The organism is Spirosoma sp. 48-14 (assembly GCF_001898575.1).
Lineage (GTDB): Bacteria > Bacteroidota > Bacteroidia > Cytophagales > Spirosomataceae > Spirosoma.
On sequence record NZ_MKUD01000006.1, the window covers coordinates 115,343 to 168,410 of the forward strand.

The following is a 53,068-nucleotide window of genomic DNA, read 5'->3' on the forward strand; positions in this document are numbered from 1 at the left end:
GAACCGGATCGCCATAACTGCCCGCTCGAGTAGCACATGAGGACGGATTTTTTCAAGACATAAAATGCTGGCACCCATTTCGTCCAGCCGTTCCATATTGGGTTCTGTAATCTGAAAATCGCGTGAGTCGACGGCAAAGAACGGATCGGGTAGTCCTTCCAGCAGGGTTTCGTCTATACCTTCTTCCGTTTTATGCACCGGAAAAATGCCGAAGGAGGTAGACTTCCGTCGGCTTAATAAGCCCAGGTCAAGGTGCCGGACAACCAATTGAAATGAGTGGCAGATCAGGAAAACATATTTCTTTCGATCGTTATGCTTATTCCAGTCGATAATCTGGTCGATGAGTTCAAAATAGTGGGCCTCCCAATGATCTGGCGAAGCCAGAGGACTTCCCGGACCACCCGACGAAATATAAATGTCGTACTCCAGATCAGGGACTTCATCTTTTGACCGAACATCGAAAATATCGAGGGCAAGCTCTATTGGCTCGCTCCCCTGGATATTTCGAATCGCGTGCAGAATACAGCGCATGCCTTCATTGGCATGGCTATTATTCATATCCAGAACGGCTATTTTTATCAAGTTCATAGGTGGTTGTATTGCAGTTAGTTAGTTGACGACGGTGGTTCAGAGAATAACTATAGGACGCCGTAAGAAGTTTCCTCGACAATATAATCAACGACGCTTTTCAGGCTGTTGGTCTGTTGGAAAGCAGCTAGTTGACGATCAGCTCCGGTACCCATTTCCAGGATCTTCAGCACATATTCACACTCGGCGCGACTACCCAGCTCATCCACTACATCATCAATAAAATTAAGCAATTCATGAATAAGCTGATGAGTTGGCACTTCTTCCTGTTTACCAAAATCGATTAGTTTTCCTTCGATACCGTATCGGGCCGCCCGCCATTTGTTTTCGTTGATCAGAATGCGTCGATACGGACGGAAATTCAGATTTTGCTTGTGAAGCTTATAGATTTTGGCAACGAGTGCCTGCATAATGGCAGCCAGACAAATGGTTTCATCGACTCGCATCGGTACATCGCAGATCCGGAATTCGATGGTGTTAAAAAAGGGGTGTAACCGAATGTCCCACCAGATTTTCTTCCCATTGTCGATACAGCCCGTTTTCACCAGTAGATTGATGTACTCGTCGTATTCGGCAGCCGACGAAAAGAAATCGGGGATACCCGTGCGCGGAAACTTGTCGAACACCTTCGATCGATACGATTTGAACCCTGTATTGCGCCCTCGCCAGAAGGGTGAATTGGTCGATAAAGCGTAGATATGCGGCAGGAAATACCGTACTGCGTTCATAATCTGGATTCCTTCGTTCCGGCTTTCGATGCCGACATGAACGTGTAGCCCAAAAATCAGGTTGGAACGAGCTACATCCCGCATTTCTTCAATCAGTCGGTCGTAGCGTTCATTGGGCGTAATAAGCTGTTCCTGCCAGTCGGAGAATGGGTGCGTACCAGCAGCCGCAATCTTGAGGTTTTGCTTCTCGGCCAGTTCGATAATCATCTTCCGGAGGTATGTCACCTCCTGGCGGGCATCCTGAATATTGTTGCAGATATTCGTTCCGACTTCAACAACGGCCTGGTGCATTTCTGCTTTTACTCGTTCCTGAAGGACAATCTGACCACCGTCAACAATCTTCGACATGTGCGAGCGTAACTCGCCGGTGCTGGGGTCAATGGTTTGAAACTCTTCTTCGATACCGAGGGTGAATACGGGCATTGACAATAGGAGGTTAAATCGTGTCGGGCTGATTTGAACTAGCCATTACTAGCGGGTAAGATACATATTTTTTGTAAACCGGAAGTTAAAGGGATGGTTTTACCACTAAACACACAATATAATTGGGGCTGGTGCTAAATGCTCAGTATAAAGTCAAATGAGCCACTGTTTACTTCGTTATACATTTATTGAATGAAAAATATAATTGCTACGATTCCTAAAAGTCGGTTTCCAACATGGGAAAAAGCCCGAGCTGTCGTTGAACGATGTGATGGCGAAACGATCTGGCCAGGAGAAGAAACGCCACGATGGTGGACAGTCCGAATGCCGCGTTTGCCGAAAGAAAATTTGATCGGATCGCTTTGCTATATGGTATACGACGATCAGGTAAGGGGCTACTTTGATATTGTCGACGCTGATGAGGCCGCCAACTGGACCTGGTATAGTCAGCGAAACCAGAAAGGGAAGGTACTGATCTGTGCCAACTGGCATCCTGTTTATAAAGGCCCTGCCATGAGTGGATTTCAGGGCTGGCGATATACCGCACTACGTCCCTGAATCGCCCACAGAACGACGAACCGTTTAGCCAGTGAAAACGCCCCTGGGGTATTCATGAACCATTGATGCTATTCTGTATAACTAGCCGTGTACACTAGTAGAAGGCCTCTCCAACAGGTACAGGGATTGTTCGGGCTCCGCGTTTTTGCGTATTTTCCCTGCTCGATTCGGGGGCATGAAGAGGTTTCTGGATTTTTTGTAAACTTGGCTCCCTAAACCTGGTTTTGCTTACGGAAATAGTAGAAAAAACTGTATGAAAACACAACGTGAACGAAGTCTGATTACTAAATACTGGTTGCTGGGTGGCGGTGGTGCTATGCTACTGGGCAGTGGGTTAGCCGTATTACTGGAAGGGGCAAAGCTCAGGGAGCAGAAAGCGAAGCCCTGGTTCTGGATCAGTACGGGTGGTTACGCGCTCATTATGTCGGGACTAAGTTTAATCGGGGACGCAAATCGATTTCGGACCCTGGCCGATGTGTTGAAGGAACTAAAAGACCGCACGGATACGTAACTCGTTGTATACGTTGACCCATGCCTGAAAAACCGAAGCGCACCATTATCGGTACCGTCAGAGAGTACGGAAACCGTCTGTCGCGGTTTATCCGGGGGCAGGTGCGTTCGGACGAAGATGCCGAAGATATTTTGCAGGATGTTTGGTTTCAGTTGAGTAAAGTTGTTGATCTGGACGCAATTGAAAGTATTAGCGGCTGGCTCTATCAGGTAGCGCGCAATCGCATAACCGACGCTTATCGGAAGAAAAAGGAAGATCCATTGTCGGAATTGATGATTGAAGACGACGAAGGAGACGTTAGCCTCCGGGAAATCCTGCTTTCGGACCCTCGAACGCCCGAAGACCAGTTTTTTAAGGATATTTTCTGGGATGAACTGATGCGGGCACTGGACGAACTACCCGAGAACCAGCGCACCGTATTTGTTCAGAATGAACTGGAAGACCGAACCTTACAGGAAATAGCCGATGAAACCGGCGAAAACCTGAAAACGATTATTTCAAGAAAGCGTTATGCCGTTCAGCACTTGCGGAAGCGGCTTCAATCTCTTTACGACGAACTCGATAACCTCTAAGACGATGAGACCCCGCTACGGACGAAGACGGTTTGGCTTTTTTCCTTTATTTTTCCTGGTAGCCCTACTCGGGATAACGTACGTTGTTTACTGGCTCTGGAACCAGGTACTGGTAGCTGTTGCGCCAGTAAAGGCCGTTTCCTATTGGCAGGCATTGGGGTTATTGGTCCTGTTTCGGATTCTGTTCGGCGGTTTCCGGTTCAATCCATCGGGTGGAGGACCACCTTATGGACCCCGGCACCAATGGCGTGAAAAATGGCGGCAGATGTCTGATGATGAACGTTCTCAATTTAAAACAGAGTGGCGACGGCGTTGGGGAAAAGATCGGTCATGAGCAACATACCTGGCAAAACCGGACGTACAGGTTTTCAAGCCTGGGCAGCAAATTCGCGGGGTGTGAGTTGATAGGTTTCCCGGAAGCATTTGGTAAAATAGGCCGGGCTATCGAAACCAACCTGGTAGGCAGTATCCGTAACAGGATAGCCTGCTCGTAAAAGTTGAGTCGCCCGCTTCAGCCGATACTGGCGCAGCAAATCATTGGCCGAAAGGTCTGTCAGCGCTTTTACCTTACGGAACAGATTGGTTCTACTCATACCCAATTCCACCATCATGCGGTCGACGCCAAATTCAGTATCGCCCAGATTCATCTCCATCAGTTCATAAAGGCGATCCAGGAACGGGTCCATCTGTTCGGGAGTAGGTTGGGCCGATTGACCCTCCACAGTGGTTAGGCTGGTGCGAATCCAATCCCGGAGCCGGCGTCGACTGGTGAGCAGGTTATGCACCCGAAGTTGTAGTTCCTGCATCTGGAAAGGCTTAGTCAGATAGTCGTCGGCACCGTATGACAAACCCTCCATTCGATTTTCGGCCGACACTTTTGCCGTGAGCAAAATAACCGGGATATGACTCGTACGCAGGTCAGTTTTCAATTTGCTGCAGAGCGTAAAGCCATCCATTTGTGGCATCATAACATCTGAGATGACCAGATCAGGTAATTGTTCGGTTGCCAGTTCTAACCCGTCGCGTCCATTGACCGCCCGCCGAATGCGATATGTGGTCGGTAAACTTTCTGCGATTAAATGAGCTAGTTCGATCTTGTCTTCTACAATCAGAATACGTGGGCGTTCCAGATCTTCTGAGGTACCCCAGGAGTCAGCTACCAACAAGTCTGAGTTTTCAACCTGAGGTTCTGCTTTCTGATAAGGTAGCTCAACCGTAAATGTTGTGCCTTTATTCAGCGTGCTTTCGGCATTAATAGTTCCTTTCTGAAGAAGTACCAGTTCCTTAACAAGCGCCAGGCCAATACCCGTACCCGGATAGACTGGTGTAATTGTGTAGTCCTGATTGGCTTGATAAAATCGGTCAAAAATATGAGGGAGGTCCTGGGCAGAAATACCGATTCCGGTATCGGCGATACTCAATCGGATGCCTGTATCTATACTGTTTACCGAAACCGTTATGCTTCCCGACTTGGTGAAGTTGAGTGCATTGGCCGTTAGATTATAGACAATGCGTTCTAACTTCTCGGCATCGAAGCAATAAGTCCCGGATACTTCGCTCTGAATAGTTAGCTCAAGTCCCTGTACGATAGCCTGTTCAGTTAGGGGGTGCAACCACCGACTGAGGCATTCCGTAATATCGTCCCTGGACTCATGGACTGGCATAACACTGGCTTCCAACTTCGACAAATCCAGTAACTGGTTAATGAGCCGCAGGAGTTGATGGGCGTTTTGTTCAATGGTCACTAGGCGCTTTCGGTTTCTGGGGTCTGGATTTTCGCGGACCATCTGCTCAGCGGGAGCAAGAATCAATGTTAAAGGGGTACGAAATTCATGAGTGATGTTGGTGAAAAAACGGGTTTTCATCTCATTGGTAGCCCGCAGCTGTTCCGCTTCCTGATGCTTCAGTTCTACTTCCCTCTGCTTCAATAGCATCGACTGCTGAAGTTTACCTCGTTGGATCGACGCTCGAACTAGCCCAAGCACTATGCCGCTACCAGCCAGCATATATAGTATGTAGGCCCACCAGGTATCCCAGAAAGGTGGTTTTATGGTTAAAGAAAGTGTACGTATGTTCGGACTCCATACATCTGATGTATTGGCAGCATTCAGGCGGAGGGTATAATGACCTGGTTGTAAACCCGTGTAAACAACAATGGGCCTATCGGTTTCAGTCCAGTTTTTCTCTAATCCTTCTAACTGATACCGATAGCGGAGTTTGTTGCGCCGATTATATTGCATGGCAGCAAACTGAACCGTCACAAAGTTTTTATCATAAGGAAGTGTAAGGTCCGCCAGCGTTTGGGCTGGAGCTGCGTCGGGGCCCATTGGTTGATTATTGATCTGGACGGAGGTGATCTGAACCGGAGTTGGGTATGTATCTTCCCGTAGATTCCCTGGATTGAAGGAGGTGATACCTTCCAGCCCACCGAGGTAAATACGGCCGTTGGGGTGTTGCAGAAGATGTTGGCGGTTAAATTCATTACCTGCTAGTCCATCTTCCCGTGTATAAATACGCGTTCGTAATGTCCGGCGATCCATGCGCCCCAGCCCCTGATTGGTAGCAATCCACAAGGCACCCTGCCGATCGGGTATGGCTGCATAAATAACATTATTGGGTAGGCCATTGGCGGTTGTCAATCGTTGACACATACCCGTTCGCTTATCAAACCGACATAAGCCGCTGCCAAACGTACCGATCCAGAGAATGGCTGGATTAGCCGGATCGGCAAACAGACAGAATAAGTTGTTAGTGCTGAGCGAACTGGCCTCGTTGGGCTTGTGGGCATATTGGCGTACTTGGCCCGAAATCCGATCGACCCGGTAAAGACCTTTGGATCTGGTTGCCAGCCAGAGCGCCTGCCTGTCGACAACGATATTCTCGATCTCTGTATGAGCCGATACTTCACTGAGCTGGTGCTTAAAACGGATCCATTGATGCTGGTTGTTGTCGTACCATAACGCTACCGAGTCATATACTGCCCATATGTGCCCTGCCGGATCGGTCGCCATAGGAACTGGCAGGTTGGACGAAACGGGGGATAAATGGATAGGAAAAGGAATGGCGTTAAGCTGCCGAGTAGACGGATCGAACTGGTAGAACGGGGAGGTGCGGATATTAAACCAAATCTTTCCGCTGCTATCAGTCGTTGATCGAAACAGATAAGACCAGTCTGCGGGTAGTTTAGGAATACGATCAGCGGAGACTCCAAGTTCTCGAATGAGTAAATCAGCATAAAACGAATGCTGATACGGCGTGGCGGTGAACGCGCTGGCTTTGAGATTGTATTTGAGTATTCCTCCTCCATTTGTGCCAACCCAAAGTACATCCGAACGGTCGATAAACAAGCTTTGTGCCTGCAAGCCCTGGGGGAGTCTGACAAACTCGGTTACCCCTTTATTTTTGCTGTATTGGAGTAAGAGGGTTGCATTTGATAAAAGGATGTTGGGGACTTGAGAGGCTACCAGCGGTGTCCAGTTCCACCAGGCCTCCTGTACAGGTAATGGATATGTTTCCCGAACAATACCTAGTTGGGGGTCGAACAGACTTACATGCCTGACAGACCGAGCCAGAATCGTACCATCTGGCAACTGGTGCAAATCTTTTACAAGGTTTTCTGGCAATGATGTGGGAGTAGCCTGATGGCGGTAGTGCGTGAATTGACCTGTGCGCCGATCCAGACGGTCGAGCCCCCAATAGGTAGCAATCCACAAATGGTTTCTATTGGTACGATCCTCAATAATGGCCCGAACGGAATCACTGCCTAATGTACTTGAATGACCGATTTGCTTTCGGTATCGGCGAATCTGCTTTTTCGCAATATCTACTAGTGCCAGACCCTGCCCACGAATGCAAAGCCAGAGACGATTCCGGGAATCAAAATAAATAGATTCCAGCGCTACCGTACCAAGTTGCTGTTGATAAAACGCTTGCCTTGAGACATTGATAAAGGTTTCATGAGCAGGGTCAAACAAATCCAGATCGCCGGTTTCGCTGATAATCCAAATGTTACCCTGATGGTCTAGTACCATTTTCGTTACTTCTGATGACGATAGTGAGGGTTTTCCCTCGGGCGAAGGCTGGAAGACCTTGAAGCTATTACCGTCGTAACGGCACAATCCATCTCGGGTTGCTATCCAGATAAATCCCTGATTGTCTTGCAGGATAGAAGGCACGAATGCCTGGGGCAGCCCTTGTTGACTGGTGATGATTTCTGGGGTAGGTAATGACTGAGCTCTGCTGGTATGCGCCCAGGGTGATAACCAGAATAAGGTACAGAGACAAACCACCCAACTCGACGGTTGTCGGTGTATAGACCGGATGGCTTTCATAGGCCTATAAATAGAGAAGCGGATAAAGCAGCAAACGCACTAATTATACAAAACGAACAGAATAACTATGGTAAAATGAAAGTATGAACTACGGAGCGTACGCATGCTAGTTAGAGATTCATACAGAACAGAAAATACCAGATGGCAAACAGCAAACATTTTGTGTAAGTAAACGTAGCCAATCACTTCATTCTGGTTGCAAAGAAGCGAAACTAGAAAAAATTTAGAAAAGCGTAAAGTATTTTTTGTCCTTGTTCGTCAACCTATGTAGAACAACAAATTAAACACAACATACAATGAACAACAATCTGTTAAGGTCGATTTTAGCTGGTGTACTTTTGGGCGCTGCTTTATTCATTATGCCGTTCTTCCTGCTGCGCGTTATCCTCTTTTTTGTCATCATCGGTACGCTGTTCCGGCTTTTTGGCGGGGGGCGTTTCCGACGAGGGGGATGGCGGTCACGGCGCTTCGGCTATATGCCTGCCTTTGCCGATCGAATCCGGCAAATGAGTGATGACGAGTACAACCAGTTTAAGCAGCGTTTCGAACAGGGACGTTGTGGGGGCTACTCCGATTGGAAAACTACCGAAACAAAAACAAACGAAGGAACAACCACGATTTAAACGACGAAACTAATGAGACAACGCTTAAACCCATGGGCTGTGGTGCTTGCCGCAGCCCTCACATTCGGGGGCCTGATGGCTTTCGTAGGGCCACGGTCGGCCGGTTATCACTATTGGGGCCACCGGGGCTATTATGGGCCTCCTTATGGAGCGCATCATGACGGTTGCGATGGTCATTATAGACATAAACAGCATGGCCAATCGACCGAAAAAGCGGATACGAACACCAATTCGCTTCGGTAACCAGCCACCGTATTTATAGAAAAGTGAACGATTAATAACGAAAAGGTAATCTCTGTGGGATTACCTTTTTTCTGTTTTTAGCCTTTATTCGCACACTATTTCTGGAAGACTAGCCAGTTGAATTAAAGTAGCTCTGTCGGTTCTTCCTCTTTTTATTGAACTATTTGCTTAACGCTCCCATGAATTTATCTGGTAAAGCCGCTTTTCTACTTGTTGTTATGTCTACTGCTGGCATGTTGTCTGGAATGGCGCAATCTGTGTTTTCTCTCAATAACTACACCTATACGCCGTCGCAACTAACCATTGGAGCATTACAGGCGCAAGAGCCCATAAAGCGGTTATCACTAAAAGGTCCTAACGCCAAACTGTTTTCGCTAGACAAGGCCAATTTGCTTTCTATTAAAACGGAAGCGGCTAATGCCGATAGACCCTGGTATGATGTTGTTGTAGAGGGGGTTGGGGCGAAAGGAACAGTGCGTGATACTTTCCGGGTGGTAAAAGATACCTTCATTCGGAATCAGGTGATTGCTCACCGTGGAGCCTGGAAACAGGCGGGTACAACCGAAAATTCGTTAACGTCTCTCCAGAATGCCATTAAACTGGGCTGTATGGGCAGTGAATTCGATGTGCATATGTCATCCGATTCAGTACTCTTCGTCAACCACGATCATACTATCCAGGGTATCGAAATCGAAAAAACGCCCGCTACTGAACTGGAAAAGGTTAAACTGAGCAACGGAGAGTCGTTACCAACCCTAGCTGCTTATTTGTCGGAAGGGATGAAGCAGACGAAAACAAAGCTGATCCTTGAAATAAAAACGTCACGACTTGGGAAGGAGCGATCGCTGGCGTTGACGGAGCGTGTGGTTAAGATGGTTCACCAGATGAAGGCCCAGGCCTGGGTCGACTATATTGCCTTCGATTACGATGTCTGCAAGAAAGTAAAGGCTTTGACCCCAGAAGCTAAAGTATCGTATTTGATGGGCGATAAAACACCGGAGCAATTAGCCGCCGATCATTTGGATGGGTTCGATTATCACCAGAATGTCGTTCGGAAAAATGAAGCCTGGATTCAGGACGCTCGCCAACGGAAACTCACTACCAATGTTTGGACGGTAAACGACAAAGCTGATTTAAGCTGGTTGCTGGGCCAGCAGGTTGATTTCATCACGACCAATGAGCCTGAACTGCTTCTGTCGATGATTCAGAAGTAGAAAGCTTACCGCATCTTCGGCTCTACCCACAGAGCGGTAAAGCATACAAGCAACAGGACTAACCAGGTTGAGTTGGGTAATGAAGCCGTTTGAGTTTGGTCTGTTGGGCTACGTACCAATTGCGCTCGCTCGTGTGCCCGTAAAAATTGCTGAACTACCTGTCTGTCACGCAGTGGGTCGCGGGTTTGGGTTCCATCTGGACCGCCCACATACAAAGCCAGTGAATCCTGCACCGGCTGCCAGCCTGCCTGATTGAACGACGATTGACCAGTAGCCGAACGTTCATTCAATGGGGAATAGGCTAACCGAAGCGTGTCCTGGCCAATCCGTAGCGTAGTTAGTCGATTGGCGGGATTGTTGACTGTAATGGGTTGCCGGATGTGTCTGTAGATTGGGGCGTCGACCTGAACACTATTTTGATTTGAGGTTGATAAACGAGCCAGAATAGCCGTCCAGATTCTACTGTAGGCTATACTATCTCCGCTTAATGAGAGTGGATAGGTTTCGGATAACAAGCTGACCCCGACACGGCCAGTCGTTCGCTGAACAGCCACCGGGTATCCCGAGACAGCAAACTGGGTTGGTTGATCGGCAAAACGATAGGGGAGCGCATTCAGACCATTGCCAACCGGAACCTGTGGCTCATTCGAGAATTTACGTACCTGCCAGCGACTTCCCAGTGCCTGATTGATCGCCCGGCTGTCGGCTTCGGGGCTCGTCAGGTTAATAAACAGAACGGCTTTACCATCGGCAACGGCTTTTCGAAGGATTGGGTTGGCGGCATCGCTTGGTTCGGTAATGATCAGATCGGGTGTGGTTTTAGCAGCTCCTTTTCCTGACTGATTAATGCTCAGACTGCTGCCAATGTTTTTTGATAACGTCGCTGAAACCGTAACGGTATGGCCGTGTTTGCCGAGCCAATCGGCCAACGTTTTGCTCTCAAAGTCAGGACTATTTAATAGAAATTGAACCGTGAGCGGATTGGTTGGTCGGGTGTAAAAACGAAGCGTATCGAGTGCCGTTGTGTTTCGTGCGGTACCGCCCAGCACTAGCTCGACCTGACTATGGCCTCTGCCGAATGCCGGAAACTGGAACACAAACGGATTAGAGCCTTCGTGCAGGAGCAAGCTGTCGAGTGTTTTACTGCCAAACCGGAGCCGAAGCCACTGCTCTTTCGAAGAAGTCAGTAAGCCCGTTACGCGCTGGATTTCGCCCTGTCGGACAATCCCTTTCCAATGAATCGTCTGCAATGCATCAGGCGCATTATAGGGAACCCATCGTATGGCGGCTCCACTTAGTTGCGTTAGCAATTCGACAGGAAACTGTTGACCAACCAGCGTAACCGAATCATATTTCGGTTTGAAATTTCGGCTGGTAAAGCTTTTCGACAGGTGAAGGCTATCTTTTATCTGCCGGACAAACCCGGAAGGAACTTCATCGCCAAGGAGTAACGCATGGGTATTGGCCCGATCAACAGGCCACTGAATTTGTAAAAAATAACCAGCCAGCAACAGCCAAAGCAAGCCATTCAAAATACCCCGAACCCATTTACGAGTTACGGACAACGACTCATTGCGGGCAATAAGCCAGATTTGTATTACCAGCAAAGCCAATAAGGCCAGCGAAATAAGCCAGCTAATCGGTGAAGTCCAGTTGACGGTTGAATGCATTCGTAGTTAATGAATAATGTAAAATGGATAATGTAAAATGAATAGGCCGAGACTCCTTCCATTATTCATTTTACATTATCCATTATTTAAGGTGTTGCCAGAATGCTTGCTGAAGCTTTCTATCGCTTACGTAGGCAGGACCTGTTCGTTCGGAGGCACCCGATAAGGCATAGAGCCGGGTTTTAAGGCTGTTTTTTTCGGATGCCGATAACGGTTTTCCCGTAGCTAGTTTCTGTAAGTTAGCCAGCACCGACCAGTTCGATAAGCCGCTGCTTACCACTTGATCGGCCAGTGCATTCCCGAGTTGCTGAGTCGTTTGTTTTTGTTGACTCGTCAGTTGAGGGAGGTCCAGATACCCCAGTACATCCGATACCAACGCTTCGATCCGTTGCTGACTGTATCGACGATCCTGCCGAAGCGCATCGGTTACGTTCTTGAACTCACCCGTAAGCCGGGTTTCTTTTTCTTTAGTCTGCGGAGGATCGAAGCCCGTTTTCTTCACATACGACCGGGCTTTTTGCTGCGACAGTTTCAGGTATTTCAGTGCTTCCTGTTCGTAGGGCAGGGCTTTTTCGGGTTCGTAAAGCCGCAAATGCAATTCCGACTGCCACATATTTTCCAGCGCCATTTTCAGCAGTGATCGGGTCGATTGCTCATGGAATGTATTGGTTTCGGCATCATCGTGATTATGCACGTATTGCTCCATAAGAGCCGCCAATGGGTCTTTGTCGTCGCTCGTTCCGCCACCATGATTATGGTCGTGGCCGTGTTCATCGTCGTCATCATCGTGGTGGGCATGGGCAGGGCCTGAGTGGTCGCCTTCGCCTTCATCGTGCTTATGCATGTAGGCTTCAACAGCCGCCATCCCGGATACCGGGGCCGCATCGGGAGGAGGACCACCACCACCAATTGACTTTTCGAATTCTTCGCCCAAAAACTGCCCATACCGAAGCCGAAGGGCTTTCTGATCGAAACCAATTTCATTGGACTGGCTCTTGAAAGGCTTGTCACCCATCTTTTTCTTTCCGGCAATCAGTTTCTCTGTATCGATAATAATCTGCCGCTGACTTCGGAAATACTCGGGCATAATGTTGACGGCCATGGTTGCCAGTTCACTTTCTTCGGCCTTGGTGGTGTCTTTGTAAACGACGAAATACGTATCTGATTTGGTAAAATTTGGTTCGGGCTGGCGATTGTCGAAAGCGGCCCAGTAGTAATACAATTCATCGCCGGGAGCAAAGTTCAGGGCTTTCAGGTCGATGGTTTTGGTGAGTCGGGAGTCTTTGAAATTGGTTGGGTTAAGCGGCATTTTTACTTCCCTGAACTTCACGTTTTCGCCCGATCCCCGCGCTACGGTTGCAACAATAAAGGTCTGCGTAACGCTGAAATCATCGGATATGCGGGCACCGATGTTCAGCGTTTTTGGGTCTTTCAGATAATGGTACCGATACAGTTCTTTTGAATCCGGCTCAATTTTAGGGGCCAGATCCGGCCGGGCTTCCAGTCGGTAAAAGTCTGACTGATAGATTAGTGAATCGTTGTTGCTTTCAGTACGCCAGTACGCTTTGATGCCGTATAAGCCTGAATTGATCAACCGATCCTGGTACACAAAGTCGTCGCCGGATGCTTTGAACGCCAGTTCCTGACCTTTACTACCCACTAATCGTACCGACAGACGCCCTGTACCACTGAATTGAACGCGCCAGGTCAGGGTAGCTCCTACAATCGAAGAGGCATTCAGGTTCGACGAGTTTGTTTCGGGCAGGCGTGTGTATGCGGGTGGCTGGATGCGTAAACTGGCCGACTCAAACGAAGGGGCAACTGGTTTCTGTTCGGGCAGGATGGCCGATAAGAAGCTCGTTTTTTTCGGGTTCGTAGGTGAGGAAGCTGCCCTTAAGCGGGGATAGCCTACATAAACCCCAAGGGCGAGTATCAAAAACAGGCTATACATCCCGGCCTTCGATAGCACAACAACTGGCATTTGTACCTGCTGCACCTGCTGATTGAGTCGGTCGAGCTGGAGTTGTTCGGCCAGGTTGAGTTGGGGTTTGGTCAGCAGAGGCAGGCTGTATTCGGCATCGCCAACCGTCTGGTGAATGAGCCGAATGGCCTGTGGTTTTTTATCCTGATACAGTTTATTGACAAAAGCACACGCGCCGAATCCGACCAGACCGGCCAGTAGTGACCAAAGGATAGAACCCGTAAAGGTGATTACCAGCAAATAGACCGCAGCAGCGACCAGCAGACAACGCAGCAGAGCATTGGCATACAACTGGTAAGTGACTGACGATATAAGACGTTTTAGCTCGTTCATGCGTTCTTGGTTAAAGCCATCCAGCGTTCAACTCCTATAATAACGAGTACCAACAGGAAAAGGGCATTTTGCAGACCTGCCTGCTGTTCGGTTTGTGGTTTAGCCGAGGAAACAAACAAGGCGTTCAACTCCTGCTTACTCAGCGGCTGCGTTAACGAAACCAGCCCGTAATGCCTGATCAGTAATTCGCCCAGCCACTCAGGCAATTGGCCAGTTTCGACCCGTCCTGACGTCTGAGGAGTCAGCGTTTCGTCCGTTGTAATGACGTTGTCAGTAGTTGGATGTTGCACCGTTCCCGACACTACATACAAGGTTTTGGGTGATGGATTGGTAGGTAACTGGTCGGTCAATACCCAATCGTACAATTGATTGGGGGCGCTTTTTTCATCTACAAGCAAATCCAGCCCATACACATCCGTCAAAGCTGCCAACGATGCTTTTACGGTTTGTAGCTCACGCGGATTTTTGAAGGCAATTAGTGTACGAATGGGGCCTGCATGTGTTGGTTCTGCCTGGAATTTTAGGGCTGGATCGAGTACTGGGCTGCTGACCAATTGCCCCGCCCGATTCAGAAATAGCCTGCGTCCGTTTTTAACAACAATGTATGGGCGCGATTGCGTGCTGGAATCTGCGATACTATGCAGTTTAAAGCGTGATGGCACAGCAATAGCCGGTACATCGGCCAGCGCTTGATTGTTACTGATGTACAAATGCAGCTCCGTATTGGGAAGATTGACCTGATTGATTGCTGATTGTACAGTCAGTGGTCCGAACGAAATAGGTGATTGGCTGGGTTTTAAGTCGGTCTGAACGGGGTCCAAAGCTGGGTTTGCCCAAACGACCCGCTCCCCTTTTTTTAACGCTTCAGCTAATTCGAACCGGAAATTATCGGCGACTGTTGGGTTAGGCTGTACCAGATGTATCTGGGTAATGGCGGGCTTTTTCGACGCCCAGTTCAGTATGGGCTGAGCAAGCAGAACTGCCAACAGAATAACCAGAATACAGCGTACAAGCAGCAGCAGTAGGTTGTCGAGCCGGAGGCCGCGACTTTGCTGTTGCTGTTTTTCGAGGAGCCATTGGGTAGCTGCCCAGGGCAATGGTTTTCCCTGCTTCTGATGCCAGAAGTGAATGGCTATCGGAACAACGACGGCCAACGTTCCCCACAAAATAACAGGTTCTATAAATGTCATAGGTTGTCAATTGTAGAGACGACATACTTGGCGTCTCCTAACCGGATGGTTCTTCTACCGGATGGTTTATTGCTGACGCATAGGAGACGCCAGGTATGGCGTCTCTACATTACGTTAATAAAAACTGTTTCAACACCAGGGCAATCGGGTCGCTGAGCCGGATTCGGATAAGTCGTACATGCGGAATGCGTAAACTTTCTTCGAGGCTACTCAAATAAGCCGAAGACCGTTGGCGGACAACGTCCTGAATCGCATCGGCTTGCAATTCAATTTCCCGACCCGTTTCCAGGTCCTGAAATCGGTAGAAACCACTCATCGAAAAGTCCATCTCCTGATCGCCTAGCAACTGAAAAATGATAATTTCCCGACGTGGGCCAGCTACTTTCTGAATTAGGTTGACCCATTCGTCATTGACCTGCAAAAAGTCGGATACCAGAATGAGCATCTCGCTTTGCTTGCGGCTGAACTCTGGAAACGAACTGGCCTGCGTAGCCCATGTCCCTGAGGCCTTCGCAACTTCGAGCGTGGCAACGATTTTCAAAAATGCCTGTTTCCCGGCTGGAACCAGTGTCTGAATAGCGCCATCGTGCAGACTGTACAGACTGATTTGGTCGCTTTGTCGGTTTGCCAGATAAGCCAGTGATGCCAGCAGGATTTTCGCGTATTGCAGCCGACTCACCCCCGCTTCGCTGTAGTTCATCGAACCCGACAAATCAATCACGAATCGAATCTGCTGATTACTCTCTGTAGCCGATTCTCGTACCAGATATTGATTCGATTTGGCGAATAATTTCCAGTCGATTCGCTTAGGGTCATCGCCGGGAGCATAGTGCCTGAATTGCTCGAACTCCGTACCGATCCCTGACCGCTGACTCGCCTGAATCCCCAATAACGACTCATCACTGACCAGTTTACCAGCCAGTTGTAGATTATTGAGCTTAATCAGATCAGTAGTAAGCATGGTGTTGTGGTTTACGCCAGCCTAAGTTCAGTCAGCAATTGCTTGATAACCTTATCGGTCGTGATGCCTTCCGCTTCGGCCCGGAAATTGAGGGCAATTCGATGGCGTAAAATGGGGTAGGCCAGTGTCTGAATATCATCAGGAATAACCGAAAATCGCTCGTTGAGTACGGCTCTGGCTTTGGCGCAAAGAACCAATGCCTGACCCGCCCGGGGACCAGCTCCCCACTGGCACCATTGTTTGACAAAGGACGAGGGCGACCCATCCGGGCGGGTTGCCCGTACGAGTTTATTGATATAGTCGATCAACTCATCGCTGATGTGAACCTGTCGCGTCAATTTCTGCAACTCGATGATTTCCAGGTCCGATAATACCGTTTTTAGCTCGGGGCGGCTAGTGCCCGTTGTGCTTTTTAGGACGTTCAGCTCCTCATGCTCGGCGGGGTAGCTGAGCTTGATATAGAGCAAAAAGCGGTCGAGCTGTGCTTCGGGAAGTGGATAGGTTCCGGCTTGCTCAATCGGGTTTTGGGTCGCAATGATCAGAAACGGCTTGGGTAACGGATAGTCTTTTCCACCATACGTAACCTTATACTCTTGCATGGCTTCGAGCATGGCCGCCTGTGTTTTGGGGGGCGTCCGGTTGATTTCGTCGGCCAGCACGACGTTGGCGAAAATAGGTCCCTGATTAAACACGAACACCTTACGGCCCGTTTCGTGGTCATCTTCCAGGATTTCGGTACCGACAATGTCACCCGGCATCAGGTCGGGGGTAAACTGGATGCGTTTGAATCGCATGGCCAGCGCATCCGACATGGTTTTGACCATCAGCGTTTTGGCCAACCCTGGTACCCCTTCGAGCAGACAGTGCCCACCCGCCAGCAGGGCAATTAACACCTCGCTGATGGCTTCCTGCTGACCGATAATTACCTTGCCAATTTCGTTGCGTAGCTGGGGCAGTTTGGCCACCAGTTTTTTGTAGTGGGTTAAGTCTGTTGATTCCAAGTGTTTCTATTTATCAGGTTGTTTAATAGAAAATGGATAATGAATAATGAAAAATGGATGGTGTATTTTGTTGGTAATCAACCCATTAAAACCATTCATTTTACATTGTACATTATTCATTCCTTATATCATACGTATACCATGGCGTAGGTGATGATATTGACGCCAAACTTTGTATTGTCTTCGGCCAGAAAGCGTTTGTTCCGAAAGTCGTAATCCCACTCGCAGCCGTAATCTTTGTTGCTATACAACACACCAATGCGCCCGTTGACGATGATGGCTTTCAGGTAATCATGCACTAGATCGTCGCCCCAGCCGTTCAATTCAAATGAGGTGGTTGGTGGTCCATCGTCAAACTTGAAAAAGCAGGTGTAAATCGGGTGTGTATTCGGAATTTTCTGCAAGGCCTTCGGGCCGAACGTCCGGGCCATTTCCTGCTCGAACGATTTGGCAAACAGGCCATCGACATCATGATTACAATCATCGACGAAAACGAAGCCCCCATTCTGAACATAGCGTTTGAAATGGTCGCGCTCCTGAGCCGAAAATTCCACTAGTTTGTGGCCGCTGAGGTAGCAGAACGGACTTTTAAACAAGTCGGGACTGCTCAGTTGCACCACGCGCTCCTTCTGATCGACGGCCAGAGTCGTGTACTCAACCAGTGAATGCATCAGGTTCGACGGCATTCGTTGGTCGGTATCCCAGTCGCCAGAGGTATACTGGATTCGGGTGAAAAAGAATGGTTTCAAACTTGTTTGTTGAGAAGTAGTATTAACCTTAGTTTCGATGGAATCTACAGAATAATACTATTGGGTGTTAATATTATATTCATCTTAGAATCGGTCAGGCAACTCGAAGTCACTACCCGAATTCGTTGATTTGAATCCTAAAAATACATTTTCTGCGGCTAAATCGCTAGATATCCAAAGAGGATTTTGCAAAAATCGGTAGAGGATGTACAAATGAGATGAAGAAATGATCGGGTAGGGGTTCTTGCAAAAGTCCTATAATGGTTTTTCCATGACAAAATCTTCCATTAGAAATCCGTCGCCAATGTCGATGTCTTCGTTCCCAACGATGGAGAACCCGACCCGTTCGTAAAACTGAATAGCTTTGTTATAACGGTTCACATTCAGCCCCAATCGGTCGTTGTTATTGGCTTTGGCAACCTCGGCTACGGCGTCAATTAGTAAACGACCCACTCCTTTCCCCTGACTGGCTGGAAGCAGATAAATTTTATGGATTTTGGTAAGTGGCTGGCCTTTGTAATTCAGCTCATATGAGCTATAGCCCAGAAACTCCTGGGTCGTATCCTCTTTGGCCAGCAAAAAAACGTGCTGTTTATCATTGACCTGACTTTTCAGAGCTTCCAGACTGTACATCATGTCGAGCATGTAGCTAATCTGGTCAGGGGACAGAATCTCCCCAAATGTATTGGGCCAGGTTCGGTGGGCAATGTCCTGAATAGTCGGTAAGTCGTGTTCGGTGGCTTGGGTAATGGTAATCATAAAGCAGGTTGCAGCTTTAACTAACTAGACATAGGTATTCGTTGATACGAGTTGAAAGCATTTTTCTATTGTTTATGGAGTGATGAAGTTACGAAAGAATACAATTAGTAGCGAAACGCTTGGTATGGTTAAGGGACGAAGCCTGGTTTGGTCCAGGCCATGAGCAGGCTGTCTTCGTAACTACCATCCTGATTTCGGGTTTTGTGTTTCATCCGGCCTTCCAGCACAAAACCCAGATTCTGATATAATCCGATAGATTTTTGGTTCGAGGCTCTGGATTCGAGTTCGACCCGACTTACTTCGGGGAATTCATGCTGAACGTTATCGAGGAATGCCTCAAACAGCTTTTTGCCGACGCCTTTGCCCTGATAAGTTGGATGAACAGCAATGGTTAAACCCGTCAGGATATGGTCGAAAATACGCAACCCGTATTTGGATGCATGGATTTCGGCAATAACTGCTCCCGAATCGTTTATGGTAACCAGCATAAGACCATGCTGGTCTGTGGTCTGAAAAAGGGTTTCGATATAGGTTTCCGTAATTTCCGGTTCAGTGCGGGCAATGCCCTGACTAATCCGGGCTACTTCTCGATGGAGTTGGAGGATGGCCTCTTTGTCAATTGGTGTTGCCTTTCGAATACGAACCATAGGGATAAACGAATTGGTCGGCCTTCTGTATCAAAAATGGCCGACCAATTAATTAGTTTTTATACTTCTTGTAACGCGAGTTGCCACCTAACTGATCGATTGACTATCTAAATACAACGTATCGGGGTCTAAATCAAGGTCATTGGGCCAAACTATACTACCATTAAACGCGCGGATTCCGTTGAACACAGAGGTATCCCGTAACTCTTGAAAAATGCCGATAGACAAATAGGGCTTTACGTCAAATAGTTTTCGTTCCTGATTCGTAAATAGTAACTCAAGGCGATAATCCTCAAGCGGTTTTACGCCTATAACGCGCGGATTCATAACCAATCTATTTTAGAGGATCAATTGGGAATACCTTTTGACCATTGATGGCAAGTTGCCAGTCGGCCATTAGGCTTTCTCGATGAATTTCAATCCAGGCTTCAACCAGTTTGATTTTACCTTTTGGTAGCTTTCCTTCTAACAACTCGCCACTTTCAATCGTAAAAACAGCTTCCATTTCACCATAGCGAACATGAATATGAGGTGTAAAGTGCTGTTTATTGTCGAAATAATACAGGCTAACAATTAGCCCGTAAAACATAGATATAACTGGCATAGTCCATTAGTACATAAGTCACAAGGCTCTTACACCGCATCTGATAAACTCGTGAACGTAAACTCCCGAATTTTCATCGGTGGAATCAGGTAGTTCTGGTCTGTTTCGGTGCTGACGACGCGCTCCGGTTTACCCAACGACTCCAGGTTATTCAGCATGATGATTGGACTTTCATTGAACCGGAAGTTTTTGATCGGGTGTTTGATCTTGCCATTCTCAATGTAGAATGTCCCGTCGCGGGTAAGGCCGGTGAGCAGAATGGTTTGCGGATCGACGGTGCGGATATACCAGAGCTTCGTGACCAGAATACCCCGTTGCGTACTTTTGATCATCTCTTCTGTCGACGCATTGCCCCCCAACATGATCAGATTGCCGGGGAAAGGAATTGCCTTTTTGCCCGTCTTCTGCGCCCAATAGCGCGAATAGGCCAGATTTTTCACCACGCCTTTCTCAATCCACATGGTTTTTTCCTGGGGGCGCCCATCGCCCGACCACGGAGAAGCCGGTAGTTCTGGATTCGTAGGGTCAGAGTAAATCGTAACGCGCTCATCTACAATCTTATCACCCAGCCGGGATTTACCACCCGCTTTGCTGAAATACGACCGCCCTTCATCGGCCGACCGGGCATCCAGGTTGAAGTAGATGTTTTCGAGCAGAACGGCAGCGGCTGTAGGTTCCAGAATAACCGTGTATTTGCCCGGTTCAATGGCCCGTGCTTCGGCTGATCCCTGTCCTTTCTGGATGGCTATTTTTGTAACTGCTTCGGTATCTAGTTTGTTGAAGTCGCTATAACCACGCGCTACGTAGCCAGAGCCTTTGCCATCTTCGGTACGAACGGTCAGCGAAAAATTGACATTCGTGCTGGGGTAGTAGGCAAATAGCCCCTTCGAGTTCATCATGGCGGAGTAGCCATATTGATCCTGCAAAAACCCAGCCGCTACCAGCTTTTGGTCACGAGCCAGTTTCAGGCTTTTGGCTACCGCATCGGCTCGCGTATCTGGGGTGATTTTGGCGGTTGAGTCGAAAAAACCGTTTGACTTGATGTATTGTTGCGGTCCCAGAACACCCACATATTCAGGGTTTTCGGGCGCTAGCCGGGCTAGTTCTTCCGACCGGCGAACTACTTTTTCGAGCGAAGCATCGTCGAATTCATCAATGGTCGCTACACCCACTTTTTTGCCAAAAGCGGATTGAACGACCAGATTTTTATTAATCAGCGAGCCGCTGGTCGATACTTCGTTACGGGCATAGCGCAGGTTACCCCGCTCTTCGCCCAGCAGATTGACCTCGCATTCATCTGCTTTTGAGTAACTTAAAACTTTAGTCAGCAGGGCTTTTGCCTCTGCTTCAGTTAAGATGATAGCCATGTCTTTGGATAGTAGTTAGGAGTGAGTAGCGAGTAGTGAGAATGCTGGGCCGCGCAGGCTGACGCATACTTTTCGGCTTGCGCCGGCATTCTCACTCCTCGCTACTCACTCCTAACTCCTGTTTTTTTAAATTTTCCGGGCTGTATTGATCACATTGACGCCATTGAAGCGGGCGGTTGAACTGCCGTGCGAAACGGCGCTTGATTGGGGAGGCTGGCCTTTGCCGTCGAAGAAGGAGCCACCCAGTCGATAATCTTTCTCGTCGCAAACCGCTACGCAGGAGTTCCAGAATTCCTGGGTGTTCGACTGATAGGCAACATCTTTGAGCATACCGGCAATCTGCCCGTCTTTGATTTCGTAGAAGAGTTGTCCGCCAAACTGGAAGTTATAGCGCTGTTGATCGATGGAGAACGAGCCATCGCCGATGATGTAAATGCCTTTTTTGACATCTTTGATCATCTCCTGAACCGATAAGGGGGTTTTGCCTGCCGCCAGCGATACGTTGGCCATGCGCTGAAACTGCACCGAACTCCAGCTATCCGCATAGCAGCAGCCCTGCGATTCTTTCTCGCCAATGATATGTACCTGATCCCGAATGGCCTGGTAGTTGACCAGCGTACCGTCTTTCACTAAGTCCCATTTTTTAGTTTGTACCCCTTCGTCGTCATAACCAACGGCTCCTAGCGAACCCACCTGCGTTTTATCGGCAAAGAAGTTGACCTGCTTGCTACCGTAGTTAAAGTTTTTCGACTGCCATTTGTCGAGGGTTGCAAAGCTGGTTCCGGCAAAGTTGGCTTCGTAGCCCAGTACACGGTCGAGTTCGAGCGGGTGGCCTACGGACTCGTGGATGGTTAGCCACAGGTGCGAGGGGTCGAGTACGAGATCGTATTTACCCGCTTCGACCGATTTGGCTGTATGTTTAGCTTTGGCCTGTTTGGCAGCAGCAATGACATCTTCGAGCATGTCGTAGCCTTTGTTGTAGCGGGTGGTGATGCCCGAAACTTTATCGGCTGGGTTGACTTGAAGGTATTCATACCCCATGCCGACAGGGGCGCTTAAGGCATTGCGGGTTTCAAATTTGCCCGTCTTGGCATCAATGGACGTAACATCAAAAATAGGCCAGATGCGGTGGATGTCCTGATCGGCATAGGTGCCATCGGTAGAGGCAAAATACTTTTGCTCGTTTACCATAAACAGTACCGAGTTTACAAAGTTGGCCCCGTTCTTCATAGCCGCGCCATTGACCTCCATTAACAAATCGACCTTTTCTTTGATGGGTACTTCAAACGCGTTCTTTTGAATGGGAGCTTTCCAGCTTACCTCGCCATAACCTTTCTGGGGAGCTAGCTGAACGGGCTGTTTCATCAGCTTCGCATTCGCTTTCGCAATGGCAACGGCCTTTTCGGCCGCTTTAGCAGTATCGTCCTCGCTTTTAGCATCGACTATGGCGGCAAAGCCCCAGCAGCCATCCGCAATAACCCGAACCCCAACACCGTATGATTCGGTGTTGACAATGTTCTGAACTTTGTCTTCTCGGGTAACGACAAATTGATTCAGGTACCGACCAATCCGAACATCAGTGTACGAAGCTCCTTTACTTTTGGCGGCATTCATGGCGGCATCGGCCAGGCGTTTTTTGGTGGCTACATCCAGGCCGGGTTCCAGCAGCATTTCGGGGCTCACCGGTCGGGAAAAGGCAGGCAGTGCAGGCAGTAGGATTCCAGCGGCTCCCATGCCCAGCAGTTGGTTGAAATCTCGACGATTCAAGGTTTGTTTCTCCTATGTGATTGAATGAAATGAAGTGTAGTTAAAACTATGCCAAGTTACAGATGGAACGCTAAAATTTGGAATTTTAGCATAGTTACTACGCCGATTACCAATGTTTGTTGGCTTTTCGCGAATAAAGACCAAATCGGGAAACGAAGCTTGGATTAAATGTTTGGGTGGTAAATGGGCTATTTGAACGGCTACTAAAAAAGGGAGCTGTATTTGTGCACAGCTCCCTTTTTTGAATGAATAAAATGGATCGCTCTCTTTAAATCGCGTCGGAAAGGCTGGTGAATGTGAAGTCGCGGGCTTTTACCGGGGGAATCAGATTGCCGTTTACTCGCATAGGAGCTCCCAACGCTTCTACGTTGTTGAGCACAATGATGGCACTTTCATTGAATCGAAAGTTCTTGACAGGGAATTTGATCTGTCCATTTTCGATGTAAAACGTACCATCACGGGTTAGGCCCGTTTGAAGTAACGTTTTTGGGTCTACCATCCGAACGTACCAGAGCCGGGTGACCAGAATGCCTTTGTCCGTACTTTTGATCAAGTCGGCCAGCGACTGGTTACCACCTGCCATGATAAAACCCGTAGGGGGTGGCACTGCTTTAACGCCTTTCTGAGACGCCCAGAAGCGTGAATAACTCATGTTTTTAACCACTCCATTCTCAAACCAGGTTAGCTTTTCCTGTGGTCGCCCATCGCCTACGACACCTCCACCAAGGAAGGAGCCAGTACGGTTTCGGCCTTCACTGGCAAACGGTTCGCTGGGGGCTTCCGGATTCATAGGGTCGGAGTAGATGGTTATGCGTTCATCGATAAGCTTTTCCCCCAAGCGCGTGCCTCCTCCTTTTCGACTTAAAAAACTCCGCCCTTCATCGGCCAGACGGGCATCCATTCCCGACATCATGCTTTGCAGAAGCGTTCCCATAGCTGTCGGCTCCAGGATAACCGTGTATTTGCCGGGTTCTAAGGTACGGGCGTTGGTGGAGGCCAATGCCTTTTGCATGGCAATGCCGGTTACAGCCCGCGTTTTCAATTTACTTATATCGTTGAAATCACGGGTTACGTAGCCTGAGCCAGTACTATCGGCCGTGCGAACCGTAACCGAGAAATCAACGGAAGTGGCTTTGTTGTATCCAAATAGCCCTTTGCTGTTGGCAATGGCTGAAAAACCAGTTGTATCCTGTAAGAAACCAGCGGCACTGAGATTCTTCTGCTCACAGGCGTCTACGCTATCGAAGGCAACCTGTGCCCGAGCCTCGGCATCCATTTTGGCCGTAGTGTCGGCGTACATCGGCGTTTCGAGGTAGCTCTGTGGCCCGATCATGGGCATGTACTCCGGGTTTTCGGGCGCTAGTCGGGCGATTTCCTCGGCTCGCCGAACGGTCCGTTCAATGGCTTTGTCGTTGAATTCGTTGACCGTTGCCGAACCCATTCGCTTACCAATTCCAGCCGTAATGAGCAGCGACATATTATCTGCTTCACCACCGGACGAAACGCTGTTGAGCGCATAGCGGATATTGCTGGTTCGTCCCCCGCTCAGGCTAACACTCATTTCATCGGCTTTGGAAAACGTCAACACCTTTTCCAGAATTTTCTTTGCTTCTTCCTGCGATATGATGGCCATGTCTTTGGGTAGTAGTTAGGAGTGAGTAGCGAGGAGTGAGAATGCTGGCGCAAACCAAAGCGAGTATGCGCCAGCATTCTCACTCCTCGCTACTCACTCCTAACTCCTTTTAGTTATATTTTCCGTCCGGTATTGAGTACGTTGACGCCGTTGAAACGGGCTGTTGAACTGCCGTGCGAGACTGAATTGATTTGAGCGGGTTGCCCCTTGCCGTCGAAAAATGTGCCTCCCATCCGATAATCACGTTCGTCGCATACTTTGACGCAGGAATTCCAGAACTCCTGCGTATTGGACTGATAGGCCACATCCCTAAGCATCCCGACAATCTGACCGTCCTTGATTTCGTAGAAGAGTTGCCCGCCAAACTGGAAATTGTAGCGCTGCTGATCGATGGAATATGATCCATCGCCGATAATGTAAATGCCCTTCTTCACATCCCGAATCATTTCATCGACCGTGAGCCGTTCTTTGCCCGGTGCCAGCGATACATTAGCCATTCGCTGAAACTGTACGGTACTCCAGCTATCGGCATAACAGCAACCCTGCGACTCGGCTTCCCCTAGCATGTGTACCTGATCGCGGATGGCCTGGTAATTAACCAGGATACCGTCTTTAATCAGGTCCCAGCGTTTGGTTTTTACCCCTTCATCGTCCCAGCCTACATCGCCCAGCGAACCGGGCTGGGTTTTGTCGGCAAAGAAGTTGACCACGTTGCTGCCGTAGTTGAATTTCTTCGATTGCCATTTGTCGATGGTAGCAAACGACGTACCGGCCAGATTGGCCTCGTAACCCAGCACCCGGTCCAGCTCCGTAGCATGACCTACCGATTCGTGGATGGTTAGATAAGTGTGCGACGGGTCAAGAACCAGATCGTATTTGCCCGCTTCGACAGATTTGGCTTTTAGTTTCAGACGAGCCTGTTTAGCCGCGGCTTCCGCGTCTTCGAGCATGTCGTAGCCCTGGTTGTAGCGCGTCGTTACACCCGTCAGTCGATCGGCCGGGGCGGTTTGCAGATAGTCGTAACTCCGACCCATAGGAGCACTCAGTGAGTCGCGGGTAGCCATCAGGCCGCTTGCTTTATCAACGGCCGTAACCGTAAAATTGGGCCATATTCGGTGTACATCCTGATCGATATAGGAGCCATCCGTCGAGGCAAAATACTTCTGTTCATTGATCATGAACAGGGTATTGTTGACGAAGTTGGCCCCGTTTTGAAGGGCAATGCCGTTGGCTGTCAGAAGCAGATCGACTTTTTCCTTGACAGGTACTTCAAACGAATGCTTATCGACCTTGGTCTTCCAGCTTACTTCGCCAAATCCTTTTTGTGGGGCCAGTTGAACCGGTTTTTTGATCAATCGGGCATGCGCTTTGGCAAATAGAACGGCTTTTTCGGCCGTTCGGGCTACATCTTCTTCGCTTTGGGTATCACCAATGGCTGCAAACCCCCAGCAGCCATTGGCAATCACCCGAACACCAACACCAAATGACTCGGTGTTGATAATATTCTGTACCCGATTTTCGCGGGTCATAACGTACTGGTTCAGGTAGCGACCAATGCGCACATCGGCATAGGTAGCGCCCTTAGCGGTAGCGGCATTCAAGGCGGCATCGGCCAGTCGCTTTTTGACCGGTATATCCAAACCGGGTTCCAGTAATTCTTCGGCAGTAATGGTACGGGCTAGTGCAGGCATTTTGGGAAGCAGTAGCCCAGCGGCTCCCAGACCAAGTGTCTGAGTAAAGTCTCGACGATTCAAATTGTATTCCTCCTATTGATTGAGTGAGATGAAGCAACTGTTCAGGAAGGTGTGAGAAGCGGTAGCCGCTAACCTGTGATAATCACATCTGAAATTTGAAGAATATTAGCTTGATAATCAAGTGTATGTTGTAAAAAATTTTAATATAAATAAAAATTAAAGAATAATTATTTGAAATATTGTAAAATTTAGAAATAAAATAAGTAAATTATGGTGATTGGCCCATTGAAATAACTGTAGAGTAATTCTAGGGATGGGGTAATATGAAAAAGCCATTAACCCAACGGCTAATGGCTTTCAAAATCAGGTCAAATAAATTGGACTATACCGCATCCGACAGGCTGGTGAACGTGAAATCCCGAATCTTCATGGGAGGAATCAAATTTCCTCCTGCCCGAACCGGCTTGCCCAGCGCTTCGACGTTGTTGAGCATGATGATCGGGCTTTCGTTGAATCGGAAATTTTTAACCGGGAATTTGATCTGCCCGTTTTCGATATAGAACGTCCCATCGCGAGTAAGGCCCGTATAGAGTTGCGTTTGCGGGTCAACAGCGCGGATGTACCAGAATCGAGTGACCAGAATACCTTTATCCGTGCTTTTGATCAGGTCGGCCAAAGACTGATTGCCACCCATCATAATAAAGCCGCTAGGACCCGGAACCGGCTTGACGCCTTTTTTCTCGGCCCAAAAGCGGGAATAGGCCATGTTTTTGACAACCCCGTTTTCGATCCAGGTGCGTTTTTCCTGCGGAATACCTTCTCCGCCACCTCCGCCGAAGCGGCCACCACCGCCCCCACCAAAAGGTGAAAGTGGTAATTCGGCATTCATCGGATCAGTAATAATGGTGACCCGTTCGTCGAAGAGTTTTTCGCCCAGGCGAGTACCGCCCCCTTTCTTGCTCAGAAACGAGCGACCTTCATCGGCGCTGCGGGCGTCAATGCTACGCATCATGTTTTGCAGCAGTTCGACGGACGCCGTTGGCTCCAGAATCACGGTGTATTTACCGGGTTCGAGCGCCTTGGCGTTAACCGAAGCCAGTGCTTTTTGCATAGCAATTTCGGTAGCGGCTTTGGTGCTAAGCTTACTGATGTCGGTTACGTCTGGATTGGCATAGCCCGAACCCGTACCATCGGCGGTACGAACAGTGATCGAGAAATCAACGTTTGTCGATTTGTTGTAGCCAAATAGCCCTTTGCTGTTGCCAATGGCGGCAAATCCGGTGGTATCTTCCATGTACCCGGCAGCCGTCAGATTCTTTTTCTTACAGGGATCGATGCTGTCGAAAGCGGCCTGCGCCCGAAATTCAGGGTTGATTTTAGCGGTGCTTTCCGCATAAGTCCCCGTTTCCAGATACGTCTGAGGTCCTAACATCGGCATATACTCCGGGTTTTCGGGTGCCAGTCGGGCGATTTCCTCGGCCCGCCGAACGGTTTTTTCCAGCGAGGCATCATCAAACTCGTTGATGGTTGCGGTTCCCGAACGTTTGCCGAAAACAGCCGTTACTGACAGTCCCAGATTGTCGGATTCGCCACTGGTCGATACCGAGTTGCGGGCGTAGCGAATGTTGCCTGTCCGGTTTCCGTTCAGGCCAACGCTCATTTCGTCAGCCTTCGAATACGACAGAACTTTGTCGATTATTTTCTTTGCTTCGTCTTTGCTTAAGATAGCCATGTCTTTAGAGAGTAGTTAGGAGTGAGGAGCGAGGAGTGAGAATGCTGACGCAAGCCAAAAAAGTATACATCAGCATTCTCGCTCCTAACTCCTAACTACTGTTTTTTAAATTTTTCTTGCTGTATTGATGACATTGACCCCGTTGAAGCGGGCTGTTGCACTACCATGCGAAACGGCACTCGATTGTGGGGGTTGCCCCTTACCATCGTTAAAGGCACCGCCAAGTCGATAGTCGCGTTCATCACAAACGGCTACGCAGGAGTTCCAGAATTCGCGGGTATTGGCCTGATAAGCAACGTCTTTTAGCATGCCGACAATCTGGCCATCCTTGATTTCATAGAACAACTGCCCACCAAACTGGAAGTTATAGCGCTGCTGATCGATGGAGAACGAGCCATCGCCGATGATGTAGATACCTTTCTTGACATCCTTAATCATCTGATCGACGGTCAATGGGGTTTTGCCGGGAGCCAGCGATACATTGGCCATCCGCTGGAATTGTACCGAACTCCAGTTGTCGGCATAGCAGCATCCCTGTGATTCTTTCTCGCCAATGATATGCACCTGATCGCGAATGGCCTGGTAATTGACCAGAATGCCATCCTTCACCAGATCCCACTTCTTGGTTTTTACGCCTTCATCATCCCAGCCAACAGCCCCTAGTGAACCGGGTTGGATTTTATCCGCGAAGAAATTGACCTCTTTACTACCGTAGTTGAAATTTTTGGTCTGCCATTTGTCGAGGGTCGCGAACGACGTACCGGCGTAGTTGGCTTCGTAGCCCAGCACACGGTCGAGTTCGAGGGGGTGGCCAACGGATTCGTGAATGGTCAGCCACATATGCGACGGATCAAGAATCAGATCATACTTACCCGCTTCGACCGACTTAGCCGATACCTTCTCTTTGGCCTGCTTAGCGGCTGCGACAATGTCTTCCATCATGTCGTAGCCTTTGTTGTAGCGGGTCGTAATCCCCGAAACTTTGTCGGCTGGATTGACTTGCAGGTAATCGTAGCCCATGCCCATTGGCGCACTCAGCGAATTACGGGTAGAGAAGCGTCCATTCGCCGGATCAACAGCCGTAACGGTGAAGTTCGGCCCGATGCGGTGAATATCCTGGTCGGCGTAGGTGCCATCGGTGGAGGCAAAATACTTCTGCTCGTTGATCTGGAACAGGACATTGTTGACGAAGTTGGCGCCGTTCTGCATAGCGGCTGCGTTGGCGGCCAGCAATAAATCGACTTTCTCTTTAACGGGCACTTCGAACGCATTCCGTTTGATGGGTGCTTTCCAGCTTACTTCACCGAAGCCTTTCTGCGGAGCCAGCTGTACGGGTTCAGTCAGGAGCCGGGCGTTGGCCTTGGCGATGTTGACTGCCGTTTCGGCGGCTTTGGCCACAACGGATTCATCGCGGGCATCACCCACAGAGGCAAACCCCCAGCAGCCGTTGGCAATAACGCGTACCCCAACCCCATACGATTCGGCGTTGATGATGCCTTGCACCTTGTTTTCGCGGGTAAGCACGAACTGGTTCAGGTACCGACCAATGCGCACATCAGCATAGGTGGCTCCTTTGGCTTTGGCAGCATTCAGCGCGGCATCAGCTAGGCGTTTCTTTTTCGAAACATCCATGCCCGGTTCGAGCAAGGCTTCGGCCGGAACGTTTCGGGAAAAAGCAGGCAGATTGGGCATCATGATTCCGGCAGCGCCCATGCCTAAAAGTTGATTAAAATCTCGACGGTTCATATTTTTTTAGGCTATTACACAGATCGGACCGCCGAAGCGGATGCACAAAGCATCACAAAGATTCACGGAGCGAAAAATTAGAAAAGCGTTTGATGCCATCGCGTAACATCTTTTCAGGGCGTATCTCTGTATAACAATTGTTTAGACTGCGTCTGATAAGCTTGTAAAGGTAAAGTCTCTGATTTTGAGGGGAGGAACCAGGTTTCCACCGATACGAACGGGTTTGCCCATAGCTTCCAGGTTATTGAGCATAATAACCGGGCTTTCGTTGAAGCGGAAGTTTTTGACCGGGAATTTGATCTGCCCATTTTCGATGTAGAACGTCCCGTCGCGGGTAAGGCCCGTGTACAGCAGCGTCTGTGGATCGACCGGGCGAATGTACCAGAGTCGGGTAACGAGTATACCTTTTTCCGTACTCTTGATCATATCGGCCAGCGATTGGGTGCCGCCTTCCATAATGAAGTTACCGCCCGGAGGAGTTGCATGAACGCCTTTCTTTTCGGCCCAGTAACGTGAGTAGGGCATATTCTTGACAACTCCCTTTTCAATCCAGGTTACCTTCTCCTGCGGACGTCCATCACCACTGAAGGCACCCGTAGGAACGTCCAGGTTGGTAGGGTCAGAGTAGATGGTGACGCGCTCATCGAACAGCTTTTCACCCAGCCGGGTACCGCCCCCTTTTTTGCTCAGGAAAGAACGACCTTCGTCGGCATTGCGGGCGTCCATCGACCGAACCAGCGCTACCATGAGCGACGCATCGACATTGGAGACCAGCGCAGCCGGTTCCAGAATAACGGTGTATTTACCCGGTTCCAATGCCCGGGCATTGGCCGAAGCCATGGCTTTCTGCATGGCAATCTCCGTCATATTTTTCGTGCTGAGTTTCGAAACATCCGTCACGTCCTGGGTTGCATAACCCGAGCCTAATCCATCAGCCGTACGAACGGTGATGGAGAATTCGACGGAGGTTTCGCGGTTATACGCCGATAGACCCTTGCTGTTGCCAATGGCATTGAAACGGGTCGAATCTTCCATGTACCCGGCGGCTACCAGATTCTTTTTACGGCACGGGTCAAGGCTGTCGAACGTCGCCTGTGCGCGATAGGCCGGGTCCATCTTAGCCGTATTTTCTGAATACGGATCGGTCGATAAATACGTTTGCGGCCCCAGCATGGGCATGTACTCAGGGTTTTCTGGAGCTAGTCGGGCGATTTCCTCGGCCCGTCGGACGGTTTTTTCCAGCGAGGCATCATCAAACTCGTTGACGGTTGCCGTACCGCTTTTCTTGCCAAAAACTGCCGTTACAGCCAGCGATAAATTGGTGCCTTCGCCACTAGTCGATACCGAGTTGCGGGCATACCGAATATTGCCGGTTCGCCCACCTGTCAGGTTGACGCTCATTTCGTCAGCTTTCGAGTAGGAGAGGACTTTATCGATTATTTTTTTTGCTTCGTCTTTGCTTAAAATGATAGCCATGTTTTTTTTAGGAGTATTAGGAGCGAGTAGTGAGGAGCGAGAATGCTGGCGCCTACTCTCTGGCTTGCGCCAGCATTCTCGCTCCTCACTACTCGCTCCTAATTACTTTTAGTTATATTTTCCGACCCGTGTTGATTACGTTGACCCCGTTGAAGCGTGTGGTTGGGCATCCGTGTGAAACGGCGCTTACCTGCGAAGGCTGACCCTTACCATCGAAGAACGAACCGAATGTACGGTAGTCGTCTTTGTCGCAAAGCTGAGCGCATGAGTTCCAGAACTCCTGGGTGTTCGACTGATAAGCCACATCATCGAGCATCCCAACGATTTCGCCGTTTTTGATTTCGTAGAAGAGTTGTCCGCCAAACTGGAAGTTATACCGTTGCTGGTCAATGGAATACGAGCCACGGCCGATGATGTAGATGCCCTTATCGACGCCCTTGATCATGTCAGTGACGGAGCGTTTGTCGGTGCCGGGCTGCAACGATACGTTTGGCATCCGCTGGAACTGTACCGAATCCCAGTTGTCGGCGTAGCAGCACCCGTTCGATTCTTTCTCGCCCAGAATGGCCACCTGGTCACGAATGGCCTGGTAGTTGACCAGAATGCCGTCTTTGATCAGATCCCACTTTTTACAGGGAACGCCTTCGTCGTCGTAGCCAACGGTGCCCAGTGTATTCGGCTGTGTTTTATCGGCCACAATATTCACTAGTTTGCTACCGTAGTTGAACGACTTGCTTTTCCACTTATCGAGGGTCGCAAAGCTGGTTCCAGCGTAGTTGGCTTCGTAACCGAGTACACGGTCGAGTTCGGTAGGGTGGCCGACGGATTCGTGGATGGTCAGGCCGAGGTGGTTGGGGTCCAGAACGAGATCGTACTTACCGGGCTGGACGGTTTTGGCCGTTAGTTTCTCTTTCGTTTGTTTGGCCGCCAGTATAGCATCTTCGACCATATCGTACGAATTGCGGTAGCCAATCAGGCCGTTGGGAGCCGCAATTTTTTCAGAAGTCAGGCCGTCCAGGTATTCGTAGCCCATGCCCATTGGCGAACTGAGCGCATCGCGGGTTTTGAACTTGCCAGCCGCCCGATCGACCACCGAAACCGTGAACGTAGGCCAGATGCGATGAATGTCCTGATCGATATACGACCCATCGGTAGAGGCAAAATACTTTTGCTCGTTGATGAAGAACAGGTTCGACGTCATGAAAGCCGCGCCATTTTTCATGGCCTCCCCGTTTACTTTCATCAGTAGGTCGATCTTTTCCTGAACGGGAATCTCGAAAGCATTTTTCTTGATCGGTGTTTTCCAGGTTACTTCGCCAACTCCTTTTTGCGGAGCCAGTTGAACGGGTTCGGTCTGAAGTTTCGAGTTCGCTTTGGCAATGGCTACGGCGGTTTCAGCAGCTTTGGCAATGCCATCGGGGGTAACGTTACTGGTGGCGGCAAATCCCCAGGTTCCATTGGCGATTACCCGGATCCCCACGCCAAACGATTCAGCGTTGACAATGTTCTGCACTTTCATTTCGCGGGTAAACATGAATTGTTGCAGATAACGGCCAATCCGAACATCGGTGTACGTAGCGCCTTTGCTTTTAGCTGCATTGAGGGCAATATCCGCCAGGCGTTTCTTGGCCGCGTTGTCGATGCCTACGCCCCGGCCACTGGCTTCCAGCAGGTATTCGGGCGATACAGAACTGCCCAATACCGGCACTCCAGTTGTCAACAGGCCACCAATGCCTAATCCAGACAACTGGATAAAATTTCGTCTTTGCATTTGAGAGATTGAAAACTTAAAGGGGTTACTTGTTGATGACTAAGCGGGTAATCCCGTAAAAAGCTACGAATATGGCTAAAAATGCTGAACAGATAGTAATTGAAATGCTATTTTATCGAGAATGATAGCGGTAAGTGTTACGCTTTACCTAATATTATTCGGTAAAAATACTTATTGACAACAATTTTTGTAGAGAGCAAGGAACGCATTTAACTACGGTACAGCAATGCAGGCGCAACAATTGGAAGAGTTTATTCAGGATGTGCTGATTTCGATTCACGCCAACATCCGCGATCTGGAGGAAAAACGAACCTTCGCTGACCCTGAAGAGCATGATTATATCGATGGTCGGCTCTTCAGTTATGGTGAAATGCTGGCTATTCTGCGTGCATCGGCCCACGATACAGGTATCGACCCCAAAGCGATTGGCTTGTAAGGATATTATTGTGATTAATATAATAGGCTTAGTAATTTTGTAGAGAATAAATCCATTGTGACATGACATTGGTGATAGAAATAAATGATCAACATAAAGTGCTGTTCGAAGAATTAGCTAAAGCACTTGGAGCAACTATTCAAGTAAGTGATGAGGCTTCTGATAATGAAGAGGCTGTATTAACGCGAATTGAAAGTGCTTATAAACAGGCTAAAGCAGACCAACGTGGGGAGATAGAATTAAGAACGCTAGACGATTTTCTTGAAACGCTCTAAGTTATAAATAGGCACTTTTATATTAATCGTATAGAAAATCTTTTTGATCTCTAACTAGGTAGCTTTGTGAAAAATCAGGGCTAATGGAGTACAAGGTTGTTATCACGAATGATTTTGCACGTGATGTAAAGCGTCTGGCGAAGAAATTTCCTTCTTTGAAAGATGATCTATTGGAATTACAAGAGTCGCTTAAAAAAGAACCAATACAAGGAGATTCGTTAGGGAAAAGTTGCTATAAAGTACGCTTGTCTATAAAAAGTAAAGGGAAAGGAAAATCAGGAGGTGGTAGGGTAATCACCAATGTTTTAGTTATCAAACAAAAGATATATCTTCTGGCGCTTTATGATAAGTCAGAAGTTTCAACGCTAACCGATACCAGAATTAGCGAATTGCTTGCCAATATTGAAGACGGCGAAGAGTAGTTAAATTTCTTCTACAAACGTACCAGCGTTCGGGTGGCAGTGGCAGGCTGATTGAAGCCTAGTTCAAAAAAGTTTTCGAGCCTTAGTTTACTGTCTTGTAGTTCAATGCGGTAGCCGGTTCGTTTGGACGAACTGGATAAAAGACTCTGCACCAGAATGGTATCGCCCTGTAATTCGTACTGATAAAGGCCACTACCTATTTTCGGTAAAAGACTGCCGCTCGAATTAAGCTCTTTTCCACGGTCAACCCGGAGGGTATTGGGTAGGGGAGTGCCCTGATACAGCGGGTTAAAAATAACCGTGTCTCTACGGGTTGAGCTTTCGATCCAGACGCCGGTTAAGGTTTCGGGCGAAACGGTATCTGATGGTTTACAGGCCAGGAAACCAAGGCTGAGGAGCAGCGAAACGAACGTAGAGAGGGTGCGCATAAGGAGGGCTATTTTCGAAATAGACTCAGCTTGTGGCATCAGGGTTGGAAAAGAGTGAAAAATTGTTGCCCCATATCAATACTGAACCCTCGCTGGATTAGTGAATTGGCCGGGTTTTTATGCCAGTTATTAACTCATCAAAGCCGTTCGTTCATTGGGTATACATTGGTAGCGGCCTTTGTATGCATTTTTGTGTAAGGGTCTTTGCTTACGTGTTAGGCATGATTCGTACTCTTTAGATTCCATTCACAAATGTTTGGTTATATTTTCTTCTTTCTGACCGCCTGCTTTTATATTGGTCTGGCCATGGTGACGGCCTCCAAACCCAATCTTAGTGGCGAAAATGCAATGGGGCATGGTTTGGCATTGTTCTTTTTGGGAGCAGGCTTTGCCCTAATGAGTCTGGCACTGGTTATTTCGATTAGTGTCGGTGGTGGATTCAACTGGATTTCGCAGGATAGCGGTACACGCCTACTTGTTGGGTTACTGACCTGGCTGGTTGTAGCCTTAACCACCTTCTGTTGTGCGGTTTTTAAATGGGAATGGTACAATGATACGCTGTACCCGGAGTTTTTACACTGGCTGGCCGTTCGTAATGGGCAGTTGTGGCTATCGCTGCCTTGGTTAATAGCCTGTGCACTTTCGCTCAATACCACCTGGCAGTCAACCGCTTCTCCCTATGCCTTTAAACTGCCCTTCTGGTTTGCGCTATGCGTAGGTGTCGTATATAGCGGTGGGTTATTGATTGGCTACCTTCGTGAATCGGCTAAATCGGCTCAAACTTACGCAGCAGAAGAGAGTGCGCAGCGTGATCAGTGGCACCAGCAAACGTTGGATGAAATTGCCAGACAACAACCGACCGACCCTATCATTAATTTGTTGAGCCATGCGAATCGCTTTCGGGACGACGATGTTCGGGAAGCTGCTCTTGAAAAGATTAAGGCCCACCCGAATTGGGAAGCCGAAATTCTGGCCTTACTGAAAGATGGACGATCGTATCGGGAAGTATATGATTTCTTGGATGGTAATCGGGTTGAGCATCCTGACCAGTTTGCGGAACCGCTGAACCAGAGTGTTTTGTGGCTGGCCGACAACATAAAAGAGGAAATTAAAGACAGCAATAACCTTCAGCACTGGAGTTTCGATATGTATGGTATCGATAAAGTGCTACGAGTTATAGACGATCAGTTTATGAATCAGGGAGTCGATTTCTATCCGAGTATTGTCAGGCTAAAGCAGGCGTTGGATACCACACCCCCTGAACGATTCAAAGGGGTTCGATTCTCGATAGCTGGGGAGGTAGACCGATGGCTTAAAAGCCACAGGAAATAGCTTGATTGCCGCTTGGTAAGCATCTTTCCGAGCGTGTTAAACAGAAATGCTCGACACGCTCGGAAAGATGAAATTTATTATTTTTTCGCCTTTTTAGGCTTACTTTCTTTGGTGTCAGCCTTTTTCTCTGGTTCAGGCGCTTCTTGGGTCTTCGCTGCTTTAGCGGCCTTAGGCGCTGAGGCTGGTGTAGCTTCCGAACCAATAACCGATCCTCTGACGAACGTTCCCCAAGTCAGGTTATCGCCCCCTTTCTGTGCTTTTTTAGCCCGCTCGATGGCCATATTGGCAGCCGCTTCAACAACCCAGTCAAAGTTTTCCTGCCCTACCGAGTGGACATCGGCATCGGGAGCGGGATTGCAGAAGTCGATGGCAATGGGGATACCGTCACGAACCGCAAATTCGACCGTGTTGAAGTCGTAACCCAGGCCGTGATTTAGTTTCAGCACATAGTCGTGCATGGTAGCCAGTAGCTTCTTACCGGCATCGCCGGTCGTTTTCATCTCGGCGGCATACCGCAGATGGTGCGGATTACGAGGTTCATACGGCATAATTCGTACGTCTTTCCCGCCAATGCAATAACAGCGGAAATAGTCGGTAAAGTCGATGGCTTCCTGATAGAGCATTACCAACTGACCTGTTTCGTCGTAGGCTTTGAACATCTGCTCAGGATTATCCACTTTGTACACACTTTTCCAACCCCCGCCCGCATGAGGTTTCATGAATGCCGGAAAACCAATATGGTTGAAAATGGCATCCCAGTTCATATGCCGCAGATTGCGAAACGAATTATGATTCGTATCGTCCGGCCGCTCCTTGGAAGGCAGCAAAATGGTTTTAGGAACGGGTACCCCCAACTGGACGGCCAGCGCATTGTTGAAAAACTTCTCGTCGGCGCTCCACCAGAACGGGTTATTCACAACAGCAGTACCCGTTAGGGCTGCATTTTTCAGAAACGCCTTATAGAAAGGCACATCTTGTGAAATCCGGTCGATGATGACCGCGTAGTCGGTGGGAACGCTCTGTTCAACCTGCTCGATGGAAACAAATTCGGCCGGGAATGCACTTTGCTTTTCATTAACACGGTCGACAAATGCCTGTGGGAAGGTGTTTTCCTGGCCGAACAGGATGCCTATTTTGGTTTTCTTGCTCATAGTGAAACGGTTACTTGCTGAATAAAGTGATAACAAAGAACCTGATTGTCTGTTTCGTTATGATGGCAAGTTGCGGTTGTTTTTCATCAAAAACAAAAAAGCACGAACAGGAAGAACGGTAGCTTTCAGAAAGGCTGGAATGAATAATTGGCTAATAAAATTCTCAACCAAACTATCTACTAATGTCGGCTCGTTTTCAGTGAATTAGTTTGTCCAAAGCCAAAAACGACCAATGTAGATTAGATAAGTGTTTTTAGATGATGTTCCATATGAAGGACATAGTCATCAAAAAGCCATTGTAATGTTTTAGCCCCTGCTTGTGTCGTTGCTGGTAGTTGAATTGGGGTTGATAAGGTGGTAGCCGACATGGCTTCGATCACGTAACCAATCTGTAGGTTCAAACTGCTCCAGAGCGTCAGCAAATGAGATAGGGGCAAGTCCTGATACTGGTTAGCTCTGACCAGTTCATCCTGATTATACGGCAGAATCGGATACGGCCCGTCGGCAAACTGGCCATCGGTGAACCGTTTCAGATTGTTTATGGCCGAATCGATCAGGTGGCCCAATACCTGCTTGCGCGACCATTTGCCGGGAAGGTGTCGGGAGAGTTCCTGTTCGGGTAGTGCGCGGAGTAGAGGGGGTACATCGTCAATATGCCTGCGGAGTCGATCAAGTGTGTGCATACAAGTAAAGCGGCTGGAAAGCCGCTGCTGATAAATAGAAAGCGGCTTTCCAGCCGCCTTACTCAGATCATGCTTAAGTACCTTGGAAACTGATCTTTCCAGACAGGCCAGTCGTGATTTCCCCAGGGGGTTACGTCGAGCCGGTGCCGAATTCCTTTCCGACTCAGAATCCCCGACATCTGATAATTGTCATCTTTACAGAAATCGTATTCTGAGGTACCCAGCACGATATTCATGTGGTAGAATTCATCGTTGTGCGCGTTGGGCAGAAAATCAGGCGGATTGTTGTAATAGACGTTATCATCATAATACCCGCCCAGAAACGATTTGATATTGAAAGCAGCGCCCATTGTGAGCAGGTGTCCCACTTGCTCTGGATGACGAAAGGCAAAATTCAGCGCGTGATACCCCCCAAACGACGCCCCCGAAACGCCAATCTTCCGAACATTGCACTCACGCTGTATGCCCGGAACGAGTTCTTCATGAAGAAAACGGTCGTAAAGAACATGGTTCCAAATCCTTGTGCCGGGATGCAGGTGTTTGGCATACCAACTGTCGCGGTCGATACTGTCGATGCAGAATAGTTTGACCTTTCCGGTTTCGACAAACCACCGGGCTGTTTCGGTCAGACCAAAATCTTTGTATTCATAATAATGGCCCATAGAGGTTGGAAATAGCAGAATCGGGTAGCCCCAGTTGCCGTATACCAGCATCTCAATATCACGGCCGAGGTGATGCGAATACCATTTGCGATAATCTTCCTGCACGTTAGTAGTGGGTTGATGAAACTCAATAAAAATTGGTTGAAAATAGGACAAATCACCGTCTCCGGCAAAAAACAAAGCCACTGGTATCGAAAAAATTAGCTACTTTGTGAATTGTGATCACTACACTTCTGGCTTTTTTTGTGCTTATGGCTGACTCTATACCGGCCCTTTCTTACGCCGAACATGCCACCGTAACGGTTCGGCGCGATGATTCGTTACATTCCGTTCCACTCAATCGAACGGTTCGTCTGGATGTTGTGCTTCCGCCCGGCTACGAGACTTCCCAACAAGCCTATCCGGTATTGTACATGAACGATGGCCAGGATCTGGAACGCCTGAGAATGACGGCTATTCTGGATTCGCTGTATCAAAAACGGGCGATTCGTCCCTTTGTTCTGGTGGCTATTCATGCGAGCGACCGGATTCAGGAGTATGGCACGGCAGCGCAGGCCGATTACATGCAGCGAGGGAGTAAGGCTGGTTTGTATACCGATTTTGTTCTGACCGAGTTAATACCGTACGTTAAAAAACATTATCGCATCCATACCGATCCGGTAAGTTCCGTGTTTGCGGGTTTCTCACTGGGTGGGTTATCGGCCTTTGACATCGTATTTCATCATCCTGATCAGTTTTCAAAAGCGGGCGTATTTTCGGGATCGTTCTGGTGGCGGAGTAAAAGTACGGCCGATGGCTATCGGGACGAAACCGACCGGATCATGCATGATCTGGTCCGGAAAGGTTCTTACCATAAATCGCTCAAATTCTGGTTCGAAACCGGCACGGAAGACGAAACCAGCGACCGAAATAACAACGGCGTCATCGACTCTATTGACGATACACTCGATCTGATCAGCGAGCTTGTCAAAAAAGGATACACCTATTCGGCAGGATCGAAATTGTCCGACATACGGTATGTAGAGATTAAAGGCGGCAAGCATAATCAGGAAACCTGGAGCGAAATCATGCCCGATTTCCTGACCTGGGCTTTTGCGAAAGAGTGAAAGAGTGGAGTGGTGTACAGGTGAACGGCTTTGGCAAAAGACGGGATAAATTTGGTAGCTTGCGCTTACTATGAAAATATTACTGATTACCAATCTGTTGGCAGTTAGCGCCTTACTGGCGTTTAAAAGCCCTGACTTGCCGATTATACCAGGTACGTCTACAACTGCCGGAGGCTACAAACTTGTCTGGTCGGATGAATTTACTGAACCGGGTTTGCCCGATTCAACCAAATGGGGTTATGAAGTTGGGGGAAATGGCTGGGGAAATAATGAACTTCAATACTATACGGCCCGACGCTCTGAAAATGCCCGGATCGAAAATGGGAAACTGATTATCGAAGCACGCAAAGAAGCTTGGGAAGGTAAAAACTACACGTCGGCCCGGCTGGTTACGAAGGGAAAAGTAGAGTGGAAGCATGGCCGAATTGAGGCATTGGCGAAGTTGCCTACGGGCCGTGGTACCTGGCCTGCCATCTGGATGCTCGGGTCCGATATTTCGAAAGTAGGCTGGCCTCGCTGTGGCGAAATAGACATCATGGAACATGTTGGGTTCGATGAGGGCGTTGTTCACGGAACTATCCATACCGAAGCCTATAATCACGGGAAGAAAACGCAGAAGGGGCAGGAGGTAATCGTAAAAAATGTAGGCACCGATTTTCACCTATATGCCATTGAATGGACGGCCGATAAAATTGATTTCTTCGTCGACAATCAAAAATACTATACCGTTGAGAAGGCTACGTTAGGTAGCGAAATAGCCCAGTGGCCGTTCGAACAGCCGTTTTTCCTGATTCTGAATATGGCCGTTGGGGGCAATTGGGGCGGACAGAAAGGTGTTGACGAGAACATCTGGCCTCAACGGATGGAAGTCGACTACGTGCGGGTATATCAATAGGGGTGAGTCCCATGATTATGGGATTGGAATGGAGGAGGAGGGAATTGTACTTTTGTAAGCTATAATTAGTTACGTTTTTTATACATCTCTAAATCTATTCACCTTTTTCCTGAACGACTCCATGGCCCACTCTTATCCTGTCTCATTTCCCAATTTGTCTGATCCTCGCTATGCGCCTGAAGAAGGCTTATTCGCTGTACACGAAGGGGAAAAATCGCCTATTGATCCTACTTCCTGTATTGCTAATTTTAATCAAATAGTTGGCCAGCGAGGCTACAGACAGGTTCCTTTTTTTATTTCTAAGGCTGACTGGAAGCAAATTCTGAACCCAATGAATATATTTCCAGGTCAATTTCCGAAGGGCTCCGAGACGTTATATGCTATAGCTTTTTGTTATTGTATTGGCGATGGAAAGCCAGAGCATGATTTTGCTTATTTACGGTTACGCCTGATTTTTGCTAAACCTACTAAGCCTAAACCGCTTGGGTCTGGTTTGGGAATAGGTCATCAGTTAGATTTGTCTTACCCAGATTTACCTGCACATGTGTATACGTCGCCTATCGGCCGCACAACGAAAGCAGCGTCAGGCATAAGTGCTTTCCAGTGGCTCGTAGACAGTGGCTCGGTTCTTGAAGTTGGGCAAGATGTTGATCGTTGGTCAGGTCGATTTCATGATACTTACTTCCCTAAAACCGAACCTTTAGCCAAGCCTCCAACTTATCAATACTATGAGGGAAATATTGTTGGGAAAAAACGACTTCAGGATATTTTTGATCGTGAAGTAATTAAAGGAAAGAAGGACGGGATAACTATACAATTTGCGTACGACGATTTGAGGAAAAAAATTTTCCTGGTATTTAGTATAAACCCAACTTACACTACCCTAGGCGTAGACGATCCATTGAAATGTCCGCCACATCCTACAAATGTCTGTGCCCCCGCGAATTTCGCGGAGTGATAATTTAGCTCCGTTGCATCGTCATGGACCTTTCCGGTGTTTATTTTGTTAGTTTCTATCTGCAAATGGCATCCTATATCCTGCCTATTTGGGTAGGGTATAGGCATCGGGCATATTTCGACCCGTTGTTACGCATTTTTTTTCTTTCAATTTTTCTTTCATTTGTTATCGATTGTACGTCCTGGGTCTTAGTTCAATTCGCACTTCATAATCATTATCTGGATTATTTTTTTAGTTTGAATTTATTCCTAACGAAAATTTACATTTTCAGAGGCTTTATTCAACAGACAACTTATCGGCAAATTGTTTTTTTCTCAGGCATCGCTATCCTGCCATTATTTTTTATTGATTTTTTCTGGGGGGCAGGAGCAGGGCATCATAACGCCTTTTCAGGAACTGTAGCCAATATGTGGATTACGCTGGTGACGATTTATGGAATGAGACAGTTAATTCTGACAATAGCCTCACCACTGAATCAACAGCCTTTTTTCTGGATATTTCTGGGTATATTGATCAAGCGCATTTTCACGCTTCCCGATAGTTTATTCTCTGATTATATCCTGACCGTTTCGGTTTCGGCCGCTTATATTTTGTATTCGTTTACATACCTGATAAGTGTAGTAGAAAATATGCTTTATGCCCGTGGCCTTTACTATGCTAAAAAATAAATGTTTCCTGCTTTTTTTTTTGCTGGCTATACCCAGCTACTTAGTAGGAAAAACCATACAGATCGACTCCATTGTTTCACCAGCTATTGCCTACAATAATCGACTACAGACCGTTTCGTTTCGGCAAGTTGATTCTGCTATACTCCTAAGACCAGATCAGAATTTCTTTTATATCTATTTTCATACTCCTGATACGGTTCGTCAGGTTGAATACCAATTACAGGGGCTCGAGACGTATTTCCTAACCACAACCAATCGATATGTGTATTATACTAACGTGCCTGACGGACAATATACGTTTCTGGTTAGGGTCAAGCGAAATCCGCAAATTAATCAGCGACTTGTGATTACTGTTGAGTCTGTAGCTTGGCGAAAATGGTGGTTTAGCCCATTAGTTTTCCTGTTTATTACTACGATTATCGGTATGGTTTTTTATTTTTTCTACCTCTATCGTATCCGGCAATTTCTTCGCCTGCAACAAACCCGCGACCGGATTGCCCGCGATCTGCACGATGATATGGGTAGTTACCTTAGCAGCATTAGTATCCTGAGCCGGAGTGCCCAGCGTTCGGTAACCAAAGACCCGGCTAAAGCACAGGCGACGCTGGATCGAATCGGGCAGACGGCCCGGCAGGTGATGGACTCAATGGGCGACATCGTCTGGAGTATTAATCCCGATCATGATTCCATGACGCAGGTGATTGCCCGGATGACTGATGTCGCGTCGGCCCTTTTTTCGACGGATAATGATCATTCTGACCAGGTTTCCTGGCAGGTGGATGTAGCGGACGAGGTGCGACAGATACGCTTATTGGCAGAGAATCGACGGGATTTCTTTTTGATTTACAAGGAAGCCATTACGAACGCTGCCAAGTATGCCCAGGCGAGCCGGGTTAGTGTCCGGTTGCGTTGTGAAGGAAGTTTCCTATGCCTGGAGGTGGCCGATAATGGGCGGGGGTTCGATCCACAAAATCCCGAGCGTCTGAATCCGTCGGGCGGCAATGGATTGCGGAACATGCAAAATCGGGCTGCTCTGTTGAATGGTACCCTCGTTATAAGGTCCGAACCTGGGCAGGGCACAACGCTTACCATACGTTTTCCGGTGTAAGGGTTTTACACTAGTTACCCTCCTGGCGTATCCCCCAAATATGGGATACCTTTTAGGGCTAGATTGACTGTATCTTTACCTGACTGTAGAGGATGGGAGAGCTCGGCTATGCGTTCTTTCGTTCATTCACTTTTTTCTTATGCCGATTCGTGTCCTGATTTATGAAGACAATGCTCCGCTGCGTGACGCATTAAGTACGCTGGTTGATGATGCCGACGAGTGTGTGCTGGTGGGTGCATTTGGCGATTGTGTGCGGGCGAATGATCAGGTATATCAATACCAGCCCGATGTTGTTCTGATGGACATCGACATGCCTGGCCGGGATGGGATTCAGGCCGTTATGAGCATCCATCGGGAGTTTCCGACTGTGGAGGTACTAATGCTGACGGTATTTGACGACGATGACCGCGTATTCCGAGCCTTGTGTGCAGGAGCTTCAGGTTATTTACTCAAGAGCACAACACCCGACCAGATCACCGACGCTATTCAGTCGGTTTATGCGGGTGGAGCTCCTATGTCGCCCAGCATTGCCCGGAAAGTAATTCAGACATTTCCAGCGCGGGCTGGTCAGAGTGCCAACCTCGATCAATTGACCGCCCGCGAAAGTCAAGTGCTCCATTATCTGGCCCAGGGGCTGAGCTACAAACTCGTCGCGGCTGAGTTGGGCGTTGGTATTGAAACCGTCAGAACTCATATCAAGCGCATTTACGAAAAGCTGCACGTGCATTCAGTAGTCGAAGCGATTGCCAAATATCGGCCCTAACAGCTAGAACCATCAAAAGAAATCACTAATGGCGTCTTTGATTTTGTTGGTCGATACAATAAACGGCTTTTTAGTTATCGTAACCGAAATAGGCGTTTTAGGGCCAGTCGGAGTACCCATTATTTCATAAGTACCTTCCACAGCGCCAATCGCTGTTTTAATGTGGAATGTGCCTTTCGATTCGTTACCGTCGAATGTACCTCCTTTTTCTTTTATGGCTGTACCAGCCTTGCTGGTAAACTGGTTGGGCGTTCCTGGAAAATCAATCTGAAATGTGCTCATAGGGTTTCGGTCTGTACTGCCTAACTATCTAGTCTTAAGACGAAATTGTTTTGAAAGGTAATCGGTGTAGCGGACTTTCTGTTTCCAGGGGGCAGTGTAGCGTAATGGTAGTGCCTTGCCCGCGTGTTGACTCGATTCGTAAATCGGCATTCAGATTCTCGGCTCGTTGCCAAAGATTTCGTAAGCCTGATCCTGGGCTATTCGTTGTCCTGTCAAAACCCAGTCCATTGTCTGAAATAATTAACTGCAGGAGGTTGGGGCTAATCTGGAGAGATATACTCACCTGTGTTGCTTTGGCATGTCGGATGATGTTGGTGAGGCATTCCCGGCTAATGAGGCATATCTCCCGCTTCTGTTTCTCCGTTAGGCAGATCGAGGTGTTGCTGTTGCCCAGATCAAGATGAAGGTTGACGGAGGTTTCGTTGAAAAGTGAATATGCAATGTCCTGAATCCGCAGTCCAATGGGGGCCAGTGAATCACTGGTTGAATTCAAGCTCCAGACAATTTCCCGCATTGAATCCATCACCTGCCGGGAGGTCTGGCCAATGGCTGACAGTCTTTGCCGAACCCGTGGGTCCAAAACGAGCCTGGCCGTTGTTTGACTCAGAATGCTGATGGCGCTTAGTTGTGAACCCATTTCATCGTGGAGGTCACGGGCAATCTCGTCGCGCAGGTTGTTGAGCCGGGTCTGTTTACGCTCATTTTCCTGAAGTTGTTCAATCCATAATTGCTGCATTTGTAGTTTTTCCTGACGAATTAGCTCATGCCTTTGGGCGATGCCTAGTGCAAACGTTACCATTTCCAGTATATACCCTGTTATAAAAATGGCTACTTCAGCATCGTACAGGGTTGATGAACCCCAGAAAACAGAACGATTGATAATCGAAGCAATGCCACTCAGTAAGAAGAACAGAATGCCCCAAAATAAAAACTTGGTAACGGTATCATAAAGACGACCGATTGTGTAAAGGGTATATAACCCGAACAGAACCAATCCAATGTCGGTGATTCGGTGAACCTGTTGCCAAACCGGAACGGTAAACTTGTCAACTACTACCAGTATATCGCCAAGACCCAGCAAGATGAAGATACCAATCGATATCCGATGAACGGCATTGGCGTAGGGCGCTCGGGTCGATAGCTGAATATATTCGCACAGAAACAATCCGTAAGCCGCCAGTGACCAGTATAGAAAGCTCAGGGAGTGACGGCTCACAAAACCAATCGGCCGAAGCAAGGGCCAATGGTCTATAAAATGCATGTAATCGTCGGCCATCATGCTCCGTAGCAGTACCAGAAGAACATACAGGGCGTAATAGGAAAGTACCCGATCGCCCAGAATAACGTACTGCATGATCGTGTATAAAAACATAATCAGCAGGCTGCCAATAAAAATCATTCCCAGATAACGAGTCTGTAAATGCTTGGTAAGCTGATGGTTCTGAAAATGCTGATAGCCTTCCCGGCTGAACAGGAGTGGGTAGAAAAGGCTATTGGCGTTATTGATGTCCAAGGTTCGATTCAGGTAAACGACCCGTATCTGAATGGTTTGCTTCGGAGGAATCCGAAACAGAAACCCGTTTCGGTGAAGCAGGCCAAACTCTGGATATTGGTCAAACTGAAGGGCAGGAGCTGGATAGAGCCAACCCGACTGCCCCAACAAGGTCAATTTTCCCCGATCCATCTTATAGATAATCAGTTGGTCTATTTCCTGAAACAGAATGACTTCCACTGAGTTTGTCTGGGGATTGCGAATCGAATACGTTGCCCGGATGGGTTTATTTTTTGCCGGGCTAAAGGCGGGTAATTCGGCACGGCCATTCGAGAATGGATAGGTATAGATTTGAGCTTGAGCCCCGATGGTGCTTAACAGAAAAATTAACAGGTAAAACCGTTCCTTGTAGTATGTGGATAAGTGCATTTAAAAAGAAGTTTGCCGGAGGCAATCTAACCAGCAACGCAAGTCGGTCATTGTAAATTTGCGACATTGATAAAGGGCTGTCATGGCTTCGATACCAATACACCTTGTGTTTACCAGTTAGGTGTGGCCTTGCAGGCTGTCCAGTAAGGGGCAAATCAGATGCAACGACAGGCTTCTTATGGTGACTGATAGACGCTAGGATCACGTTACCAGATGGACTTATCCCCCTTTTATGGGATTTACGGGCGCATGGAGCCGAAGTAGTTTTGTCATAAACAAACAGGCTTTTGCTCAATCCACCATGAATCAGTTCCGATTTTTCAAACCCCTCATCTGGATCGCCCTCCTTAGCATTGGGGTATCCTGCAAGAAAAGAGACAGCTCTGTCGATACAGGCCTTTCCACTTTGTTTTCCGACAAGTACAAGGCTTTAGGTTGGGATACCCAGAATATAACCAAAGTTGGTGAGCCTCAGAAAACAAAGGGCGGAAACGGCTATGTACAGTACTACAGCTACAACGGAAAAACGCTAGCCATTTATCATTCTAATGCCGGCACGTTTGGCATGGCCGCCCCCGATCTGGTCAGTAAATATGATGCCTTAGGCCAGGAAACGTTCAAAAATAGTGCGTTGGGCTATCCTACTTCCGATATGAAAGTTTGTGGAAGTGGCTGCGTTTACGCTGAATTTGAAAGGGGAGTCATTCTCAAATCAACGGCTGTAAGTGAAGCCGTAACCGTGTACGGAGAGATTTATAAAAAATACACTTCACTGAACAGATGGGATGGCGTTTTAGGCTATCCAACAACGGATGAACTGGATTTGACCAGCAAACGGGGACGTTACAACGTCTTTAAGGGTGGGCAGATTTATTGGGGTTCAACTACAGGAGCACAGGCATTTTGGGGGAAGACTCAAACATTATATGGTTCAACTGGCTACGATACTGGTTGGCTAGGATTACCTGTTACTAGTACCGTAAACAATTATTCTGGCTTGAGCTTACAACGGACAGGCTTTGAAAAAGGAAGTATTATCATTGATAATAATGGAAATGGCTGTGGCTCATATAATAATGTTCAAGGAGATCAAGTATTCTCAAATCAATCTATATGGGAATGGCAAAAAAACCAAAAGTACCCATGCTATTAAAGAACCCGTTCAACCTATAAATCCCACCTGCCAAACCCATGAAAACCCTCTTACTCCTCTCCATACTATTCATAGGCCAGCTCATTTTGGCTCCGGTAGCCATACGAACAACTGTAATCGGATAAGCGGCAATAGCTCCTGTTACCGTCGCTAACTCAAACACCTTCTCAGAAGTATTGCAAATTCTTATTCATCATGAAAACAAGTTTATTCTCTATCTGTATTGGACTTCTTGTGTGTATACTGGCAATAGCCTGTAAGAAAGAGTCTGACGTAACGCCTGATCTTGTTGGCAAATGGCAGCAACAAGCCTATCAATATCGCATTGTGTATGAGGTTAATGGGAGCCAGTATGACAAAACGGGTACCCGCAAACTCAGTTCTGGGAATACAATCGAGTTTAAAAGTGATGGTACGACCAGTGGCCTATCACCTGCCTATACCTATACACTCGTCGGCGATCAGCTCACGCTACGCTATGGAGCCTCTACTGAAACTGCCAAAGTGACGATTACGGGCGACCAGTTGACTGCAATCGGTAACAATCTCATTGCCGGACTATCGGAAGCCGACAAACTCAAGGAAGCAAAAAGCTGGGCCGTTGAAGTGAACGGAACCAGCGGGGGCGATGGGGAATATACCAATATCAGCAAAGCCACCAAAGCATCCGAAGTATACCCGATTTCGGTGTATAAACGGGTCAAATAGACGAGATAAACCTTTGTCGAGCAGATTCAAGCGCCGAGAATTTTAAATAGCGCTGCGTTAACGTATGTACTATATCGTTAGGTTATTTTCTCCGCATCAATGTATGAACGCTTTCGCTGTAGTTAGTAGTATACTTCTGCTGGGGCTTACTGCTAAGGCCCAGGTATTACCCCATCGGATGCGGGTAGGGCTATCCGCCGACTTGTTGGGCGCTACGCAGGGTATAGGTGCACAAGTACATGCTTCTTTCCGGTTTACCGACGATTACCGGGCTTTTGATGATCGACATCAGTATATCAACGCCGGTATTGGTATTGCCGAAGGATTCACTGGCCCTGTGGTTAGTATAATCGGGCAAACAGTGCCGCATTACCTGACGTATGGTACAGGCCGGGGCCGGGCTATGGTTGAACTTGGGTTTGCCGGGGTTTTTCGGCGAGCACCGACCCGACTGGTATCATCAAGTGGGCAAAGTAATGGGTTTGATTATGACAAACCGGATTGGAATTATATGCCCTCATTTCTGATCGGTTATCGATACACAGCGTACAGTGGCTTTTTGTTTCGGATTCATTTGGCTACCATTCTGCCGGGCGTGTCTATCGGTTGGGTGTTTTAACAGCTATTGCTTTGTAGGTACGACAGCTTATCGACGACCATCATTCGTTACCCAATACGACATCCATTTAGGCGATGATTGATGCACCTGCCCTTATTACGTTGATTGAGTCGACTGATCCCAACGACTCGTCGGCATTGGATACGCTTGATCTGCATGTAAGTTATTTTCTGGGGCATTCTTTACCCATGCGTTATACCCGGAGTCGCGATGTATTGAAAGGTATCCGGCCGGAGGGTTTTCTGGTGAAGATTGAAAACTGGCCAACGCACACATCTGTACTGGGCTGTTTTGTTCACGAAACCGGACAGGTTACCACCTTTGAATCGGGGAGTGGGCCTACGGAAGAACTAAGCGAACTGCACGTCATTATTCAGGCTATTGCTCATCTGAGAAGCCAGCCAATGGCTGATCAATAAATCATTATCCATCATGAAGACTATTTTGGGGCTACTGTTGGTCAGTTTGTTATATGGCGTGTCTGTTCCGGCCCAGACCCTGATAGGTCGATGGGAAGCGGAGGAAGTTTCGCTCGAAATTACCACGATCCTGAAAGCCGGAATCCTGGAAGTAAAACAACCGCATTTTGGGTCAAAACCGGCCCGAAATCGGCTGGTGGCCGAGTTTTGGTCAAATGGTACGTTTCGGATGAACGGCGAGCCGGGTAAGTACCGGCAGCAGGGCAATGAAGTCTATGCCGATGTAAATGGCAAAACCGAAGTTTATACCGTTTATCGGACGGGCGACCAGCTTCAGCTTTGGGGGCCCAATGTCGTGGCTTCCCAGAATCAGCAGGAGCGCACAGCCACCGCCATCATGATGACCCGGCAAATGGGCATGCAGGATAAGTTTGAATTTTTGCAGCCTACCGACCGCGTCAGCAGTATCCGATTAGGTACACATTTCCGCTACGTAGGCGAAGGGCAACCCGCTTACCAGAGCCAGGGCAATGCTTACTCAGCGCCCAACCGAGTCGACTGTGTGGTGAGCAGCGCCGATCTGGACCGCATCAAAGAGCGGGTAGAAGCGGCTGCCTTTGACACCGATAAGCCTAAAATTCTGAAAGCTGCTCTGGCCGCCAAACGCTGTTTCAGCACTGACCAGATTCTGGAATTACTGGCTCTTTTTACGTTCGATTCCGATAAACTGCCCCTTGCAAAATATGCCTACAGTTATGTAACGGACCGCGAAAATTACGATCAGATCACCGATGCGTTCGATTTCGATACCTCGAAAGACGAGTTGCGGACATTTATCCGAAGCCGTCGCTGATCAAACGGAGGACGCCAGGAGTAACAGGCGAATAAATACCATTGCCGAATTCACGCAATCCATATCCATTTCTCCACAAAACAATGATTACATACCGTTATTTTCTACCTTTTATTGGTCTGGTTGCTGGTTTACAGACTGTTCAGGCACAGCCGTTTATCACGCAGAATACGCAAGCTTCGGCGAGTGGAGTGACAACGTCCGCCCTGAGCCCGCGTAACCCTAAAGTTGTAGAATCACCCTTTTATCTAAAGGCTTATGGATTTTACAGTCTAGTGACCTTAGGCACCGACCGCTCTTTGAGCCGCACTTCGACCGGTTTTAACGTAGCGAGTAAAGGTTTAGGTGCCGGTCCGCGTATTGGGGCTGGTGTTGGCTTCATTATCAGCGATTTTGTCAATGTTGGTATTGATGCTGATTTGTTATTGGGCGATAAACTGGAGACTAGCTCTGCTTATAAGGAATCAAATAGCAACTACGTTCTTACTAGAGCAACGACGTTAAAAGTGCTGTCGTTTGTCCCTAATATTACTTTCAAAGCATTATCACGACCTTCTTATTATATCTATAACAGACTGGGTCTGGTGGGTGGATTGGTTCTTGATTACAACATTGTGCAAAACAGAACAGAGACCCCTATAAATGGAACCGCCACGAAAAATGAATATACAATTGACAGCCGAAAGAACGGTTTAGCTGTTGGGTATCAGGTTGCCTTAGGAATCCAATTACGACTAAGTCAGCATCTACGTGGTTTTGCCGAGTTAGTTGCCTACACGCAGTCATTTGAAAAAAGAGAAGATCTGATTTCGTCGGTAACTACCAACCAAAATGGGACTGTATTGCAAAGCAGCTTGTCGATTTCTCAATACAAGAGCCAGGGGGAGTATGTCCGAACAACTCAGGGTGGAATCGATGTATCTCAGCTTCCGAGCCTTAACGTACATATCAGCAGTGTAGGCTTAAGCACTGGACTGCTGTTGCGGTTTTGATAGACACCCGTATATACGACTGATTTATGGCAACTCCTTATCAATTAGCAGCGCTATCAGAAGCTGTTTATCAAAATTCACATCCTATAGGACGAGAACTCCATCCATTTGCCGATGGCTCCAGGTGGACTAAAGTTGCTGATGCGGGTGTAATGACTACGTTTAGTGGGTTTTATGCGGCAAAATTTGAGTGTAATGGCGAAAAGGTAATTGCCTACAGAGGGAGCGATGGGACGGATGCCAATGACTGGATTCCCAATCTAAGTCGGCATTTAATTAGTCGGGAAAGCGATCAGGTTGAACAGGCTAAACATTTTTTGGCGCAGAATCGTGATGCTACTGTACTAACTGGCCATTCGTTAGGTGGTTTTTTAGCCTGTACGATGGCCTTTCATTTTACCGTTAGGGTATGCTCGTTTAATGCCCCCTGGCCTGCTTCGGCAAGGTCGGTAGCTCATATTGGGGCTACTGTAGCGGCCGTGGCAGGGCCTACGGCGGGAGCAACTGTCGCCTTGGCTGCTTTACCGGTGGCCGTTGGTGGAACCTTGTATGAAAGCATTGTTGAGAATATGAGCCAAAGTTTTAGAGGGTCGGCGCTGATCGTTTATCAATCTTCAACGGATGCTGCGTCTTTCTTTTTGCCTCCAAGTATTACCCAACGATTAAATAACATAATTGTTAGACCGTTAGGACCTCACGGCTTGCATCCAATTCCCGAGGTGGTTTCGTATCTTAGTAGAGTGGCTAATTTTAACATACATTGGCCTCGGGTAGGAACTATTGGGTTTAGTGACAATAAAGACTATTGCTACATTGTGGGTTTTGTGTGCCGCCTTTGCTTATCAGCGGAAGGATTGGAATTCGGTGATTTAGAACTGGCAAGAGCTTACGCAAGACGGCAGGGTGTTAGCGAAACATGGGCCAATGAGAAGTTTAACGAGGGCTTTTCTTGCGCTTACGATCTAATCCGAGTACACCGCATCCATCTTTTGGGGACCATCGAAAGATACTATTCTCCTCCTTTACCAGCTATTCGAGCGTTCCAGGGAAGATCTAGCCATCAGCGACTTAATTTGGTCAATAGAATCAAAAGGTTTTTGGAACGGTATCCTTATGTCAATATTGAAGATGGCTGGCGTATTTAGTGGGTCAACCTTTGTAAAGATGGGTATGTAGCACTTCTAGTTTTTTCTTACTTTCTTTTAACATCTATACACACATGGCAGATTTTGCTTCCAGTTTCGATGCTTATTTTTCGTGGGCAGGTGGGCCCACAGGGGACGACGCAATCCCCGTCAATTCCTGTAATTTTTCGCTGTCGCAATCCATCGACGACAAAGGACGCATTGCCTCCAAAGTATTTGGTGGAACCGTGTTTGTGCAGATTACTCCCTCGGGTATGGACACCATGAAGCAGCTTTGGGAGTGGATGATTGATGCCGATGGCAAGAAAGAGTCGGCTCAGATCGAGTTTCGGAATATCGATTCTGAACAGGTACAGAAAAAACTTGAACTAACGGATGTTTACTGCGTACAGTATAGTGAAAGCTTTACAGAAGTTGGATCGGCGCCTATGTCGCTTAGTTTGACTCTGACGGCGCGTGAGCTAAAAATGTTTGACACCGCGCACATTAATCGGTGGTAATCAACAGCAACATCTTCTACACTGAGGGCCATTATTCCAACAGCAACTTTGTCCTGTTTCTGTAAATTCAGTATCTTATCGGTTGATAATTAGCCTGAATTACGTCATGAATAAGTTGCTGCTTCTTTTTTTAGGTGTATGGGCTATGGCTGCCCAGGCCCAGGTAACGTTTTCGGTTTCGTTCGCGGCCTCGCAAAGCCAGCAGCCGCTCGATGGTCGCGTATTATTTATGCTGGCAAAAACCGATAAGACCGAACCCCGGTTTCAGGTCAGTGATGGGGTAGCTACGGCTCAACTGTTTGGTATCGATGTTAATGGCTTGAAACCTGGTCAGGCAGCTACGATTGATGCCAGCGTGTTGGGCTATCCAAAATCGAGCCTGAAAGACTTGCCGCCGGGCGATTATTATGTGCAGGCGGTACTCCATAAATACGAAACCTTTACCCGCAAGGATGGGCATGTGGTTAAGTTGCCCATGGATCGGGGAGAGGGGCAAAACTGGCGGGTCGCTCCAGGTAATCTATTTAGTAAGCCGCAGAAAATCAGTTTGAAAGCGGGTGCTAAACAAGCCATGGCTGTAGTGATGGATCAGGTAAACCCGGCACTGCCTGAACCGAAGGATACCAAATTTATCAAGCATGTTAAAATACAGAGCAAACGGCTGACGGAGTTCTGGGGACGCCCCATCTATCTGGGCGCACACGTGTTGCTACCGGC

52 protein-coding genes and 1 pseudogene (1 of these 53 only partly in view) are annotated in these 53,068 nt (G+C 48.1%); 26 read left to right on the forward strand and 27 right to left on the reverse strand.

The window, feature by feature from the left end; all coding sequences use genetic code 11:
• Together BGO59_RS05920 and BGO59_RS05925 are read right to left on the reverse strand one after the other, a co-directional pair.
• Positions 1–588, reverse strand: the 5' portion of a protein-coding gene (locus BGO59_RS05920; protein ID WP_293682075.1) for a homoserine O-succinyltransferase. 249 nt of this gene lie to the left of the window's left edge; 588 of the gene's 837 nt are visible here — the first part of the coding sequence; the start codon lies at positions 586–588; the stop codon falls past the left edge of the window.
• A gap of 50 nt (positions 589–638) precedes the next feature.
• Complete coding sequence (locus tag BGO59_RS05925; protein WP_293682078.1) at positions 639–1,739, reverse strand: carboxylate-amine ligase; 1,101 nt, start codon at positions 1,737–1,739, stop codon at positions 639–641.
• Positions 1,740–1,931: 192 nt separating this feature from the next.
• Here BGO59_RS05925 and BGO59_RS05930 point away from each other — a divergent pair, with 192 nt between their 5' ends.
• The 4 genes from BGO59_RS05930 (at position 1,932) to BGO59_RS05945 (ending at position 3,714) form a co-directional block, all read left to right on the forward strand.
• Positions 1,932–2,297, forward strand: a complete 366-nt coding sequence (locus BGO59_RS05930; RefSeq protein WP_293682081.1) for a hypothetical protein — start codon at positions 1,932–1,934, stop codon at positions 2,295–2,297.
• Positions 2,298–2,550: 253 nt separating this feature from the next.
• Complete coding sequence (locus tag BGO59_RS05935) at positions 2,551–2,808, forward strand: hypothetical protein (protein WP_293682084.1); 258 nt, start codon at positions 2,551–2,553, stop codon at positions 2,806–2,808.
• 20 nt (positions 2,809–2,828) lie between these two features.
• Complete coding sequence (locus BGO59_RS05940) at positions 2,829–3,380, forward strand: sigma-70 family RNA polymerase sigma factor (RefSeq protein ID WP_293682087.1); 552 nt, start codon at positions 2,829–2,831, stop codon at positions 3,378–3,380.
• Positions 3,381–3,384: 4 nt separating this feature from the next.
• Positions 3,385–3,714: a hypothetical protein gene (locus BGO59_RS05945; RefSeq protein WP_293682090.1), complete on the forward strand. Its 330-nt coding sequence runs from the start codon at positions 3,385–3,387 to the stop codon at positions 3,712–3,714.
• Positions 3,715–3,748: 34 nt separating this feature from the next.
• Here BGO59_RS05945 and BGO59_RS05950 read toward each other — a convergent pair whose 3' ends face one another.
• Positions 3,749–7,711, reverse strand: a complete 3,963-nt coding sequence (locus BGO59_RS05950; protein WP_293682093.1) for an ATP-binding protein — start codon at positions 7,709–7,711, stop codon at positions 3,749–3,751.
• 296 nt (positions 7,712–8,007) lie between these two features.
• On the opposite strand from BGO59_RS05950, the gene BGO59_RS05955 reads away from it, so the two are divergent.
• The 3 genes from BGO59_RS05955 to BGO59_RS05965 all read left to right on the forward strand — a co-directional run bounded on the left by BGO59_RS05955 (position 8,008) and on the right by BGO59_RS05965 (position 9,791).
• Complete coding sequence (locus BGO59_RS05955) at positions 8,008–8,334, forward strand: hypothetical protein (RefSeq protein ID WP_293682096.1); 327 nt, start codon at positions 8,008–8,010, stop codon at positions 8,332–8,334.
• 12 nt (positions 8,335–8,346) lie between these two features.
• A complete protein-coding gene (locus BGO59_RS05960; RefSeq protein WP_293682099.1) occupies positions 8,347–8,577 on the forward strand; it encodes a hypothetical protein in 231 nt (76 codons plus the stop codon).
• Between the two features lie 179 nt (positions 8,578–8,756).
• Complete coding sequence (locus BGO59_RS05965) at positions 8,757–9,791, forward strand: glycerophosphodiester phosphodiesterase family protein (RefSeq protein WP_293682102.1); 1,035 nt, start codon at positions 8,757–8,759, stop codon at positions 9,789–9,791.
• Positions 9,792–9,796: 5 nt separating this feature from the next.
• On the opposite strand, the gene BGO59_RS05970 is transcribed toward BGO59_RS05965, so the two are convergent.
• The 18 genes from BGO59_RS05970 to BGO59_RS06055 all read right to left on the reverse strand — a co-directional run bounded on the left by BGO59_RS05970 (position 9,797) and on the right by BGO59_RS06055 (position 32,872).
• Positions 9,797–11,461, reverse strand: a complete 1,665-nt coding sequence (locus tag BGO59_RS05970) for a hypothetical protein (protein ID WP_293682105.1) — start codon at positions 11,459–11,461, stop codon at positions 9,797–9,799.
• A gap of 82 nt (positions 11,462–11,543) precedes the next feature.
• Entirely contained in the window at positions 11,544–13,775 is a 2,232-nt protein-coding gene (locus BGO59_RS05975; RefSeq protein ID WP_293682108.1) for a hypothetical protein, read from the reverse strand.
• Positions 13,772–14,965: a BatA domain-containing protein gene (locus BGO59_RS05980; protein WP_293682111.1), complete on the reverse strand. Its 1,194-nt coding sequence runs from the start codon at positions 14,963–14,965 to the stop codon at positions 13,772–13,774. Before BGO59_RS05980 ends, BGO59_RS05975 begins: the two co-directional genes overlap by 4 nt.
• A gap of 109 nt (positions 14,966–15,074) precedes the next feature.
• Entirely contained in the window at positions 15,075–15,926 is an 852-nt protein-coding gene (locus tag BGO59_RS05985) for a DUF58 domain-containing protein (RefSeq protein ID WP_293682114.1), read from the reverse strand.
• A gap of 11 nt (positions 15,927–15,937) precedes the next feature.
• Entirely contained in the window at positions 15,938–16,927 is a 990-nt protein-coding gene (locus BGO59_RS05990; RefSeq protein WP_293682117.1) for a MoxR family ATPase, read from the reverse strand.
• Positions 16,928–17,055: 128 nt separating this feature from the next.
• On the reverse strand, positions 17,056–17,676 hold the full coding sequence (locus BGO59_RS05995) for a DUF4159 domain-containing protein (protein ID WP_080055232.1): 621 nt from the start codon (positions 17,674–17,676) through the stop codon (positions 17,056–17,058).
• 255 nt (positions 17,677–17,931) lie between these two features.
• Complete coding sequence (locus BGO59_RS06000; RefSeq protein WP_293682122.1) at positions 17,932–18,435, reverse strand: GNAT family N-acetyltransferase; 504 nt, start codon at positions 18,433–18,435, stop codon at positions 17,932–17,934.
• A 128-nt stretch (positions 18,436–18,563) separates the two neighbouring features.
• Positions 18,564–19,082: an N-acetyltransferase gene (locus BGO59_RS06005; protein WP_293682125.1), complete on the reverse strand. Its 519-nt coding sequence runs from the start codon at positions 19,080–19,082 to the stop codon at positions 18,564–18,566.
• Between the two features lie 87 nt (positions 19,083–19,169).
• On the reverse strand, positions 19,170–19,409 hold the full coding sequence (locus tag BGO59_RS06010; RefSeq protein ID WP_080055235.1) for a DUF2442 domain-containing protein: 240 nt from the start codon (positions 19,407–19,409) through the stop codon (positions 19,170–19,172).
• Positions 19,410–19,416: 7 nt separating this feature from the next.
• Positions 19,417–19,686: a DUF4160 domain-containing protein gene (locus BGO59_RS06015; RefSeq protein ID WP_293870592.1), complete on the reverse strand. Its 270-nt coding sequence runs from the start codon at positions 19,684–19,686 to the stop codon at positions 19,417–19,419.
• A 29-nt stretch (positions 19,687–19,715) separates the two neighbouring features.
• The gene (locus BGO59_RS06020) at positions 19,716–21,053 is read right to left on the reverse strand and encodes a TldD/PmbA family protein (RefSeq protein WP_293682131.1); all 1,338 of its coding nucleotides are present in this window, start codon (positions 21,051–21,053) and stop codon (positions 19,716–19,718) included.
• A 126-nt stretch (positions 21,054–21,179) separates the two neighbouring features.
• Positions 21,180–22,820 (reverse strand): TldD/PmbA family protein, encoded by a 1,641-nt coding sequence (locus BGO59_RS06025; protein WP_293682134.1) that lies wholly within the window; start codon positions 22,818–22,820, stop codon positions 21,180–21,182.
• Positions 22,821–23,088: 268 nt separating this feature from the next.
• Complete coding sequence (locus BGO59_RS06030) at positions 23,089–24,453, reverse strand: TldD/PmbA family protein (RefSeq protein ID WP_293682137.1); 1,365 nt, start codon at positions 24,451–24,453, stop codon at positions 23,089–23,091.
• 113 nt (positions 24,454–24,566) lie between these two features.
• Positions 24,567–26,207, reverse strand: coding sequence for a TldD/PmbA family protein (locus tag BGO59_RS06035; RefSeq protein WP_293682140.1), 1,641 nt, complete (start codon positions 26,205–26,207; stop codon positions 24,567–24,569).
• A gap of 322 nt (positions 26,208–26,529) precedes the next feature.
• Complete coding sequence (locus BGO59_RS06040) at positions 26,530–27,879, reverse strand: TldD/PmbA family protein (RefSeq protein ID WP_293682143.1); 1,350 nt, start codon at positions 27,877–27,879, stop codon at positions 26,530–26,532.
• Positions 27,880–27,984: 105 nt separating this feature from the next.
• Positions 27,985–29,625 (reverse strand): TldD/PmbA family protein, encoded by a 1,641-nt coding sequence (locus BGO59_RS06045; RefSeq protein WP_293682146.1) that lies wholly within the window; start codon positions 29,623–29,625, stop codon positions 27,985–27,987.
• A gap of 141 nt (positions 29,626–29,766) precedes the next feature.
• Complete coding sequence (locus BGO59_RS06050) at positions 29,767–31,101, reverse strand: TldD/PmbA family protein (RefSeq protein ID WP_293682149.1); 1,335 nt, start codon at positions 31,099–31,101, stop codon at positions 29,767–29,769.
• 112 nt (positions 31,102–31,213) lie between these two features.
• On the reverse strand, positions 31,214–32,872 hold the full coding sequence (locus BGO59_RS06055) for a TldD/PmbA family protein (RefSeq protein WP_293682152.1): 1,659 nt from the start codon (positions 32,870–32,872) through the stop codon (positions 31,214–31,216).
• A 226-nt stretch (positions 32,873–33,098) separates the two neighbouring features.
• On the opposite strand from BGO59_RS06055, the gene BGO59_RS06060 reads away from it, so the two are divergent.
• The 3 genes from BGO59_RS06060 to BGO59_RS06070 all read left to right on the forward strand — a co-directional run bounded on the left by BGO59_RS06060 (position 33,099) and on the right by BGO59_RS06070 (position 34,005).
• Positions 33,099–33,308 carry a hypothetical protein gene (locus BGO59_RS06060; protein ID WP_293682155.1) on the forward strand — a complete coding sequence of 70 codons (210 nt, stop codon included), beginning with the start codon at positions 33,099–33,101 and terminating at the stop codon, positions 33,306–33,308.
• Between the two features lie 62 nt (positions 33,309–33,370).
• Positions 33,371–33,583: a hypothetical protein gene (locus BGO59_RS06065; protein WP_293682158.1), complete on the forward strand. Its 213-nt coding sequence runs from the start codon at positions 33,371–33,373 to the stop codon at positions 33,581–33,583.
• 83 nt (positions 33,584–33,666) lie between these two features.
• Positions 33,667–34,005: a hypothetical protein gene (locus BGO59_RS06070; RefSeq protein ID WP_293682161.1), complete on the forward strand. Its 339-nt coding sequence runs from the start codon at positions 33,667–33,669 to the stop codon at positions 34,003–34,005.
• 11 nt (positions 34,006–34,016) lie between these two features.
• Here the strand turns inward: BGO59_RS06070 and BGO59_RS06075 are convergent, their stop codons facing one another.
• Complete coding sequence (locus BGO59_RS06075) at positions 34,017–34,433, reverse strand: hypothetical protein (RefSeq protein WP_293682164.1); 417 nt, start codon at positions 34,431–34,433, stop codon at positions 34,017–34,019.
• A 252-nt stretch (positions 34,434–34,685) separates the two neighbouring features.
• Here BGO59_RS06075 and BGO59_RS06080 point away from each other — a divergent pair, with 252 nt between their 5' ends.
• Complete coding sequence (locus BGO59_RS06080; RefSeq protein ID WP_293682167.1) at positions 34,686–35,765, forward strand: hypothetical protein; 1,080 nt, start codon at positions 34,686–34,688, stop codon at positions 35,763–35,765.
• 77 nt (positions 35,766–35,842) lie between these two features.
• On the opposite strand, the gene BGO59_RS06085 is transcribed toward BGO59_RS06080, so the two are convergent.
• From BGO59_RS06085 to BGO59_RS06095, 3 genes are all read right to left on the reverse strand, one after another.
• A complete protein-coding gene (locus tag BGO59_RS06085) occupies positions 35,843–36,916 on the reverse strand; it encodes a hypothetical protein (RefSeq protein WP_293682170.1) in 1,074 nt (357 codons plus the stop codon).
• Positions 36,917–37,155: 239 nt separating this feature from the next.
• On the reverse strand, positions 37,156–37,599 hold the full coding sequence (locus tag BGO59_RS06090; RefSeq protein WP_293682173.1) for a DinB family protein: 444 nt from the start codon (positions 37,597–37,599) through the stop codon (positions 37,156–37,158).
• 62 nt (positions 37,600–37,661) lie between these two features.
• A complete protein-coding gene (locus BGO59_RS06095; RefSeq protein ID WP_293682470.1) occupies positions 37,662–38,366 on the reverse strand; it encodes an alpha/beta hydrolase-fold protein in 705 nt (234 codons plus the stop codon).
• 146 nt (positions 38,367–38,512) lie between these two features.
• On the opposite strand from BGO59_RS06095, the gene BGO59_RS06100 reads away from it, so the two are divergent.
• From BGO59_RS06100 to BGO59_RS06125, 6 genes are all read left to right on the forward strand, one after another.
• The gene (locus BGO59_RS06100) at positions 38,513–39,367 is read left to right on the forward strand and encodes an alpha/beta hydrolase-fold protein (protein WP_293682472.1); all 855 of its coding nucleotides are present in this window, start codon (positions 38,513–38,515) and stop codon (positions 39,365–39,367) included.
• 70 nt (positions 39,368–39,437) lie between these two features.
• Positions 39,438–40,262 (forward strand): glycoside hydrolase family 16 protein, encoded by an 825-nt coding sequence (locus BGO59_RS06105; protein ID WP_293682176.1) that lies wholly within the window; start codon positions 39,438–39,440, stop codon positions 40,260–40,262.
• 121 nt (positions 40,263–40,383) lie between these two features.
• Complete coding sequence (locus tag BGO59_RS06110) at positions 40,384–41,220, forward strand: hypothetical protein (RefSeq protein WP_293682179.1); 837 nt, start codon at positions 40,384–40,386, stop codon at positions 41,218–41,220.
• A 437-nt stretch (positions 41,221–41,657) separates the two neighbouring features.
• Positions 41,658–41,888, forward strand: a complete 231-nt coding sequence (locus BGO59_RS06115; protein ID WP_293682181.1) for a hypothetical protein — start codon at positions 41,658–41,660, stop codon at positions 41,886–41,888.
• On the forward strand, positions 41,875–42,996 hold the full coding sequence (locus BGO59_RS06120; RefSeq protein WP_293682184.1) for a histidine kinase: 1,122 nt from the start codon (positions 41,875–41,877) through the stop codon (positions 42,994–42,996). The genes BGO59_RS06115 and BGO59_RS06120 overlap by 14 nt, the downstream gene beginning before the upstream one ends.
• 139 nt (positions 42,997–43,135) lie before the next feature.
• Positions 43,136–43,759: a response regulator transcription factor gene (locus BGO59_RS06125; RefSeq protein ID WP_293682187.1), complete on the forward strand. Its 624-nt coding sequence runs from the start codon at positions 43,136–43,138 to the stop codon at positions 43,757–43,759.
• 12 nt (positions 43,760–43,771) lie between these two features.
• Here BGO59_RS06125 and BGO59_RS06130 read toward each other — a convergent pair whose 3' ends face one another.
• Positions 43,772–44,041, reverse strand: a complete 270-nt coding sequence (locus tag BGO59_RS06130; protein WP_293682190.1) for a hypothetical protein — start codon at positions 44,039–44,041, stop codon at positions 43,772–43,774.
• 34 nt (positions 44,042–44,075) lie between these two features.
• The gene (locus BGO59_RS06135; protein ID WP_293682193.1) at positions 44,076–45,962 is read right to left on the reverse strand and encodes a sensor histidine kinase; all 1,887 of its coding nucleotides are present in this window, start codon (positions 45,960–45,962) and stop codon (positions 44,076–44,078) included.
• Positions 45,963–46,263: 301 nt separating this feature from the next.
• Between BGO59_RS06135 and BGO59_RS06140 the strand changes: the two genes are divergently transcribed.
• From BGO59_RS06140 to BGO59_RS06180, 9 genes and pseudogenes are all read left to right on the forward strand, one after another.
• The gene (locus BGO59_RS06140) at positions 46,264–47,115 is read left to right on the forward strand and encodes a hypothetical protein (protein WP_293682196.1); all 852 of its coding nucleotides are present in this window, start codon (positions 46,264–46,266) and stop codon (positions 47,113–47,115) included.
• Positions 47,116–47,310: 195 nt separating this feature from the next.
• Positions 47,311–47,823 (forward strand): lipocalin family protein, encoded by a 513-nt coding sequence (locus tag BGO59_RS06145; protein ID WP_293682199.1) that lies wholly within the window; start codon positions 47,311–47,313, stop codon positions 47,821–47,823.
• Between the two features lie 103 nt (positions 47,824–47,926).
• The gene (locus BGO59_RS06150; protein ID WP_293682202.1) at positions 47,927–48,442 is read left to right on the forward strand and encodes a hypothetical protein; all 516 of its coding nucleotides are present in this window, start codon (positions 47,927–47,929) and stop codon (positions 48,440–48,442) included.
• Positions 48,443–48,516: 74 nt separating this feature from the next.
• Entirely contained in the window at positions 48,517–48,861 is a 345-nt protein-coding gene (locus BGO59_RS06155) for a hypothetical protein (protein WP_293682205.1), read from the forward strand.
• A 13-nt stretch (positions 48,862–48,874) separates the two neighbouring features.
• The gene (locus BGO59_RS06160) at positions 48,875–49,714 is read left to right on the forward strand and encodes a DUF4476 domain-containing protein (protein WP_293682208.1); all 840 of its coding nucleotides are present in this window, start codon (positions 48,875–48,877) and stop codon (positions 49,712–49,714) included.
• Positions 49,715–49,797: 83 nt separating this feature from the next.
• Positions 49,798–50,706, forward strand: a complete 909-nt coding sequence (locus BGO59_RS06165) for a hypothetical protein (RefSeq protein WP_293682211.1) — start codon at positions 49,798–49,800, stop codon at positions 50,704–50,706.
• Between the two features lie 26 nt (positions 50,707–50,732).
• Positions 50,733–51,851, forward strand: coding sequence for a hypothetical protein (locus tag BGO59_RS06170; RefSeq protein ID WP_293682214.1), 1,119 nt, complete (start codon positions 50,733–50,735; stop codon positions 51,849–51,851).
• Between the two features lie 74 nt (positions 51,852–51,925).
• Entirely contained in the window at positions 51,926–52,351 is a 426-nt protein-coding gene (gene tssD / locus BGO59_RS06175; RefSeq protein WP_293682217.1) for a type VI secretion system tube protein TssD, read from the forward strand.
• A gap of 106 nt (positions 52,352–52,457) precedes the next feature.
• A pseudogene (locus BGO59_RS06180) lies at positions 52,458–53,068 on the forward strand (hypothetical protein); the annotation flags it as partial.

Excerpts from the sequence above, each read along its gene's own strand:
- BGO59_RS06075 (WP_293682164.1), bottom strand. The coding sequence starts at position 34,433 with ATGCGCACCCTCTCTACGTTCGTTTCGCTGCTCCTCAGCCTTGGTTTC.
- BGO59_RS06000 (WP_293682122.1), bottom strand. The coding sequence starts at position 18,435 with ATGATTACCATTACCCAAGCCACCGAACACGACTTACCGACTATTCAG.
- BGO59_RS06090 (WP_293682173.1), bottom strand. The coding sequence starts at position 37,599 with ATGCACACACTTGATCGACTCCGCAGGCATATTGACGATGTACCCCCT.
- BGO59_RS05980 (WP_293682111.1), bottom strand. The coding sequence starts at position 14,965 with ATGACATTTATAGAACCTGTTATTTTGTGGGGAACGTTGGCCGTCGTT.
- BGO59_RS05930 (WP_293682081.1), top strand. The coding sequence starts at position 1,932 with ATGAAAAATATAATTGCTACGATTCCTAAAAGTCGGTTTCCAACATGG.
- BGO59_RS06105 (WP_293682176.1), top strand. The coding sequence starts at position 39,438 with ATGAAAATATTACTGATTACCAATCTGTTGGCAGTTAGCGCCTTACTG.
- BGO59_RS05965 (WP_293682102.1), top strand. The coding sequence starts at position 8,757 with ATGAATTTATCTGGTAAAGCCGCTTTTCTACTTGTTGTTATGTCTACT.
- BGO59_RS06120 (WP_293682184.1), top strand. The coding sequence starts at position 41,875 with ATGCTAAAAAATAAATGTTTCCTGCTTTTTTTTTTGCTGGCTATACCC.
- BGO59_RS06155 (WP_293682205.1), top strand. The coding sequence starts at position 48,517 with ATGATTGATGCACCTGCCCTTATTACGTTGATTGAGTCGACTGATCCC.
- BGO59_RS06100 (WP_293682472.1), top strand. The coding sequence starts at position 38,513 with ATGGCTGACTCTATACCGGCCCTTTCTTACGCCGAACATGCCACCGTA.
- BGO59_RS06110 (WP_293682179.1), top strand. The coding sequence starts at position 40,384 with ATGGCCCACTCTTATCCTGTCTCATTTCCCAATTTGTCTGATCCTCGC.
- BGO59_RS06135 (WP_293682193.1), bottom strand. The coding sequence starts at position 45,962 with ATGCACTTATCCACATACTACAAGGAACGGTTTTACCTGTTAATTTTT.
- BGO59_RS06020 (WP_293682131.1), bottom strand. The coding sequence starts at position 21,053 with ATGGCTATCATCTTAACTGAAGCAGAGGCAAAAGCCCTGCTGACTAAA.
- BGO59_RS06045 (WP_293682146.1), bottom strand. The coding sequence starts at position 29,625 with ATGAACCGTCGAGATTTTAATCAACTTTTAGGCATGGGCGCTGCCGGA.
- BGO59_RS06015 (WP_293870592.1), bottom strand. The coding sequence starts at position 19,686 with ATGCCAGTTATATCTATGTTTTACGGGCTAATTGTTAGCCTGTATTAT.
- BGO59_RS06150 (WP_293682202.1), top strand. The coding sequence starts at position 47,927 with ATGAACGCTTTCGCTGTAGTTAGTAGTATACTTCTGCTGGGGCTTACT.
- BGO59_RS06080 (WP_293682167.1), top strand. The coding sequence starts at position 34,686 with ATGTTTGGTTATATTTTCTTCTTTCTGACCGCCTGCTTTTATATTGGT.
- BGO59_RS05985 (WP_293682114.1), bottom strand. The coding sequence starts at position 15,926 with ATGCTTACTACTGATCTGATTAAGCTCAATAATCTACAACTGGCTGGT.
- BGO59_RS06070 (WP_293682161.1), top strand. The coding sequence starts at position 33,667 with ATGGAGTACAAGGTTGTTATCACGAATGATTTTGCACGTGATGTAAAG.
- BGO59_RS06140 (WP_293682196.1), top strand. The coding sequence starts at position 46,264 with ATGAATCAGTTCCGATTTTTCAAACCCCTCATCTGGATCGCCCTCCTT.
- tssD (WP_293682217.1), top strand. The coding sequence starts at position 51,926 with ATGGCAGATTTTGCTTCCAGTTTCGATGCTTATTTTTCGTGGGCAGGT.
- BGO59_RS06130 (WP_293682190.1), bottom strand. The coding sequence starts at position 44,041 with ATGAGCACATTTCAGATTGATTTTCCAGGAACGCCCAACCAGTTTACC.
- BGO59_RS06115 (WP_293682181.1), top strand. The coding sequence starts at position 41,658 with ATGAGACAGTTAATTCTGACAATAGCCTCACCACTGAATCAACAGCCT.
- BGO59_RS06085 (WP_293682170.1), bottom strand. The coding sequence starts at position 36,916 with ATGAGCAAGAAAACCAAAATAGGCATCCTGTTCGGCCAGGAAAACACC.
- BGO59_RS06145 (WP_293682199.1), top strand. The coding sequence starts at position 47,311 with ATGAAAACAAGTTTATTCTCTATCTGTATTGGACTTCTTGTGTGTATA.
- BGO59_RS05960 (WP_293682099.1), top strand. The coding sequence starts at position 8,347 with ATGAGACAACGCTTAAACCCATGGGCTGTGGTGCTTGCCGCAGCCCTC.
- BGO59_RS06040 (WP_293682143.1), bottom strand. The coding sequence starts at position 27,879 with ATGGCTATCTTAAGCAAAGACGAAGCAAAGAAAATAATCGACAAAGTT.
- BGO59_RS05970 (WP_293682105.1), bottom strand. The coding sequence starts at position 11,461 with ATGCATTCAACCGTCAACTGGACTTCACCGATTAGCTGGCTTATTTCG.
- BGO59_RS06165 (WP_293682211.1), top strand. The coding sequence starts at position 49,798 with ATGATTACATACCGTTATTTTCTACCTTTTATTGGTCTGGTTGCTGGT.
- BGO59_RS05935 (WP_293682084.1), top strand. The coding sequence starts at position 2,551 with ATGAAAACACAACGTGAACGAAGTCTGATTACTAAATACTGGTTGCTG.
- BGO59_RS05925 (WP_293682078.1), bottom strand. The coding sequence starts at position 1,739 with ATGCCCGTATTCACCCTCGGTATCGAAGAAGAGTTTCAAACCATTGAC.
- BGO59_RS06160 (WP_293682208.1), top strand. The coding sequence starts at position 48,875 with ATGAAGACTATTTTGGGGCTACTGTTGGTCAGTTTGTTATATGGCGTG.
- BGO59_RS06060 (WP_293682155.1), top strand. The coding sequence starts at position 33,099 with ATGCAGGCGCAACAATTGGAAGAGTTTATTCAGGATGTGCTGATTTCG.
- BGO59_RS06010 (WP_080055235.1), bottom strand. The coding sequence starts at position 19,409 with ATGAATCCGCGCGTTATAGGCGTAAAACCGCTTGAGGATTATCGCCTT.
- BGO59_RS05950 (WP_293682093.1), bottom strand. The coding sequence starts at position 7,711 with ATGAAAGCCATCCGGTCTATACACCGACAACCGTCGAGTTGGGTGGTT.
- BGO59_RS06005 (WP_293682125.1), bottom strand. The coding sequence starts at position 19,082 with ATGGTTCGTATTCGAAAGGCAACACCAATTGACAAAGAGGCCATCCTC.
- BGO59_RS05975 (WP_293682108.1), bottom strand. The coding sequence starts at position 13,775 with ATGAACGAGCTAAAACGTCTTATATCGTCAGTCACTTACCAGTTGTAT.
- BGO59_RS05945 (WP_293682090.1), top strand. The coding sequence starts at position 3,385 with ATGAGACCCCGCTACGGACGAAGACGGTTTGGCTTTTTTCCTTTATTT.
- BGO59_RS06170 (WP_293682214.1), top strand. The coding sequence starts at position 50,733 with ATGGCAACTCCTTATCAATTAGCAGCGCTATCAGAAGCTGTTTATCAA.
- BGO59_RS05940 (WP_293682087.1), top strand. The coding sequence starts at position 2,829 with ATGCCTGAAAAACCGAAGCGCACCATTATCGGTACCGTCAGAGAGTAC.
- BGO59_RS05955 (WP_293682096.1), top strand. The coding sequence starts at position 8,008 with ATGAACAACAATCTGTTAAGGTCGATTTTAGCTGGTGTACTTTTGGGC.
- BGO59_RS06055 (WP_293682152.1), bottom strand. The coding sequence starts at position 32,872 with ATGCAAAGACGAAATTTTATCCAGTTGTCTGGATTAGGCATTGGTGGC.
- BGO59_RS06065 (WP_293682158.1), top strand. The coding sequence starts at position 33,371 with ATGACATTGGTGATAGAAATAAATGATCAACATAAAGTGCTGTTCGAA.
- BGO59_RS06030 (WP_293682137.1), bottom strand. The coding sequence starts at position 24,453 with ATGGCCATCATATCGCAGGAAGAAGCAAAGAAAATTCTGGAAAAGGTG.
- BGO59_RS06125 (WP_293682187.1), top strand. The coding sequence starts at position 43,136 with ATGCCGATTCGTGTCCTGATTTATGAAGACAATGCTCCGCTGCGTGAC.
- BGO59_RS06050 (WP_293682149.1), bottom strand. The coding sequence starts at position 31,101 with ATGGCTATCATTTTAAGCAAAGACGAAGCAAAAAAAATAATCGATAAA.